Source organism: Streptomyces sp. BYX5S, assembly GCF_054724165.1.
Genome location: NZ_CM138829.1, coordinates 3852985 through 3910655, shown reverse-complemented (window position 1 = coordinate 3910655; position 57671 = coordinate 3852985). Strand labels below are relative to the sequence as shown.

The window sequence follows — 57671 nt, the reverse complement described above, 5'->3', positions numbered from 1 at the left end:
TGCGTCGTGACCGGCGATCTCGACCCTCTGGAGCTTCCCGGCCTCACCCGGGAGGGACGGCATCTCGAACGGCCCGAGGTGCTGTACCGGCGGGGCCGCCACGTGGAGATCGAACGCACCGACGGCGCCCCTCTCACCTTCGAGTGGGACGGCGAGGTCAAGGGCGGGCGCACGCGCTACACGCTCGACGTCCTTCCCGCGGTGCTGCCGGTGCTGTCCCCGGCCGGGCCCGTGCGATGACCGCAGGGCGACCACCATCCGCAGCACGCAAGGGACTTACCGATCATGAGTGAGAGCGACCGCACCGCACAGACCGACACCAGCGCCGCCTGGTCCTTCCCGATGCAGGGACGCAACACCTTCACCTGGGTGTACGACACGGATCGAGAGCGACTGCTGAACCTCTACCAGAAGGGCAAGGACAAGCAGTGGGACAGTACGAAGCGGATCGACTGGTCCCTGGACGTGGACCCCTGTGACGTCCTCGGAACGCCCGAGAACGCCCTCGCGCTGTACGGCTCCCGGCAGTACTCCCGCCTGAACGAGCGGGAGAAGCGGGAGCTGCGACGGCACATGGCGGCCTGGGAGTTCAGTCAGTTCCTGCACGGGGAGCAGGGCGCGATGATCTGCTCCGCCCGGATCGTCGAGTCGGTGCCGGACATCGACTCCAAGTTCTATGCCGCGACGCAGGTCATGGACGAGGCACGGCACGCGGAGCTGTTCACACGTTTCGTGCGCGAGAAGATCGGCATGAGCTATCCGATCAGCCCTCATCTGAAGTCCCTGCTGGGCGAGGCCCTGAACGACTCCCGCTGGGACATGCCGTATCTGGGGATGCAGGTCCTGATCGAGGGGCTGGCCCTCGCGGCGTTCGGCATCCTGCGCGACCGCACGGACAAGCCGCTGCCCAAGCAGATCCTGTCGTACATCATGCAGGACGAGGCCCGGCACGTGGCCTTCGGGCGCCTCGCGCTGCGGGACTACTACAAGGAGCTGACCAGCAAGGAGATCGCGGAACGCGAGGACTTCATCGTCGAGGGCTGCTACCTGATGCGCGACCGGCTGCGGATGCAGGAGGTGTGGGAGACGCTCGGCTTCGACATGAAGGAATGCATGGAGTACATGAACCGGGGCCCGCGCATGCGGGCCTTCCGGTCACGGCTCTTCACCCGGATCGTGCCCTGCGTCAAGGACATCGGGCTGTGGGGGCCCAGGGTCCAGCAGGCGTACGCGGACATGGGCGTGCTCGACATGGCGGACCGCGACCTGGTGAAGCTCATGGCGGCGGACGAGGCCCAGGCCGAGGCGCTGGACGCGGAACGCCGTGAGCTCACGGCGCGGCAGAACGAGGTGCACCACGCGATCGCCGAGGGTCGGCTCACCGCCGCCGGTGACGGTGACGGCTGACCCGAACCTCTGTCGGCCCAGCAGACTCCGCCGGACCCTTCGACCGGGTCCGGCGGAGTCTGCTGGGCCGACAGCGGCTTGCGTCAGGGGCGGGTCAGCACCACCACGGCGTTCTGCCCGCCGAAGCCGAAGGAGTTGCTGACGGCGACCTCCACGGCGGCGGAGCGGGCCTCCTTGGCGACGACGTCCAAATCGATCCGTGGGTCCTGGCTGTCCAGGTTCGCCGTCGGCGGGATCAGCTGCTGCTCCATCGTGAGGGCGGCGACGGCCACTTCGACGGCTCCCGAGGCCCCGAGCGAGTGGCCCGTCACGCCCTTGACCGAAGTCACGGCGGGCCGGTCGCCGAGGACCCGGCGGATCAGCCGGGCCTCCATCAGGTCGTTGAGGGGTGTCGCGGTGCCATGGGCGTTGACGTGGTCCACGGCGCGCGCCGCAACCCCCGCGTCCTTCAGGGCCGCGCGCAGGGCCAACTCCGCTCCGGCGCCCTCGGGTTCCGGCGCGGTGGCGTTGTAGGCGTCCGCCGAGGCGCCGTATCCGCTGACGCGGGCGCGGACGCGCGCTCCGCGGGCGCGGGCGCTCTCCGGACGTTCGAGGACGAGCACGGCGGCGCCCTCGGCGGGTACGAAGCCGTCGCGGTCGACGTCGAACGGCCGGGAGGCCGCCGTGGGGTCGTCGCGACGCCCGGACAGCGCGCCCATCTGCTGGAAGCCCGAGATGATGGAGGGGACGAGACAGGCCTCGGTGCCGCCGGTGAGCACCACGTCGCAGTGCCCGGCGCGCAGCAGTTCGCGCGCCGCTCCGACGGCGGTGGCGCCCGACGCACAGGCGGTGGCCGTCACGAAGTTGGGCCCGCGGGCACCTATCTCCATGGCGATGTGGCCGGCCGGCATGTTGACCGCGAGCATGGGGATCAGCAGGGCGGACACCTTCCGCGGCCCCTGGTCGAGGAGCACGCCGTGCTGCTTCTCCCAGGTCCCGGCCCCGCCGATGCCGCTGCCCAGCACCACGCCCACCCGCGCGCCCGCGTCGCCCTCCCAGTCCGCCGGGCGGATGCCCGCGTCCGCGAGGGCCTCGGCCGCGGCGGCGACCGCGAACTGGCTGCTGCGGTCCAGGCGCCACGCCTTGCGCGCGCCGATCGCGGCGGCCGGGTCGAAGTCGGGTATCCAGCAGCCGATGTCGGCGGGGATGCCGTCGAGCGCGGGCACCCGCCCGGCGGCGGTGCCGGACGCGGCCTTGATGCGGTCCCAGGACGCGGCGGTGCCGAGGCCGGCGGCGGTCACCATGCCGATGCCCGTGACCGCCGCGTGGTACCCGCCGTCAGCCGTGGTCATCGGACGGTCACCAGCTTGGCGTCGAGTGTCTTCGCCGCGTCCGTCATGGTGCTCGTCGCCTGCAACTCGTCGTCGGTGAGGGTGATGCCGAACTCCTCCTGCGCGGCGAGGGTCAGCTCCACGAGGGCCAGCGAGTCCAGTTCCAGATCCGCGAAGGTGCTCTCCGGCGCTACCTCGTCGGCCTCGATGCCGAAGCCCTTGGTGAGCAGGCCCACGAAGCGGTCGTAGGTGGTGGTGGCGGTCATGTGGTGCTCCTTGGTGAGTGGTTGAGGGCGAGAACGGGACAGGGTCGGGTGTGCTCACGCGGGGGTGAGGGCCGGCCAGCGCAGGGCGCAGGCGCCCCAGGTGAGGCCGCCGCCGAAGGCCGTGAGGACGGTGCGGTGGCCGGGCTCCAGCGCGCCGGTGGCCGTGGCATGCGCGAGGGCCAGCGGGATGGAGGCGGCCGCGGTGTTGCCGACCTGGTCGAGATGGACCGGGCAGCGCCGGCGTGGGAGCCGCATCCGGTCCGCCACCGCGTGCAGGATCCGCAGGTTGGCCTGGTGCGCGACGAGCCGGTCGATGTCGTCCGTGGCCCATCCGGCCCCTCGCGCCGCGGTGAGCGCGGCGTCGGCCATGCGCTCCACGGCCCCGCGGAAGACGGCTTTGCCCGCCATCCGGAAGTACGGGTCCGCGGTACCGTCCGCACCCGTGTCCGTGCCGAAGGGGTGCAGCGGCTCGCGGGAGCCGCCCGAGCGGACGGTGATGAGTTCGCTGCCCGTGCCGTCGCTTCCGAGGACCGGCGTGCCGAGCGCGCCAAACTCCGCCGGGTCGCCGGAGCGCAGCACCACCGCTCCGGCGCCGTCGCCGAAGATGGCGCGCGTGGAGCGGTCGGCCGGGTCGAGGATGCGGGAGTACGTGTCCGCGCCGACGACCAGCACGCTGCCCACGGTGCCCGCGGCGATCAGCCCGGCGCCCGCGGCCAGGGCGTACAGGAATCCGGTGCAGACCGCGCCCACGTCGAAGGCGGCCACGGTGCCGAGGCCGAGTCCGGCCGCCACCAGCGGGGCGGTGGCCGGGCAGGGGCGGTCCGGGGTGGTGGTGGCGAGGACCACCGCGTCCACGGTGTCGCGGCCCGCGGACTTCAGCGCCTGCCGTCCCGCCTCCAGCGCGAGATCGGAGGTCGCGAGGGGCGGGGCGGCGATGCGGCGGGTCCCGATCCCGGTACGGCTGCGGATCCACTCGTCGGACGTGTCCAGCTCCCGGGCCAGGTCGTCGTTGGTGACGGCCTGTGGCGGAAGCCAGGTGCCGAGGCCGCACAGCACCGCCGCCGCGCCGGTCACCGGGCTCCCCCGGGCGACGCGGCGCGGTCGAGCTCGGCCGCGTCGCGGCTCACCGCGCCGAGGTGGTCGGCGACCGTGAGGTAGGAGCGCAGCAGCCGCTCCTCGGCGTACGGCAGGCCGCCGCGCACCAGGTAGTCCTTCACCAGCGGCTGGGCGCGGCGCAGGTTCCTGCGGGGCATGGACGGGAACAGGTGGTGCTCGATCTGGTAGTTGAGCCCGCCGTAGAAAAAGTCCGTGATCCGGTGGGGGGCCAGATTGCGTGAGGTGATCACCTGGCGGGTGAGCCAGTCGAGTTCCTCCTCCGCGCCGTCGCGTACGGGCTGGCCCTTGTGGTTGGGGGCGAACAGCAGACCCATGTAGAAGCCGAAGAGTGCCTGGTGGACGACGATGAAGGCCACGGCGAGGGCCGCCGGGAGGACCATGAAAACCGCCGTCAGATAGGCCGCCAGATGGAGTGTCAGCAGGGTCAGGTCGAGGGCGACGTGACGTTTCAGCGCCCCCTTGCGCGCGGCCACGTATCCGGAGGCGTGCAGACGCAGCCCTTCCATGAGGATGAGCACGTAGAACATCCACGCCTGGTGCCGCACGATGAACCGGCCGACGGCTCCGGTGCGTTTGGTGCGGTCCTTGGCGTCGAAGATCACCTGGCGGCGCAGGATGTCCGGGTCGAGAGAGAGGTGGTTGGGGTAGTTGTGGTGCTTGGTGTGGTGGCCGACCCACCAGCCGAAGCTGACGCCGGTGAGCAGATTGCCGTGGGTGTAGCCGATGACCTCACCGGCCCGCCGGGTCCGGAAGATCTGCCGGTGCCCCGCGTCGTGCCCGATGAGGTCGGTCTGGCCGCAGCACACCGCGAGCCAGACCGCCACGGCGAGCTGCCACCAGCTGTCGCCGAGCAGCGCGAAGCAGGTCCAGCCGGCGGCGAGGAGCAGCAGGTTCGTGAGGATCTTGAAGGTGTAGTAGCCGGGTCGGGAGTCCAGGAGACCGGCTTCCCGCACCAGGCGGGTGATCTCCGGCATGTTCGGCGTGCCGTCCGGCGCCGCGGCCAGGGGGCGGGGGGTGCCGTCCAGGGAGCTCATATCGCCTCCTTCAGACCCATGTACGCGAGGCGGGTCCGCTGGAGGCGCGCGGCCCAGGCGTGGGCGGTGTCGAGGCGTTCGCGCGCGGTGGTGTCCGCCAGGCGGCGGCCGGGCCAGATCTCGTAGTCGCCCAGGAGATCGCCGTGCCGCTCTACGCCCTGCTGGAAGAGGTCCTCGCGGCGTGCCAGCACCTCGGTCGTCGGCAGCTCGTCCCACAGGGCGTAGCCCTCCCGGATCAGTTCCAGGAGCCGCGCCTTGTCGTGCGGGCGGGCGCGCAGATGGTCGCGGACGATGGTGCTGCCGACCGTGAGGTGCCGGATCTCGTCGATTCCGGCGCCCCGCTCGATGTCGGCCGCCGCCGGGTCGAAGACCCGCCACTTGCGCTCACTGAGTTCGGCGGCCGGTGCCAGCACCCCCTCGACGAGGACCGTCAGGACCAGTACGCCGCCGATGAAGTCGCGCTCGTCGCGCAGTACGCGCAGCCCGAACTCCTCCAGGGGGTCGAGGATCCGCTCCTCGTCGGCGGCCGCGAGGCGGGCCACGGTGTCCCGCAGTTCCGTGCGGGGCACGCCGAGGTCGAGCAGGTGGCCGCGGAAGACCATGGCGTGCCGGGCCTCGTCGAGCAGTTGGGTGGCGTAGAACTCCATGGTGTCGGTGTCCGGCGCGAGCGCCGTCAGATGGCCGATGGCCCGGGTGGCCTTCTCCTCGGCGAGGGAGCGGTAGGCGAGTTCCTGGGTGAGTGCGCTGTTGAGCGGGCCGGGCGCGCTGACCACGGGCAGCGGCCGTACGTGCGCGGCGTGGCCCGAGACGTTGCCGCGCAGGGTGCCGTGCGGTACGGCGCCCAGCCAGTAGCGCAGGTCGCAGACGGCCGGGGTGAGTTCGAGGTGTTCCGCGCCGTCCAGGAGCGAGGGGGCGGTGTCCCAGTCGGCTTCGGAGGGCACGGCGGCCTGCCCCGCCCTCGGTGCCGGTTCTGTGGTCGATGTCGTCATGAGGTCTCCCTTTCGATCTGTCGCGGGGCAGGGGTGGAGGGCCCCGGGGCGCGGCGGGCCGCGGGGCCGGGGTGCAGGTCGTGGGCGAAGTTGACCAGCGGGGCGGCGCCGGTGTGGACCGCCGACACGACGTGCGCGACCAGCAGTTCGTGGTCGCTGAGCGGCACGGTCAGCTCCGGCCGGCACTCCAGCCACGCCACGGCGCCGCCGATCCGGGGCACGTCGTCGCCCGGGTCGCCGAGCCAGGCGTCCGGCGGAAGTTGCCCGAGGCCGCGGGGCCGGCGGCGGCTTGCGAAGTGCCGGGCGAGGGGTTCCTGCGTGGCCGCGAGTCCGTTGGCGACGAAGACCGGGCTGTTCGCGAGGGCGCGCAGTCCCCGGCTGCCGCGACGCAGCGCCACGCAGGCCATCGGGGGCTCGCCGGGAACGGTGCTGAACGTGCTGACCGTCACCCCCTCGGCGGCCTCGCCCACCCCGCAGGTGAGGACGGTCACGCCGGTCACGAAGTGGCGCATCGCGGTGAGGACGGCGGTGTCCCCGGCCGCGCGGGCCGTCGCGCGGGCGTGTCGGGTGGCTACGGCCATGGCAGCGGTCCCCGGCTCGTGGCGTCGCGTCCGGCGGCCGTCGTGTCCGCCGCCGCGAGTTCGCTTCGGAAGCGGCGGTACGCCTGGTGCGTGACGGGCTCGAAGCGCAGGGCGAACGGCTTGAGGAAGTTGCCGAACAGCGCCCTGTCGCCGCACAGATGGATGGGCAGCGCGAGCAGCGCCCACTCGAAGCCCCACAGCCAGATCCACCCCAGCGCCAGCAGCCCCTGGGTGACCAGGGAGTGCATGGTGTTGTAGGCGACGTAGTAGCCCTTGCCGATCCGGCCGTCGCGGCGCCGGTACTGGACGGCCCCGGGGAGATATCCGATGAGGTCGATGTAGGCGAAGAGCACGAGGGCCGGCAGCCATCGCACCTCGTCGAGGTGGACGAGGAACAGGACCGTGGCGACGACGAGACCGAGCCCGTACTCCGCCCGGATCAGCCGCGCGGTCACCGGCGTCATGAACAGGTTCTTGGTGTCCATCAGCGGGCCCGCAGCTCTTGGTCGTCGAGCACCGTTCCGGAAGGGAACAGGGCGAGTACCACCTGGGTGATGGTCTCCTTGATGACCCGCTCGGCCACCGGCTCCAGGATGCCCGCCAGGCTGGGGATGCCGAAGTCGAAGGCCGCGTGGAAACCGACCCGTGCCCCGCTGTCCGTGGCGACGATCCACCACACGCCTTCGAACACCTCGAAGTCGCCGTCGAGTTGGGCGAACGTGATGGTGAGCGCCGGCCGGTCGAAGTGGTCGGACTCGGTCCAGCGCAGGATGCCGTTGCGGAAGTACACCTCCCAGGCGCTGGTCTCCTCCGTCTCGCTGAGGTCGTGGACGGTGACCGACAGGACCACCGGGGTGAGTTCGGGATAGCGGGCGAATTCCGCGACCCGGTCGTACACCGCTTGCGCGGCGATACCGGGGACGCCGATGGTCAGATCAACGCTGCGCATGGGCGGCGCCACCTTCGTGAGTCGGGGTGTCCGGGACATAGCGGTCTGCCTGCACACGGCAGGCACGTTCGAACGCCGCGAGGAGGAACCGCACCTCCGACGGCGTGAGGACGGCGGGCGGGGTGAAGCGCAGGACCAGGTGGGAGTTGAGCGAATGGTTCGCCACCACGCCCTGCCGGATCAGCTCGACCAACAGGTCCCCGGCGGGCCCCGGTTCGGCGAACTCGACGCCGATGAGCAGCCCCCGGCCGCGCACCTCCCGTACGAGACCGCCGAAGCTCTCCTGTGCGATCCGGCGGATCCCGGCCAGGAGCACGTGGCCCAGTTCGCGGGCGCGGGTCACCAGGTCGTCCTCCTCGACGGCCCGCAGCGCGCCCCGCACGGCGGCCATCGCCAGCGGCATGCCGGAGAAGGTCGAGGTGTGCAGGTACGGGTCACGGTCGAGGGCTCCGAAGGCGTCCGCCGACGCGAGGACCGCCGAGACGGGCATGATGCCGCCGCCGAGGCCCTTGCCGGTCAGCAGCAGGTCCGGGGTGAGCCGTTCCTCGTCCGCTCCCCACCAGGAGCCGAGCCGGCCGATTCCGGTCTGGATCTCGTCCAGGACGAAGAGGGCGTCGTGGGCGCGGCACAGCTCCTGGACCGTGCGCAGATAGCCGGGCGGCGGCAGCACCACGCCCGCCTCGCCCTGGACCGGCTCGATCACGACGCAGGCACGTCCGGACGCGGCGTCGAGCTGTTCGGCCAGCGCTTCGGCGTCGCCGTAGGGCACGTGCCGGGTGCCGGGGAGGAGGGGGCGGAACGGGGCCTGGAAGAGGTCCTTGCCGGTGAGGCCGAGCGCGCCCATGGTCTTGCCGTGGTAGCCGCCGTGGGTGGCGATCAGCCGGTCCTTGCCGCGGGTCCGGGCGATCTTGATGGCGGCTTCCACGGCCTCCGCGCCCGAGCAGGCGAAGTGCACCCGGTCGAGTCCGGGCGGCGCCTTGGCCACCAGTGCGTCGGCGGCGAGCGCCGCCTGCGGTTCGAGGAGCACGCGGGTGGCCACCGGATTGCGGTGCAGCTGTTCGGTGACGTGGGCGACGACGACGGGGTGCCGGGCCCCCATCAGGAGGACACCGTAGCCACCGCAGTTGAGCAGCCGTCGTCCGGTCGCGGTGGTCACCCAGGCGCCCTGGGACTCCGTTTCCAGCTCGCCGCCGAGGAGTTCGCCGAGGGTGGCGCGGCCCTTGCTCAGGCGGGTCCGGTACAGCCGGCCGATCTCTTCGCGGCTCGGCGGCTGCGCGGGCCTGTCGGTCGTGGTCATGGCGCTCCTCATGCCAGCCGCAGCGGACGGCCCGCGGCGTGTTCGAGCCAGGGGCCGGCGAAGCTGGACCGGGACGGCGGGTGGAAGGACAGGCCGTGCGCGGCGGCGGCGAAGCAGGCGATGTCGGGCGAGCCGATGAAGGCCGTCCCGCCGAGCAGTTCCACGGCGCGGGCGACGGCCTCGCGGATCAGGTCCTGCGCGCCGTAGCGCGCGACGAGGGCGCGGGCGAGACCCGCGTCGTCGACCGTCTTGTCCATGATCAGGCGGGCGGTGCCCTCGATGAGCAGCGTCGCCGTCTCGTAGCGGGTGAGCAGCTCGGCTCGTTCGGTGTGCGTGCCACGGCCACCGGCCAGGACACGTTCGACCAGGGCGCCGGCCATCCCGGCGTACGAGGCGGTGATGAGCAGTTCGAACCAGATGAGGCCGACGGTCTGGAGCTCGTCCAGCTCCCCGGCCTCGCCGGGCTCGGTGCGCATCAGCTGCTGTTCGTCGACGAACACATCGCGCAGCCGCACCTCGTCGCTCTCCGCCCCGGCCAGTGCCCCGCTCGCCCAGAACGGCTCCACCGTCAGCCCTTCCGTCTGCCGGGGTACGAGCACCACCGCCATGTCGCTGGTGCCGTCGGCGTTGGGCAGGGCGGCGCTCGCGGTGAGCAGGTCCATGGAGCGGGAGAGGCTGCACGGCTTCTTCGACCCGCTGAGGCGGTAGCCCTTTCCGTCCGGCCGTGCCAGGACCGTGGGGCTGAGGATGCCCTGGCCGGGGCGTCCCTCGGCGAACCCGGAGGCGACCAGGAGGCGTTGTTCGACGATCCCTTCGAGCAGCGCCCACTCCACGCCCGCGCTCTGCGGGCTGTCGGCGAGCGCGAACAGGGTGGCCACGGAGAAGTGGTGCATGGTGGTGGCGACCGCGAGGGACGGGGCGACGGCGCCCAGCGCCCTGGTGACGTCCACGGCCTCCAGTGGTGTGGCGCCGCTTCCCGAGTAGGTTTGGGGGATGACGAGTCCGGGGCCGCCGTGCGCGCGGAAGAGGCCGATGGCCGGGTTGCCGGGCCGTTCCAGTTCGGCCAGTGGAATCTCGTCGAGTGCGGCCAGCAGGCCGGGCAGGAACTTTTCGCAGGTGCGGCGGGCGGTGCTCATGGAGCGCATGGCGTCGCCTCCTTGCGGGTCTCCGGCTGTGAGCGGCTGCCGCTCCTGGGGCGCTCGTCGACGAGGTTCTGCCAGGCGCCGAAGACCGCGTCACGGGGCCGGGAGCCGGAGCTGATGCTCACGCCCTGGAGGTGCGAGGTCCGCAGGATCGGGTAGTTGGCCTCGCCGAACACGCCTCCGGTCAGCCCGGTGCCGCCGTGGGTGGGCAGGTACGGCAGGAAGCCGATGTGCGAGTCGTTCACCTTGAACAGGCCGCCGGTGTGGACGCGGGCGGTGAACTCGTCGATGACGGCCGGGTCCTTGGCCCACAGCGAGTTGCGCAGGCCGTAGCGGTTGGAGTTCACGAAGCCGATGAAGGTGGCCATCAGCTCGGTGTCCGGCGCGGGTTCGGCGACGATGACGGGCAGCAGCGGGAAGAACGTCTCGTGCCGCACGGCGTGGAGATCGCGTGCGCCCTCGACGCCGCGCACCAGGATGACGGTCGGCTCCAGGAAGATGCCGCTCGGGTCGCGGATCTCGTCGAGTTGCATGGGGTGGCCGCCGCAGATCACCTTGGCGCCCTTGTCGCGGGCGTCCTTGAGGCAGCTGAAGAACTTCTCGTTGCGCAGCACCGGTGTCAGCAGGACGTCGGGTTCCCCCGGGTGGCCCGGCCGGATGTGGCCGATCTGCCGTACCAGGGACGCGAGGAGCGCGTCCGCCGCATCGGGGTGCACCAGCACCTGGTTGGGGATCATGCACAGCTGTCCGGAGCCGTAGAAGCTCTCGGTGAGGGCTTCGGCCGCGAGGTCGATGTCGGCGTCCTTCCATACGGTGACGACGTCGTTGCCCGCGAGTTCCAGGATCGGCTTCTTCCCGGCGGCGATGCAGCGTGCCTCGAACTTCAGCCCCGCGTCGCTGCTGCCGAAGTAGATGATGTCGTTCACGGCCGGGTGCTCCAGCCAGCAGCTCAGCATCGGCGCCGGGTCGCCGCAGACGACGTTCAGCGTGCCCGGTGGAGCGCCGCACTCCGCGAGGACGGGCGCCACGATCTCCTGCATGACGTACATGACGCCCAGGGGCGCGCTGCGCGGGGCCCGTACCACCAGCGCGTTGCCGGCCATCAGGGCCGTCACGCCGAGGAGGGCGCTGGACAGGGGCGCGTTCTGCGGAGGGTTGACGCAGACCACTCCGTCGGGCTGCCGGCGCACCTGGAGGCGGCGTTCGCCGCGGTGGAACTCCTGGAGCATCTGGGACCGGTAGAAGCTGACCGACTCCGCGCCGAAGCACTCCAGCATGCCGGAGACCTGCCACCGCGCCAGTGCCAGCGGGTGGCCCTCCTCGACCAGGATGGCGGCGATGTCCTCGGCGTGGTCGGCGAGGCGGGCGTGCAGCAGCCGGCCCACGGTCTCCATGCGGGTGTGCGGTGCGACGGCGCTCCAGGCGGGGGCGGCCGCGGCCGCGGCTTCGACGGCGCGCTGGACCGTGGCGCGATCGGCCTTGGCGACGCGTCCGACGACGGTCGACGGCAGGTCGTGCGCAGGGATGCGGCCCTGTTCCAGTTTCCGTTTGAGTGCCAGGCTCGCGAAGACGTCGTCCAGGAGGGAATCGGCGCCGAGTACGTAGACCCATTCCTCGCTGGGCACGTGTTGTCCGTTTACGTAGGACGCATAGGTGCGGTACATGGCGGCGAGCATGGCAAGGGGAACTGACAACTCGCTGAAAATCCACTGAGACCGCGACATCAGTCAATTCCGGCGCCTTTTGGATACGTTGGCCGAAAAACAGTGTCCACTTGAGGGAGGGCGTGCGGAAAATGAGCCGAGTACCGAATGCACGGCACGTGTGCGCGGAGGGATCCGAAACGACGGAGCTGGCGCTGAACGCCGTCCAGAAGTACGCGGACAACCCCAGCGCCTTTCTGGCGCTGAACGCCGCCAACAAGATGTTCATCGGCGAGGGGGGTTGCCTCGTCGCCCACCGGGAGACGGGGGGCTTCTTCGTCCAGTTCGGCGGCGTGTTCGGGCCTCCGGAGCGACAGGAGTCGACACTTCGGGACTTCAAGGCCTACGCACGCGCACACAAACGCTCGATCGTCAGCATTCAATTGCAGCGCTCGGACGCCGAAATGTATGCGGGCGCGGGTTTCACCCTCAATCAGGTGGGGTCCTCCTATGCGGTGCGGCTGTCGGAATTCACGCTGCGCGGCTCGCGGTTCATGAAGCTGCGCAACAAGATCTCGCGGGCCAGGCGCGCCGGACTCGACGTCCGGGAGGTCCCGTACGCGCAGCACCGGGACAGTGTCGAGCGGATCGACGCGGCGTGGCTGCGCGGCAAGGGCAGGCACGTCAAGGAGATCGAGTTCCTGGTGGGAGAGACCGGCGGGCCGGCGCAGCGCCACCGGCGGCTGTTCCTGGGAACGCTCGACGGCAGGCCGCTGGCCTACATCTCCTACTCCCCCGCGTACGGTTCCCGCCCCGGCTGGCTGCACGATCTCAGCCGACGCCTGCCGGAGGCCGGTCCCGGGGTGATGGAGGCCATCAACGCCACCGCCCTGGAGACGTTCACGCGGGAGCACGCCGAGTGGCTGCACTTCGGGTTCACGCCCTTCACCGGCCTGGACTCGGCGCATGAACTGACGCCGAGCAGCGCCGTGACGGGAAAGCTCCTGCGGTTCCTCGCGGAACGGGGCGAGGCCGTCTACCCGGCCGCCAGCCAGCTCGCGTACAAGAGCAAGTGGGGTCCGCAGGTGGTTCTGCCCGAGTACCTGGCCTTCGAGGGTGGCGCCAGTCTGCGCGCCGTATGGCGCGTCCTCCGGCTGACCAGGTCCCTCTGAAGTCGCTGCCCCGGCCGCGCCGGCCGCTCAGGCCCCGCGCAGCAGGGTCCCTTCCTGCTGGAGGATCTGCCGGAACCTCCGCTGCATTCCCGGGCCCGGCTCGATCCCCAGTTCCACGCCCAGATGGTGCCGGACCCGCCGGTAGGCGCTGAGGGCGTCCGCCTGCCTTCCGGAGCGGTACAGCGCGGTCATGAGCTGTTCGCAGAAGCGCTCGCGCAAGGGGTGCTGGGTCAGCAACTGCTCCAGTTCCGGTATCACTTGCCAGTGCCTGCCGAGCCTCAAGTGTGCCTCGACGAACAACTCCCGGCCGAGCAGCCTGGTTTCTTCGAGTCGGGTATAGGCGATCCGGCAGATCATGCCGTTGCCCGTGTCCATGAGGGCCGGTCCCCGCCATTCGGAGAACGCGTCGGTGAGCAGTTTGATGGCGAGTTCGCAATCGGTGTTGAGGCGTCGTCCGGCGGTCTCCACGGCGTGCGAGAAACGCAGTGCGTCGACGTCCGCCGGTTCGACGTCGAGCTGGTATCCGGAGCGGGTCGTGCGGATGATGTGACGGGCTTTCGGCTTTCCGGTCTGTTCGGTGAGGACACGGCGTAATCGTGCGACGTGTGACTGCAGGGAGTTGTCGGCGGTTTTCGGAGGCTGGTCCCCCCACAGTTCGTCCAGCAGATCGAGGGCGGGGACCGGGGTGCCGGGTGTGAGAGCCAGGGCCGCCACAATTGTTCTGAGCTTCTCTCCGGGCAGCTGGACGGGAACGTCCTCCTCGATCACATGGAGCGGCCCGAGTAGCCTTACCTGCATGTGAACCCCCGGTTTTTCGGCCACGTGGGACGTGACTGCGGTGTGTTCTCGTCCGTACTTCGTCGTGCGGGCGCACCCGGATTGGTGGAGGACACACTCCGATTCGGTCCGACAGGGCCACGGTGGGGCCCACGTGTGCGGCGGGTTCGGTGGGTTCGGCTAACGGGCGTCGCGCGTCGCGTCGAGGTGGTCCGCCAGGCGGTGGACCACCGCGTCGGCCACGCTCGAACCGCCGCACCCGGCGGGCCGTGCCGGTGTCTCGACGTACAGCGCGCCGTGCCGCAGGGCGAGGTCGCGGGTGCGCTCCGCCAGGATGCGCAGCCGGCGCCGCGGTCCGCTCCCTGGCTCCTCGGGCGGCGCGGCGGACGGGCCGGGCGCGCACGGCCCGAGGATGAGCACATCGGCCCCGGAGCACCGGAGCGGGCCGACGATCCTGCTCAGCTCCGCCTCGACGGCGTCGATGTCGAAGGACGCGCGCGCCGCCTCCCGGCCGCCGACGACGACCGCGGCCAGATCTCCCCGGAACGCCAGCGCTCTGGCCAGTTGGCCGGTACGGACCTGGGCCGTCGAGAGCTCGTAGCGACCCAGGTCGAGGTGGGCGAGGTCGGGCCGGACCGACCGCAGCGCCTCGGTCACCCGGTCCGCCCAGTCCGGGGCGCTGTCGCCCAGCACGACGAAGCGCCGCCAGGGCATGCGGGCGAGGGAGGCCGGCCGGCAGTGGCGCGGATCGTGGTCGGAGACCGTCACGGTGTCGCTTCCTCGCCACCGGCGGTGCCACTGACCGTGTTGGCGACGGTGCCTGCGGCGCGCGCCGGCGCGGTAGTGGACACGGTGCGCGGCGCTGGGCCGCCGCTGCGCCGGGCGAAGCCGAGACCCACCAGGCCCGCGACGGCGGCCGTGGCACAGCAGAAGAAGACCACGTGGCGGTACGGGGCGGGGTCGGACGACGTCGCCACCGGCAGGATCGCGGCCAGCGCCGCGATGCCCAGGGCGCCGCCGATCTGCCGTACCGCCACGTTGAGTCCGGTGGCACCGGCGAAGTCCGCCGGCTCCACGGACAGCGCCGCCACGCTGGACACCCCGGTGCTGACGGCGCCGATGCCGGCACCGGCCAGCAGGCCGACCGGGATCCACATGCTCCACAGGGCGGGCTCGGAGGAGAGCGTCAGGCCCAGCCACAGTCCGGCCGCGACCAGCGTCAGCGCACCGCAGCACACCACCAGGTGCGGGTGACTCCTGCTCAGGGAGCGTCCCACCGTCGCCGCGACCCCCGCGGACAGCAGCGCCCCCGGCGTCATCGACAGACCGGCCGTGATCCACGGGTAGTGCCAGACATTGACCAGGAGGAGCGCCCCGACCAGGAGCCAGGCGTACAGCGCCGCGCCGAAGAACAGAGAGACGACGTTGGCCAGCGCGAACGGCCTGCTGCGCCACAGTCCGGTCTGGAGGGCGGGCCGCGGGTGCCGCCTGGCGCGCAGCAGGGCCCACACCGACAGGACGAGGCCCCCGGCGAGGGAACCCAGGGTGCGCGGGTCGTCCCAGTGCCACTCCCGGCCCTGGGTGACACCGAGTACGAGGAGCCCGGTGCCGACGGTGAGGAGCAGCGTGCCGAGCGGGTCGGGAAGTCCCTGCCCGCTGTGGGCCGGTGCGCGCACGGCCCTGATCCCGGCGATCAGGGCGAGGCCCAGGGGGACGTTGACGAGGAACACCGAGCGCCAGCCAGCCGCGTCGACGAGGATGCCGCCGAGGCTGGGCCCGGCCGCGGCCGCCGCGGAGGCCGCGGCGCTCCACAGCCCGATCGCCGCCCCTCTGCGCCGCGGGTCCACATCGGCGAGGAGCACGGCGAGGGAGGCCGGGATCATGGCCGCCGCCCCCAGCCCTTGCAGCCCTCGCGCGACGAGGAGGGCGGGGAGGGCCGGGGCCACGGCGCACAGCAGCGAGGCGACGGTGAACAGACCCATCCCGGCGACGTACAGACGGCGTCGCCCCAGGACGTCGGCGAGGCGTCCGGCGGGGGCGAGGAACGCGGCGAACACGATGGCGTACAACGAGATGACCCAGGTCAGGTCGGTCACCGAGGCGTCGGAGAAGCTGCTGTGCAGGTCCGCCACCGCGAGGTTGGCGACGGTGGCGTCCAGGATCGACAGGAAGATCGCGCCCGCCGCGAGGGTCACCACGACCGGGTAACTCGGCTGCTGGGCAGCGGAATCCGGGTTCCGGCTCATGCGTCTGGACTCCTTCGTCGTACGGCCCTTGGTGAACGGCTGCCGCTCGCTTCAATCTCGCAAGGTCCGGGGGCGGGCGCTGGCAGGAATCCGCCGCCACCCGTGGGCCTCGGCGCACCGGGCCAGCACCGGATCCGCGCCCACCACCACCGGGTGGCCCACGGCGCGCAGCATCGGCAGGTCGGAGGCATGGTCGCCGTACGCATGACAGCGTTCGGCGTGGACTCCCCGCGCTCGGAGCAGGGCGCGCACCGCGTCGGCCTTCTCCTCGCCGACCATGGCGACGTCCAGTCCGCCGGTCAGGACGCCGTCGACGGACTCGGGCCGGGCGCAGAGCACGTCGTGGGCGCCGAGGCGTTCGGCGATGGGGTCCAGGCAGGGCGCGAAGGACCCGGAGACGAGGACGACCCTGTCGCCGCGGCGCAGGTGCTGCCGCAGCGCCGCCACGGTGGCGGTCAGGAACAGGCCGTCGGCGCGGGCCTCCTCGGCGAACCAGGCACGGCCCTGGGCGGCGAGCTCACGGGCGTCGCAGCCCGCGTAGAGGCGGTAGTACGCGCGCGTCAGCTCCAGCCGGGGCGCGCCCCGCGCCGCGAGGGCCCGCAGGCCGCGCACCGCCTCGTCGAGGGAGGGGCGCGGCCGTCCGGTGACGCGCACGTGGTGGCGCAGGAAACGGGACATGCTGTTGACCGAGATCAGCGTCTCGTCGACGTCGAAGAACGCGACGGCGGGCGCAGACACAGGCGCAGGCATGACGGTGGACGGGTGCGGGTTCGGGTGCGCGGTCATCGCGTGATCGGTCCCGGTCAGTCCAAGGCCACGGGCATGTCCTCCAGCCCTCCGAGGTGCGCGAAGTCCTTCCAGCGCAGCTGCTGGACCGGTACCGCGAGTCGCAGCCGCGGGAACCGCTCGAAGAGGGCGCGCAGGCCGATTTCCAGTTCGAGGCGGGCGAGGCCCGCGCCGATGCAGAAGTGCGGGCCCTGACCGAAGGCCATCTGGGTGCGCTGCTCGCGCTGGATGACGCAGCGGTCGGGCTCCGGGTAGACCTCGGGGTCCCGGCTGGCGGTGCCGACGGAGGCGAGGACCGCCGAGCCCTCGGGGACGACCGTGCCGCCCAGCTTCACATCGCTCGTCGTGATCCGGATGGCCGTCCCGCCGCCGGGGACGTTGAGCCGCACCAGCTCCTCTACGGCGTCGGGGTAGAGCGCGGGATCCTCGCGCAGCAGCGCGAGTTGGTCGGGATTGCCGAGCAGGGTCGCGGTCCCGGCGCAGAGCACGGTCACCGTGGTGTCGTGGCCCGCGAACAGCAGCAGCGCGCCCAGGCTGACGATCTCGTGCTCGGACGGTTCGCCCTCCTCTTCGTGGATCTGCACCAAGGCGCTGATCAGGTCGTCGCCGGGTTGCTCGCGCCGGTGGCCGATCAGCCGGGCGAAGTAGGTCCGCATGTCCTCGTTGGCCCGCTGGAGCTCCTCGGGCGGGTACTTGGTGAGCGAGAAGAACCGGTCGCACCACGTTCCGAACTTGTCGTAGTCCTCGAACGGGACCCCGAGGATGCGGCAGATGACACGCAGCGCGAGCGGGCGGCCGTACGCCTCGACGAGGTCGCACGCGGGCGGGCCGGCCGCCATGGCGTCGAGCAGTTCCGCGGTGACCTCCTCGATGTACGGCCGCATCCGCCGTACGCGCTGCGGGCTGAAGGCCCGGTTGGCGAGTTTGCGGATCCGGGTGTGCCGCGGCGGATCCATCGTGATCATGCTGTTCGGGTCGGGCTCGACCACCTGCGCGCGGGCGGCGCCGGGGCGGAACAGCGCCTCCCTGCTGAAGCGGCGGTCCGACAGCGCGGTCCGTACGTCCTCGTGGCGGGCCACGAACCAGGCGGGGTCGCCGGTGGCGAGGGTGATCGGGCACACCGGCTCCTCGCGCAGCGCCCGCGTGTACGCGTCCGCCGGCACGAGCGGGTCGGTCCGCTTGGAGGGGTAGGTGAACCTGGGTGTGTGGCGGGGAGGTGTCTGCTCAGGCATCGCGATTCCTCTTCTTGGTAGGGGAGTTGGCCTTCAGCGCACAGGAGCCGGAGCGTCCGGATCGGCTGGATCGGCTGCGGTTGTGGACAGTGGTTCGGACAGTGCCCGGGTGACGAGCGCGTCGACCTGACGTGCGGTCAGCGAGGCAAGGCGGTCCAGGCCGTTGATGACGTCGGGGGAGGTTCCGGTCGACGCGAGTTTGGACCGGACCAGTTCACGGTGGCCGTGCCGCGTCTCGGGGCCTGCCGCCCCCTTCGGGCGCCCGCACGACGCGGTCAGCACCCGGCCGTCGCGCAGGGTGACCCGCAGCCTGGCGCCCACCGACTTGTCGGCGTTGCGGAAGGTGGTGCTCGGTGGTCCCGTGATGTCGGCGGTGGCCGTGATGCCCTCCCCCACGGCCGCCACGAGCCACCGTCGGCCGTTCTCTCCCGCCTGCCGCAGTGCCTCGCCCAACGGGGCGGTCCCGCGCAGTGCTTCGCGGGAGAGCGCGGGGTCGTACTCCAGCCGCACCCGGTCCGCGAGGGTCCAGCGCAGGCGGTCCGCGGTGGCCGGCTCCGTGAGGTCCGCGGGGACGACGGCGCCGGTGGTGAGGGCGGTGGCCACGTTGTAGGCGACGGAGACGTTGAGCGCCATGATGGCGGACCGGTCGCGGTCCACGTAGGGGGCGCCGTCCCGGTCCATGGCGATGGTCAGCCGGGCCGCGGAGACGACGATCTCCTCGATGTCGTGGAGGTCCCGCGGGGAGAGCCGGGTGTGCAACTGCGCGGCGCACTCGACGGCCGCGTCCACGTACGCGCCCGCCGGGTTGAGCTTGAAGGTGAGCGTCTCGGTGTGCCAGCGGGTGCCGAGTCCGGCGACGACCGTCTCCGGTGACGGTACGTCCGAGAACTTGGCGAGCAGGCCGCCGGGGTGCTCCAGGATGTCCTCCGCGCCGCGCAGCCCCGCGGCCGCCGCGTCGCAGGCGTCCAGCGCGGTCCGCACCGGTGTCGCCGCCGAGAGAACCTTCGCCTCACTTCCGAGGAGCGCCCTGCGCAGCGGCCACGGCGGCATCGCGAGGGCGAGGCCCCAGGCGTTGGTCCACAACGCGGCCGGGACGCGGGCACCGTGCAGGCGGGCCGCCACGGCGCCGACGAGCTGGGTGTACGAGGTCCCCTGCCCCCGCAGCGGGCCCAGCGCGCAGGCGGCGGTGACGCGGGCGGCGCACTCGTTGGCGGCGACGACGGCCGTCAACAGGGCCCGCCCGTTGAGCCGTTGGACCCGCCGGAAGGCCAGCGGGACGCCGACGGAGGCGTGGGTGACATGGCCCGCGTACATGCTGTCCTCGTAGTAGAGGCACGAGGACAGCGCGGCCATGACCTGCGCCGCCTGGCCGGGGTCGGCCATGAGCGGGGTGCCGAAGGCGCCCACCAGCTTGCGCCCGAGGGGGTGTGCCAGGCTCGCCCGCAGCACCGCGAGATGCGACATGACCTGGCTGGTGGCGTACTCCTCGATCCGCTCGGGAAGATCCGCGTGGCGCAGACCGGCGGACCACTCGGCGAGCTGCCGGGTGAGGGTGGGGGCGCCGGGCGTCCGGCCGGGGCGTCGTCCGGGGCGCCGCCTGCCGTCGGCGGTGCCCGGGGTGCCGGTCGCGGTCACGTCCGGCTCCGGGGACTCGGGTGGCTGTGTCGGTCTGTCCCGGCCGTTTCGTACACACCTCGCTCCTTCCGAGAGCTGGGGACGCACCGGTGGTGCGCCGGAGTGCCGTCCCATCGTTCAGGCCCCGGGTGGTAGCGCTCTGACATTCCGCTGACACGGACGTCTCAGGCGCGTCCCGGCCGGCGGGGCCGACACTGCCTGGGACGCCGCGCCGCCGTGATGGCGCTTTTCCGCCAGCGGACGCGGACACCGGATGCCACCGTCGATGACGTCCATGGCGTCGATGAACCGGACACCGGGAACCGGGCTCGGGAGGGGATGGGGACGTGGAAACGATCCAGTTGACGGAGGGGAACGACCCGCAGGTGGTGTCACCGGCCAAGGGAACGGCGCTGCTCCGGGGCGCGCCGTGGTCCCGGCTGGTGATCGTCGGTGACAGCGTCGCCCGGGGCGTCAGCGAGCCGTGCCCCGGCTACCGCACCGGCTCCTGGTCGAGCCTGGTGATCGCCGCGCTGCGCGGGGTGCGGCCGGACCTCGTCCACCTCAACCTGGGACAGCGCGAACTGCTGACCGCGCAGGTGCGCGAGACTCAGCTGAAGTCCGCGCTGGCCTTCGGCCCCGACCTGGTGATCGCGCTGTGCGGGGGCAACGACGGCCTGCGCAAGGTCTTCGACGCGGACGCCACGGAAGGCGAACTGGAAGCGCTCTTCACGCCGCTGCGCGCAGCGGGGACGTTGGTGACCGCCGGTTTCTTCGACGTCATCGGCAATCCGCACTTCGACGCGCGGTACCGGGACGTGGCCCGTGAGCGCCTGGCCGTGATGTCGCGGCGGATCCGCTCGGTGTCGGAGCGTCTGGACGCCGTCCACGTCGACCTGCGCGACCACCCGACCGAGCGCGACGCGTCGATCTGGAGCACCGACGGCATCCACCTCAACGCCCGGGGCCAGGCCGTCCTCGGCACCGAGATCATCCGCGCGCTGGGGTCTCGCCTGGGCAACCGCTGACCCTGTTGCCGGTCTTGTCCTGCCCTGGGCTCACTGTTGTTGAGTGCCGGGCGGCCCGTCGAGGAAACTCATCGCCGTCCCGTACGTGGGTACCGGTGCCGCATGGGCGACATACTCGTGGGCACCTGCTCGTGGACCGATCCGGCTCTGGTGCGCAGCGGCTGGTACCCCTCCGGGCAGCGGGATGCCGAGCGCCGGTTGCGGTACTACGCCGGGCGGTTCCCCGTCGTCGAGGCCGAGCGGACACTGGAGGCGACCGCGCGGCGCACGGAGGGCCGGCCGATCGCCGTGGAGTTCCGGCATCCCGACAGGTGGCGCCCGGAGCGGGCCGCGGCCACGCGGGCGCTGCTCGCTGACCACGGCATGACGGCCGTCGCCGTCGACATGCTCCAGGGCCTGCCCACCTCCGTGCCGCCTGTCGCACCCGTCACCACGTCCCGGCTTGCCGTCGTACGGTTCCACGGGCGCAGCGCGTCATGGGGGCGCGGGAGCAAGGAGGACCGGTTCCGGTACGCGTACACGGACGACGAGATCGCCGAGTGGGTGCCCCGGTTGCGCGAGCTGGCCGAGCGGACCGAACGGGTCCACGTCCTGTTCAACAACTGTTGCGCGGACGCCTCCGTACGGGCCGCCGAGCGGCTGGACCGGTTGCTGCGGGCGCGTCAGGCTCCGCCGAGTGGCTCGTAGCTCCTCGGCCGCTCCCGTGCGAGTAGCCCGTACACCCACGAGTCGGAGACCTCGCCGTTCACGACGCAGTCCTCGCGCAGGGTTCCTTCGCGTACGAATCCGGCCTTCTCCAGCACTCCGGCGGACGCCGGGTTGCGTGTGTCGACCTCGGCCTGGACGCGGTTCAGGTCCAGCGTGTCGAACGCCCAGTCCAGCACGGCGTGCACGGCCTCCGTGGCGTAACCGCGGCCCCACATCGTCTCGTTGAGGATGTAGCCCAGCGTCGCGCTGCGATGGGTCGCGTCCCAGTGGGTCAGGCCGCACCAGCCGACGAACGCTCCGTCGGAGGTCCGGTCGATGGCCAGCCGCGCCCCGCTGCCTTCGTCCGCGATTCTGCGGCACACGGCGAGGAAGCGTTCGGAGCGGGCCCGTTCGGTCCACGGCGGGGAGTCCCAGTAGCGCATCGCGTTCTTGCTGCTGTGGAGCGCGAAGAGGGCGTCCGCGTCGGCGTCCGTGAAGGGGCGCAGCCCCAGGCGGGCGGTGTGCAGCGTCGGGGTGGCCAGCGTCATGCGCCCCATCCTGCGGGTTCACGCGGCCGACGGACAGCGAATTTCGGGGATGCCGGCGGCCGGCCGGTCGCCCGGCGCTCGGCGGGACACGCGTGCCCGTGCCCCCGGACCGAGGGTTCCGGGGGCACGGGCACGGAGGGTGGTGCGGTGGTGTCGTGTTCAGAGGCCCATGGAGGCACGGAACTCGTCGAAGGACACCTTGCGGTCGCCGTCGCTGTCGATGGTGTCGATGAGCTCCTGCGCGGCCTCCGCGGTGACACCCGTGTCACCGAGCTCCGCGACGACCTGCCGGTACTCCTCGGCGGTCAACTGCCCGTCCCCGTCGACGTCGTACCGCTCGAAGACCTTGCGCGCCGCGGCTGTCATGTCGACCACTTGTTCCCCATTTCCTTGCTGTTCCACGTCCGCCCCCACTGTAGGACCTCTGCGCGCGGTGCAGGTCAGGTGGGCTGGATGCTGTCGGCGTTGTTGTAGAACGTGGCGTTGGTGCCGAGGCGGCGGAAGTCGTTCAGGACGCCCGCGAAGGTCTTGCGCGACGGCAGGAATTCCAGCAGGGCGGCCCGGTCGTTCTCCGTGAGGTGCTCACGCAGCAGCTGGTTGTAGGCGTTGAAGGACGCCGCGGTGTTCCCCGGCGCCTTCGCCGCGTCGCCCCGGTGGTCGTTGGTGACGGCGATCGACGCGAGGTCCATCAGGAAGCAGTCGAACAGGTCCTTGACGTCCTTCGGCCGCCCCTCGGCCCTGAGCAACTCGGCCATGCCGAGGACGACATCGCGGTAGATGGCGTGCCGCCGGGTGAGGTGGTAGGCCGCCATGATGTGGTCCTTCTGCCCGGCGCCCTCGGTCGTCATGAACTTCCGCGGGTTCTGCCCCTCCAGGCCCGGCACGGGCAGCTCCGCGCCGTCGAACATCGCCTCCTCCACCTCGATCCGCGTGTCCCGGGAGGCCAGGGGGTGCAGGCCGATCTCGTGGGCGAGCATTCCCATGACGTGACCGATGTCGTACGTCTCGAAGTAGTAGCTGGCGAGGTTGATCTGCACGCCCTCGTCGCCCAGGTCCACCACGTCGGCGGGCGGCTCCTGCTTCAGCAGGTCGCGTTTGTGGAGCGTGATGCGGCAGGGGCGGCTGCCGATGTAGGTGTTGACGACGTCGTGTCCCTGGAGCAGTTCGATGATGCGCACCGCCTTGTCGCGGTAACGCCGGTCCGTGTGCTTCAGGTTGGTGAACTCGACGTTCCCCGAGCGGAACGGGGCGTACGCGGGCGCGGGGTCGGGCGCGGCGTTCGGCTCCGTGGGTGCGCGCGGCGGGACCTCCGTCGCCGTGGCGTCGGGCAGCGGAAGTGACACGGGGTCGACCCATACGGCTTCGCGCGGGACGGGCGTGGCGTTGGTGCGCGCCGCGCCCCAACTCGGCGCGTTTTCCGCCCCACTTGCGCGCGTGCCGACGGGAGCCGGCTCGCTCGCGGTCAGGTCGAGATCGCCGATCAGCGTGCCGATCAGAGCGAGGTGGCGACCACGCAGTCCGGCCGCCGCGAGCGAGGAGTCCTCGGGCTCCTGGTGCGGGATGCCGAGCAGGCTGCCGGGAATGTCCGGCCGGTGCTCGGCACCCGCCTCCCGGTACTCGTCGCGCAGACCGATCTGGTGCGCCAGCTCGTGCGCCAACTGCACCGGGGCGGCGTCCGTCCACCACGCCGTCTGGTCCATGGCCTGGTCGCGGCCGATCAGGTCCACGGTGAGGTGCGGGGCCTCCTCGGGGCTCACGTGCTCGACCGTCACGTGCAGCCGGTCGCCGTTCGGCAGGCGATACGCCGGGCCGTTCAGGAACTCGCCCACGGCGGCGTCGAGTTGGCCGAACACCCGGTCCGGCTGCCCGTCCTCGCCCCCGCGCAGCGCCACCCGCACCGTCAGATCCGTCACGGGTTCACCGTCGAACGTGAAGCGCCGCGCGTCGAAGCCCGAACGTACGACGAAACGCGGACGGTCGTCGCGCGGAGCGGCCGGAGTCCGGTGGCCGACCGAGTTCGCTCCACCGGTCGGCTCACCGGTCGAGGTCTGCTGCGGCAGCCGGGGCCGCGCCTCACCGGCAGGGGGCGCGGGCGGCAGAGGGCGCTGGATGCTGTCGCCCCGGTTGCCCCTGCCGAGGCTGGCGGTGGCGAGCGTCTTGAAGTCCGCCGCGACGCCCCACATCGTCTTGTTGCCCGGAAGCAGCGCGTGGACGGGGCTGTCCGCCGCCAGTTGCTGCACGAACAGTTCCTTGTACGCCTGGTAGGCGCGCGCGGTGTGCCCCGGGCTGAACACGGCGTTCGCCCGGTGGTCGTTGGTGACGGCGATCGACGCGAGGTCCATCAGGTAGGTGTCGATCAGGTCCGTGACGTCCTGCCTCTTCGCGCCCTCCGCACCGGCGTTCGCGTCGGCCGCGAGGTTCTCGGCCATCCGCACGACGATGTCCCGGTAGATCCGGTGCCGTGTCGTGCTCGGGAACGCGGCCATGACGTGATCGGCCTGTCCGGCGGTCCCCGCGTCCATGGCGCGCGGCGGGTTCAGTTCGCTGAGCCCCGGCACGGGCAACGGGAACTCCAGGAGTCCGGCCTCCTCGTCGGGAATCCCCGTGTTCCGGGAGGCCAGGGGGTGCAGCCCGATCTCGTGGGACAGCATCCCCATCACGTAACCGATGTCGTACTTCTCGAAGTAGTAGCTCGCGAGATTGATGTCGACGCCCGCGTCACCGCGGTCGATGACATCGGCGGGGGTCTGGGTGGTGCGCATGTGCAGCGTGATCCGGACGGGGCGGTCGCCCACGTAGTCGCGGATGGTGTCGTGGCCGCGCAGCACATCGATGATCCGGACCGCCTTGTCGCGGTACAGCTCGTTCGCGTGGTTGAGGTTCGTGAACTCGAAGTTCCCCGACTTGAACGGAATGAACGTCGGCTCCGCCTCCACACCCTCCGGCGCACGCGCAGGCACCTCGGCCCCCGCCCCGTCCGTAACCGTAGGCAGCGACACCGGATCCACCCACACCGCCGTACGCACCTCAGGTACGGCCTCGGCACGCGCCGCATCCCAACTCGACTCGCCCTCCGGACGGTTCGCGTGCACCTCCAGATCACCGATCAACGCACCCAGCAACGCCATGTGCCGCCCCCGCAGACCCGCGGCAAGCAACGACGCATCCTCGGGACTCTCGTCGACCGCACCCAGCAGACTGCCCGGCACATGCGGACGATGCGGCGCATCCACATCCCGGTACTCGTCCCGCAGACCCAACTGATGCGTCAACTCATGCACCAAATGCACCGGCTCCGCATCAGCCCACCACACCGTCTGATCCATCACCCGGTCACGACCCGCCAAGTCCACCGTCAGATGCGGCGACTCCCCCGGCGCCACCCGCTCCACCGTCACATGCAGCCGATCACCATTCGGCAGCCGGTACGCCGGACCGTTCAAGAACTCCGCCACACCACCCTCCAGCCGCCCGAACACCCCCTGCGACTCACCGTCCACACCACCGCGCAACGCCACCCGCACCGTCAAATCCGTCACGGATTCGCCGTCGAACACGAACCGCCGCGCATCGAAGCCCGAACGCACCACGAAACGCGGGCGCTCGTCCACCGGACCCACCAGGACCGGCGGAGTGACCTCCTGGGCCGGCTCCGTGCCCACCGTCTCCGCAGCCTGGGGAAGCCGGGGGCGCGCCTCGCCCTGCGGAGGCAGCGGGCGCTGAATGCTGTCGCCGCGGTTGTTCGTGCCGAGGCTGGCGGCCAGTGTCGTGAAGTCCCGTGCGACACCGAACCAGCCCTTGTCCGCCGGGACCAGCGCACGCACCGGGCTGTCCGCCGCCAGTTGCTGGACGAACAACTCCTTGTACGCGTTGTAGACCTTCGCGGTGTTGGCCGGCTCCCTCGCCGCGTTGACCCGGTAGTCACTGGTGATGGCGATCGACGCGACGTCCATCAGATACGTGTCGATCAGGTCCGTGACGTCCTTGGCTTTCGCGCCCTCCTCACCGATCCGCGCATCCTCCGCGAGAATGTCCGCCATTCCGAGGACGATGTCCCGGTAGATCCGGTGCCGCGTACTGCTCGGGAACGCGGCCATGATGTGGTCGGCCTGACCAGCGCTCTCCGTGTTCATCGTGCGCGGCGGATTCAGATGCCCCAGGCCCGGCACGGGCAACGGAATCCCCTGGAACATCGACTCCTCGTCCGGGATGTCCCTGTTCCGGGAAGCGAGCGGGTGCAGCCCGATCTCGTGGGACAGCATCCCCATCACGTAACCGACGTCGTACTTCTCGAAGTAGTAGCTCGCGAGATTGATGTCGACGCCCGCGTCACCGCGGTCGATGACATCGGCCGGGGTTTCCGTCGTGCGGACGTGCAGGGTGATGCGCACCTGGCGACCGCCGACATAGTCGCGAATCGTCTGGTGCTTTTGCAGCACATCAATGATCCGCACGGCCTTGTCGCGATACCGCTCATTCATGTGATTCAGGTTCGTGAACTCGAAGTTCCCCGACTTGAACGGAATGAACGTCGGCTCCGCCTCCACACCCTCCGGCATACGCGCGGACACCTCGGCCCCCGCCCCGTCCGTAACCGTGGGCAGCGCCACCGGGTCCACCCACACCGCCGTACGCACCTCAGGTACGGCCTCGGCACGCGCCGCGTCCCAACTCGACTCGCCCTCACGGTGGTTCGCGTGCACCTCCAGATCACCGATCAGCGCGCCCAACAACGCCATGTGCCGCCCCCGCAGACCCGCGGCGAGCATCGACGGATCCTCGGGACTCTCGTCGACCGCACCCAGCAGACTGCCCGGCACATGAGGACGATGCGGCGCATCCGCATCCCGGTACTCGTCCCGCAGACCCAACTGATGCGTCAACTCATGCACCAAATGCACCGGCTCCGCATCAGCCCACCACACCGTCTGATCCATCACCCGGTCACGACCCGCCAAGTCCACCGTCAGATGCGGCGACTCCCCCGGCGCCACCCGCTCCACCGTCACATGCAACCGATCACCATTCGGCAGCCGGTACGCCGGACCGTTCAAGAACTCCGCCACAGCCGACTCCAGCCGCCCGAACACCCCCTGCGACTCACCGTCCACACCCCCACGCAACGCCACCCGCACCGTCAAATCCGTCACGGGTTCACCGTCGAACACGAACCGCCGCGCATCGAAGCCCGAACGCACCACGAAACGGGGGCGGGAGTCCGGTCCGCCGAGGGGGGTCCGGCTGGTGGTCTCGTTCGCGGGTTCGGTGCTGACCGTGTTCTGCGGGAGGCGGGGGCGTGCCTCGCCCGGCGGCTGAGCTGATTCGGTCGACGTGTTCGGCGGCGTCGCACGGCGGATGCTGGAGCCGCTGTTGTTCGTCGCCACGCGCGTGGCGAGCGTCGCGAAGTCACGTGTGACGCCCCACCAGCCCTTGTCCGCCGGGACCAGCGCGCGTACGGGGCTGTCGTCCGCCAGTTGCTGGACGAACATCTCCTTGTACGCGTTGTAGACCCGCGCCGTGTTCGCCGGCTCCTTCGCCGCGTTGACCCGGTTGTCGCTCGTGATGGCGATCGACGCGACGTCCATCAGGTACGTGTCGATCAGGTCCGTGACGTCCTGCTGCCTCGCGCCCGGCTTTCCGGCCCGTGCGTCGGCGGCGAGGACGTCGGCCATGCCCAGCACGATGTCGCGGTAGATCCGGTGGCGGGTACTGCTCGGGAACACCGCCATGATGTGATCGGCCTGGCGCGCGGTGTCCGTGCTCATCATGCGCGGCGGATTCAGGTGTTCCAGGCCCGGGACGGTGAACGGCATGCCTTCGAGCAACGGTTCCTCGTCGCGGACCTCGGCGTTGCGGGACGCCAGGGGGTGCAGGCCGATCTCGTGGGACAGCATCCCCATGACGTAGCCGATGTCGTACTTCTCGAAGTAGTAGCTGGCGAGGTTGATCTGTACGCCCTCGTCGCCGCGGTCGACGACGTCCGCGGGGGTCTCCGTCGTGCGGACGTGCAGTGTGATTCGTACCGGGCGGCCGGCGACGTAGTCGCTGATCGTGCCGTGTCTGCCCAACAGGTCGACGATCCGCGCCGCCTTGTCGCGGTGGCGCTGGTCCGAGTCGTCGAGGTTGGTGAACTCGATGTCGCGGGGCGGGGTGTCGGGCGCGGCGTCCGAGGCTTCCGTGGTGGTGTCGGCGCCCGACATCGTGTCCAGTTCGTGCGCCTCGTCCGCAGGGGTGCGTTCGAGCAGCGGCACGAAGTCTCCGCCGCGGCGGCGGAGCCGGATGTGGGTGCTGTCGGAGGAGGGGCCCGCGTAGGTGTGGGCGGTGCCGTTCTCCTCGATCAGGGTGACCGTGGTGCCCGTCGCGGCGGCGGCCCATTCGGCGACCACGCGGTCGGCCTCGTGGTTCCAGGGGGCCTCGGCGAGGTGGCGGCGCAGGTGGCCGTCGCGGGCCGCCTGGCTGGGCGGGGGTGCGTGCGGGGCCTGCTTCAGTGGCGGCGGCGAGAAGAGGGAGGTGCGCTCGTCCGCTGTGCCCGGGAGGCCGTTCATGCGCATCAGTTGCGCGGCCGGCACCCCGGCGCGGACGCGCAGCCGGGACGCTTCGTGGCGCTGCGTGCCCGGGTGCGCGGCGGCGTGGTGCAGGGCGGTGGCGAGCGCGCCGAAGAAGCCGTTGCCGCGGCCGGTGGGACGGCCCTGGGTGTACGTGGCGCCGTCGGGTGCGGTGAGGACGCCGTCGCGGTCGAGGCGGTAGCGCGGGCCGCTGAGATCGGTCGGGGGCGACCAGGGCGGCGTGGCGTGGGTGCGGTGCGCGGGCGGCTCCGTCGTGGTGCTGGTCGTCGTCTTCGTGGCCGTGGCGGGCGTCGGCAGCGGCGTGGCGGTCGGTGCCGGCGTGCCCGGCACGAGCGCCGCGTGGAAGAAGCCGTCGGTGGTGAACAGGACCGGGTCGGCGATCGGGTCGACGGCCGCCGGGTCGCCGCCGTGCGGCAGGAACACCTGGTCGCGGCCCTCGCCGGTGACGACGGTGAGCGGGGTGCCGAGGACGCGGGCGGCGAGCGCGGGCAGCAGGTCGGCGCCGCCGTGGTCACCGGCGATGCGCGTGGGCGGGGTCTGCTCGCCGTCCGGCCGGGTCATCGAGGTGTCCGGGGCCGGTTCGGCCGCGAACGGGCGGGCGAGCGCCGACACGGCCAGGGCGACGCGCTGCGCGGGCGTCGGCCAGAACGTCTGCGGCAGCCGTCCGAACGCGTCGAACTCGGACTGCTGCGCGGGCGTCAACCGCACGCCGGCAGCGTCGAGTTCGGCCTGCGTGAAGGTGTCGGCGGCGTCCAGGGCGAGCGCGTCGAGCAGGTCCTCGTTGCCGTTGTCGCCGAGCGCGGTGGCGAGCCGGTCGCGGGCGGCGCCGATGGCCTCGGCGGTGACGTCCGGATCGCCGGGGGCGCGCGTGAACCGGTCGGCGAGGTCGGTGCCGAGCAGGTGCGGCAGCCGCCCGTGCGCGTCGGCGGTGGCGAGCAGCGCGTGGAAGAACGAGGCGCCGTCGTGCGGCATGTCGTGCACCTCGCGCACCGTGGCGCCGTCCGGCGAGGTGAGGGTGCGCGGAGTGGTGCCCTCGGCGTCGGTGACCGTGTACGGGTCGGGGGCCTCGGAGCGCCACGCCGGTGCGGTGTACTCCTGCGGCCGGTCCGGCACGGGGACGGTGGTCGAGCCCTGGTGGTGGGCGGTGAGCCGGGACGCGGCGAGGTGCAGCCGGTGGTGGTCGGCGGCGGCGGTGTCGACGCGCTGCTGCCAGAGCCGGACCTCGTCGCGGGCGGCCTGCCAGGCGGTCACGGCCGGGGACTCGGAGACGGCCCTCGGCAGGGCGGTCGGCCGGTCGGGGTCGCCGTCGCCGAGCGCGGCCCGCTCGTCGGGGCTCAGGGCGAGCCAGGTCTCGCGGGCGCGGGCGCGGGCGTCGTAGTAGTTCGTCTCGGCCTTGGCGAGGTCGCCCGCCGCGTCGGCCATGGTGTCCCAGGCGGCGGCGACGTCGTCGGGGAACGACGTGTCGTCCAGCAGGCCGTAGTCGCGGGCGAGGTCCTCGCGCAGCCACACCAGGGCGGTGGTCTCCGCCTCGGCGGCGCGCGGGCCGCGGACCGGCTTGCCGAGCGCCTGCATCGGGCGGCTGTCGGTGAGCCGGTGGTCCGCCTCGGCGACCGTCAGCCAGCTCACCGGTACGGCGAAGAGCATGCTGCGGTCGGTGACCACCTTGAGGTGGGTGCCGAGGGTGGTGTCACTGGTGCCCCGGAGCGCGTTGGTGTCGTTGCTGCCGCCGAACGGAACCGTGGCGCCGGGAATGACCAGGCCCGCTTCGGAGGTGCTGAAGATGGGGCCGGTGCCCAGGGCGCCTTCGACGTTGTCGGTGATGCCGGTCTCGTTGGCGTCGGAGGTCTTGGCGCGCCGCATGGCCTCCATGCGCGGCTTGTTCTCGACGGCGAGGAGCCGGGCGCCGGTGCGGTGCATCTTCGCGTACAGGCGCGAGTCGGCGGTGTGGGACTGGCCGAAGAGGCGGGCGGACGCCTGCGTCGGCAGCTCGGAGCCGTGGGCGCCGAGTGCCTCGCGCAGGCCCGCGGTCAGTCCGCCCTGGCTGGTGGCCTCCTGCTGGGCCTGCGCGGCGGCGGTGCCGAGGCCGGTGAGCGGGGTGTGGCGGGCCATGCGGACCCGCTCCTTGAGGGTGTTGCCGGTGTGCAGTTTGCCGGGGTCGCTGTCCCCGAAGCCGTCGGCGCGGGCGGTGGCCAAGGTCAGGGCGTCCTGGACGTTGGCGGCGCCGCGGATGTCGACGGCGAGGATGCCGGAGCCGATCCGGTCGTCGAAGGGCAGCACGTCGGACGCGCCGGGGGTGTTGCCCGCGGGGGCGGTGCGCCACTCGGCGATGCCGTCCGGGCGGGCCTGCTCGGGTGTCCTCATCCGGACGGCGCGCTCCGGCTCGGGCACGTCGCGTTCGGTGAGCGCGCCGTCGGCGCCGTCGCCGTCCGGGGTGAGCAGACTGACCGGGGCTGTCTCGTGCAGGGCGCCGACGTGCGCCACGGCGCGCGGCGAGAGCCGTCCACCGGTCGCGTCGGTCATGGTGACGGTGAGGATGTAGTCGGTGACGATCTCGGCGTGCGCCTGGGTGGTGGCGATGTTCGGCATCGCCGTGCTGCCCGCGGTCCGGGTGTGGGTGGTGGCCTGCTGCTGGGTGGCGGTGCCCTGGACGGCGGGTCCGGCGATCAGCGGGCCTTCGCCCATGCGCTCGCCGACGCCGAGGGTGACGTCGCCGCCGCGGTCCTGGACACGGGCGTCGGCGTGGTCGCGCGCGTTGTTGCGGTAGTCCTCCAACTCGTAGCCAGTACGCAGCCGTTCGACGGTGGTGGTGACCGGCGTCAGCTTGAACGTCACCTGGCCGGGGCTGCCGCCGACGGCCAGGTGGTGCGGGCTCGACCAGGACCGGTAGCGGACCGGAAGGGTCATTCCGTCGGTGGTCAGCTCGTGCAGATGGGCGCGGAGGAAGTCCGGCGAGAGCCGCTGGAGGACCTGCTCGCGGTCGTGCGAGGGCACGCCGATCTTCGCCAGACGCGGCAGCAGTTGGTGTGCGGCGTGGCCCGCGTCGAGTTGCCCGGCGGGGTGGGTGGGGAAGCGGCGGCCGCGCAGGAACGCGGGGACGCGGTAGCCGCCGCCGAGGTTGCGCGGGGTGTCGGTGCTCAGCCCGTCCGGGGCGAGTCCGGCCTCGATGGCGTCCTGCATCGGCAGGTGCATCATGACCGCGTCCTTGACGCGCTGGAGCGCGGCGGCCGCCTTGCGCGGGGCGAGGCTCCGGCCGAGGCGGTCGGAGACCCGTCCGGCGGCGGAGGCGATCGCGGTCCCGGCGCGGGTGCCGATGGTGCCCATCGCGGCGGTCCACCGGTCCCGTACGGCGACGGTCTCGGTGGCGTCGGCGGCCACCAGATACATCCGGCCCGCGTAGCTGAGGGTGGTGCTGCGGCCGCGGGTGACGGTCTCCGAGATGCTGCGGCCCTTGCCCCAGGCGTACTGGAGGGCCGTCTGGTAGGTGCCGGTCGCGGCTTGGTGGCCGGGGGCGCGCTGGTAGGGGATGTCGCTGCCCTGGAGGCCGACGGTGGCCCGTGCGGTCGTGCCGGAGCTGCCGAGGATGCGGCGCTCGTTGCCGAGGGTGGCCTCCAGGCTGCCGGGCTTGGGGTCGCTCTTGACGCGTACGTTCGTCAGTTCACCGCGGACCGCGCCCTTCACGTAGTGCGTGCGCAGCGGTCCCGCTCCGTTCAGCCCGGTGATGCGCGCGCCGAACGGGCCGAGGTACTGACCGAGTTGACTGGCGACGCTCAGGTTGGCCATCGCGCGGCGCAGCGCGGTGCGCACCGGGGCGCCGGGCGCGCTGACGTGCCACGTGGTGCCGGAGGCGCGGTCGGCGGTGTCCTGCATGAGCTGAGCGCGCGGGCCGCCGCCCTCGGTGCTGAGGACGACGTGCGGGGACGTGAGTAGTTTGCGGGTGAGGTCCCGGTCGGCGCTGTTCGTGTGCGGCAACGGGCGCTCGCCATCGAGGAGTTGGTCTGCCTCGACGCTGGAGAGCCGCTGCGGGGTCGGGGCCGGCGACGGCGTGGCAGTCGAGTCGGTGGGGGCGTACCGCTCGGAGCCGTGGGAGGAGGGCACGGCCAGCTCGACGCGGCCCACGCTCGCGCTGCCTCCGTCGAACAGCGGGCGTTCGGCGACCTTGCTGACGAAGATGCCGCCGCCGAGCAGACCGGCCGTGGCGAGGCGGGTCCAGCCGCGCGGGCGGCGGTGGCCCTCGAAGGTGGCTCCCAGTTCGACGCGGTAGCTGTAGAGGTCGGCGGTGCTCTGGAACGCCAGGTTGTCGTGGGTGACCGCGGACGTGCTCCGGGTGGCCGTCTGGTCGGTCCTGCCGTAGCGGGCGCCGAGCGTGACGTTGCCGATCTGGGCGAGGGACGTGGTGCCGGGCACGGGTGTGTGGTCGCGGGGCGAGATGCCCAGTTCGACGCCGCCGGAGAGCGCGCTGGATGCCTGCTCGCCCTGGCCGGACACCTCGGTGCCGATCACCGCGTTGCGCAGGGAGCGCTCGCTCATCGTCGTCTCGAAACGGCGGTCGGTGAGCCGGGCCTTCAGGATCAGCGTGTGGTGGCCGCGGCGCACCTTGCCGTCCTCGGTGAGGGTGACCGGAACGCCGGTGGTGGTCAGGTCGTCCAGGCTCTGCGCCAGGGTGGGCCGGTTCAGCGCCTCCCGTACCTGGCGGTCGTTGTGCAGCGCGGTGCGCATGCGGCCGTCGCCGTACCAGAGTTTGGCCAGGCGCGGATGACGGAGCATCAGCGGCGGGACGAACAGGGACGGGTACGACTGGTGCAGCGTGTCGAGGACGGTGTCGGCGAAGACCCGCAGGGGGTCCTGGGGCCGGTTCGGGTCGGGCGCCGCCTTGGGGTCGCGCGTCGGCTTCGGTTCGCTCGTCGCTGCCTTCGGGTCCAAGGTGACGTCCGGTGTGGCGTCCAAGGTCGCCTTCGGGCCGGTCGTCGCCGTGGTGTCCGGGCGGAAGCCCTCGGCGCGGATCTGCCCGCCGAGGTGCACCGGGTCCTCGCGGGTGAGGTACCACGGCACGGGCGGCTCGGCGTCCGGGTTCGGGCCGGTCCGGCCGGGCGTGCGGCTGTCCCAGCCGGCCAGCCGCCGGGCGTCCTGGGTCGACATCCAGTCCAGGCTGACCACGCGCACCGGCCGGGCCGCGGAGGCGGGCTGTCCGGCCGCCCGCACCATGAGGGTGCGCTCCACCCGGTACAGCGCGACCGGGTGGTTGCGGACGCGGCCGGTGACCTTGCGGGCCGCGTCGACACCGTAGTAGTGGCCGCGCCCGGTGCTCACGTCCGAACGGATCTGCGGCCCGCCCTGGATGCGCACATCGACGTCGGGGCCGACCAGGCTGTGGTTGGGACCGGAGGTGACCTGGGCACCGAAACGGGTGTCACGCACGTGTGCGCGCTGGTTCTGGTACGTGGTCTGCGTGAGGTCGCGCACCTCCGCCTTGACCGACTCGGCGACCAGCGTGGCGCGGTGCGGCACCGACCGCTCCACGATCAGATGGCCCAGCGGATGGTGTCCGCTCCCCCGGGTCAGCTCGGGGCTGGTGACCGGCCCAGCGAGCCGTCCGAACAGTCCGAGCAGCCGTCCCGGCCGGACGTACGAGACGAGCGTGCGGTGCGCCGAACTGCCGGGCCGTGCACCGGAGATGGCGAGCGCGAGGTCCTCCGGCGGGTCCGTCAGGTGCAGACCGGTGGTGTCGGTCATCCGGGGCTCGACACCGTCCAGGAAGGTGAGTGTCTCGGGCGCGCGCCGGGTGCCCGTGTACGGGACGGTGAGGTCGTCCGGCAGCCGCCAGCTCAGGCCGTCCCGCATGGCGAACTCGGCGGTGTGCACGGGTGTGCGCCGCCAGTTTGGGGCGCGGTTGCCGTCGCCGGTGGCCGGTCCGGTGGTCTTCGGGGCCTCGGTGACGCGCTCGACGCGCACCCGGTAGTGCACGTCGTCCAGGTGCAGATGCGAGCCCTCGAAGGCGCGGTACTCGGACTGGTGGAAGCCCTGCGTGCCCAGCGTGAAGTCGGTCCTGCGGTTCCAGCCCAGCGACACACCGATCTTGAGCAGCCAGTTGAGCGGCGGGCCCAGGCTCAGCGCGCCGGCGATGCGGCGGCCGACACCGACACTGCGCGCGCCACCCGTACCGGACTGGCCGCGGCGCATGGTGTCGAGGCGTGTGGTGCCGCCGCCGATGTCGTTGAACCGTTCCCAGCGGTGGTACGGGACGGCCTCCACGGTCAGCTCGTGGCCGACGCCGGACTTCTCGCGGCCCACGAAGCGGGCGCCGCGCGGGGCGGTGAAGGCGCCGGGCTGTTCGGTCAGCAGCCGCAGCAGTTCGGCCTCGTCGAACTGGGAGCGCAGCTTCGGCGGCAGCCCGTCGAGGATCTGCCGGGCCGCCAGCTCGGGTGACCGGAGGTTGAGGGTGCCGAGGCCGGTGAACAGGCCGGTGCGGCTGCCCGGGGCCCGGGTGGCGGGGGTACCGTCCGTGCCCTTGGCGTCGCCCTTGTCGGTCGGGTCCGCGTCCGGGTTGATCAGCACGGTGGGCAGTCGGCTGCCGTCGTCGAAGGTGACGGTGCGCGGGGCCGGGCCCGGCGCGGCGGCGTCCGGTCCGGTCATCAGGCGTGCGGGGCGGTGCCGTTCGAGCTGGGTCTCCAGCGGGACCGTCTCGCCGGTGTCCTTGGGCGTGGTGTCGGTGCTGAAGACGTCGGTGACGCCACCCATGCCGCGCAGCCATTCGCCGAACGGGTCGGAGCCGTCGGGGGCGGGGTCGGGCGTGGCGGTCGGATCGAGCGTGACCGGGCTCGTGTCGGTGGTGACCGGCGCGGTTTCCGTCGTGCCGGGTGTCGTGCCGGTCGTCAGCGGTGCGGAGGCCGGGATCAGGGCGTCGAAGTGGTCCCTGCCGTTGTACGCCAGGTGCAGGGTGCCGTTGGTGCCGCCCGGGTTGAGCCGGGTGACGTAGGTGTCGCCCGGGGCTCCGTGCCGGTCGGGCTGGACGAGACGCAGGTCGACGTCGAGGGTGTGTGCCAGTGCGTGCGGGAGCAGGTCGCCGAAGGGCGAGGACCACAGCCCCGTCCGCTCGGCCGCCGCGGCGATCAGCCCTTCGGTGCCGATGCGTCGTGCGTCGTCCGGTGTGGGTGCCACCTCGGCGAGCTGCGGGTAGCCGCTGTCTTCGAGGATCTGCCGCCACTGGGCCGGGTCGCCGTCGGTGACGACCTGGTCCGCGATCCGGTTCCACTGGTCCGTGATGCGTGCCTGTTCGCTCGGGTCCGTGACTCCGGTGAGAGCGGTCGTGCGCAGGTCGTCCACGACGGAGAGCACCGGGTCGGGTGTCATGGCGGCGGCCGTGGCGACCAGTTCGGAGCCGACGAGCCGGTCGCGCAGCAGGCCGCGGAGCCCGGCGACGTTGCGCGCGGCCCAGGCGGGCGGGATGTCCTGACCGCGCGCGCTGTCGAGCAGGGACCGGAAGAGGCAGTCGCCGTCGGCCCGGGTGCGCAGCCGGACCAGCGAACGGCCGTCCACGTGAACGGCGTTGGCCGGATCGGGCGTCGCCCCGCTCTTACTGACCCCCTTGCTGAACAGGGCCACGTTGTCGGCGAGGCTCTCCCGGCGGCTCGGCGCGGGTGCCAGATCGGGCCTGCGGCGCAGCAGTTCGGCGGTGTCCTCGGGGCTGAGGGACAGTTCGGACAGGGGCAGCGGTTCGGTGGAGAGCGACCAGGTGACGCGCGCGGACGGCGCGTAGTCGAGGCCGCGTACGTCGTCGGGCGAGATCAGCGTGCTCGGGGGCAGTTCGGCGGGCGGTGGCGGCAGGAGCGCGTCGAGGGTGGTGTCGGGTCCGGCGCCTGCCCGCAACTCGGCTGCCGCGCGCAGGAATTGGGTGTACTGCTCGGCGGTGGGGCCGGCCGTCGGGTCGGCGAGGGTGTCGCCATTGCTGTGGAGCCGGTCGGTGACCATGCGGTTCAGCAGGTCCGGGGTCATCCGGCCGTCGCCGTACCGGGCAGCACTGTGCGGGCTGTGCCAGCGCAAGGCGTCCGCGTAGGCGAGACCGGCCAGCAACTCGCGGTTCTCAGGGCGTTGTTCGGCGTCCGGGCCGAGCGCGTCGCGCAGCGTGCGGATCTGCTGGAGGGTACGGGCGCGAGCGAAGGCGTCGGCCGGTTCCGGACCGCGGTGCAGGCCCGCGTCGCGGGCGAGCTGGTCCAGGGTGGCACCGGCGGGTTCCGGGGTGAACAGGCGCCAGCGGCCGGGGCCTTCCGCGCCCTCGGTGAGGACGGCGCGGACATTGCCGTCGCCGTCCCGGGCGGTGCCGACCTCGGTCGTCGGCGCGTAGACCGGCCGTCCGGTGCGGTTGGCGACGTGCTGGGCGACGGGCAGTCCGGCGACCGCGGGCTGCCGTCCGGTCTCGCAGGAGAACAGCACCAGCGGCCGGTCCTGCTGTCCGTCCCGCGACCAGGACTTGAGCACCTCGCCGAGCTGCACACCGCTGACCTTGACACTGGGGTGCGCCGCGTCGTCGGTGCCGAGGGTGACCGTACGGGGGGTGCCGTGCCCGGCGAAGTAGTCGGCGCCCTCCTCGGTGTCGGCGCCGGGCAGTGCGGTGGGCGGGCCGGTGAACACCGTACGCGTGGTGTTGTCGGGTCCGGAGGTGGTGCGTACGCCGCGGAAGCTGTCCTGGCCGAGGAGTTCGGCGCGGCGCTCGCCGATGGGTGTGCCGTCCTCGGCCGGGCTCTGCGAGATCGTCAGCGTCCGCACGGGTTGGCCCGGCCGGGGGTGTGCGGCCGACTGGGGCATCCAGCGCCGCAGTTGGGCGACCGGGACCGTGTGCCCGTCCAGGGTGGTGACGAACGGTTCGGCCGGGGTGGTCGCGTTCTGCACGTCGGGCCGTACGACGACCTTCGCGGGCGGCGGCGGGGTGCCACCGGTGCCGCGTCCACGTCCGCCGCCGGGGCCCGGAATCTGCGCGCCGATGCCGTGGCCGGACTCCAGGTGCAGGCCGGTGGCCTCTTCAGCGGCGGGGCGGGACTCGCCCCGCGGTACGGATGTCGTGCTGCTCTCGGTGGCGGGGCGGCCGGGCGGGCCGAGGGCGTCGGCGAGCGGCAGCAGCACGTCCGCGCCGGGGAACTCGGTGTCGGTGGGTGGAGGTCCGGCGAGCGGGCGGGCCCGGACGGGTGCGCCCGGCCCGACCCGGGTCAACTCCACGGCGGAACGCACCGGGCGGCCCGTGCCGTCCGGCGTGACACCCGGCCCGAAGACGACGGCCCGGTCGGTCCCGGCCCCGTCCAGGACGGCGCTCGCCTCGGGCGTTCCCTCCGGCGGTGGCGGGGTCTGCGAGACGACAATCGTGAGCGGCGCCGTCCGTGCTTCCGGGCTCGCCTCGACCGCGGACTCGGTCCGTACGGTGGTGTCGCCCTCGGTGTACGACCCGGTGGTGACCACGGTCGGCGGGGCGACGCCGGGTTCGTCGACGTTCGACGTGGCTGTGGGTGCGGGCGTTTTGGCGGCATCCGGTGAGGCGGCTGGGTCCGAGGAGGTCGCGACGTCGGGCGTGCTGTTGGTGGGCGCGGACGTGGGCGTCTCGGGATTGGTGACCGTCTCCGGCGCCTCGGCGGGTGCCGCGTTGTTGTCCGGGGTGGTGGCCCCGGGGTCGCTCCTCGGAGTGGGGGTGGTGCCGGTACGGGGGCTGGTGGAGCTGTTCGCGCCGGGCGCCGGGCCGGTGTTGGTGCCGTTGCCGGGAGCGGCCGAGGACGGGGCGACCGGTGCGGGCCCGTTGCCGGGGGCGTTCGAGGTGTCGGCTTCGGGCGTCGTCGAGCCGTCGGAGTCGGACGTCGTGGACGAGGCGGTGTCCGCCGTGGTGCCGTCCGCGCTGGCGTCGGGCCCGGTCGAGGCGTCCGTGCCGGGTGCGCGGAAGGTGTTGATGTCCGACGCGGACGAGTCGCCGGGCGCCGGAGCGGTCCGGGCGCCCGGCTGTTCGGACACCTCGGGGCCGCTCTGCGGCGGGCCGTCCGCCTCTGGCGCGTTGTACGTGTCGGAGGAGTTCGGGGACGCCGAAGTGTCCGTGCCGGAGGCGTTCGAGGTGTCGGGGCGGGGCGGGGCAGATGTGTCCGTGCCGGTGCCGCTCGCAGTGCCGGTGCCGGGCGCGCCAGTTGTGTCCGGGTCGGTCGCGTTCGACGTGTCGGGGTTGGTGTCGCTCGAGGTACCGGCGCCGGGCAGGCCGGACGTATCCGTGCCAGGCACGTTCGACGTGTCCGGCGCGGCCGTGTTCGACGTGCCCGAGCCATGCGCGCCGGACCCACTCGACGTACCGGCATCGGGTACGCCGGACGAGTCGGTACCGCCCGTGTTCGAGCCACCCGTCCCCGGCACGCCGGACTCGTCCGTATCGCCCGCGCCCGACGCCCCCGAATCGGGGACCGTCGAACCGTCCGGGTCGCCCGTGCCATGGGTGCCACCCGATGCGCTCGTCTGCCCCGAACCGGGCGCCGTGGACACGCCGGGGCCGGTACCGGACGTCGCTCCCCCGGACACGTTGCCCGTGTCCCCGACGTCCTGCCCGCCGCCGCCCGGCGAGAGGCCCTGCGTATCGCCGCCCCCAGGCGTGTCCACCGTGACCGGCGCCCCCAACCCGTCCAGGACACCACGGACGTGGTCCACGTCGGCCTGGGCGGTGGGTCCGTCCGGGGACACCACTCGTACCTCGGAGAGCTGCGACAGGCTGCCGCGCAGACCGTCCCGCAGGCCGATCTCGGCGCTGCCTGGCGGCGGCGTGCCGCGCAGCGCGCCGAGGTCGTTCAGCGCCTGCTGGCGGACGTCGGCCGGGCCGGTGAGCGCCTGCTGCCACAGGTGGCTCTCGTTGATGGCCGTCGAGGGCGCGAACGGTGTGTACGGGGGCGGGTCCATGGGCGAGTACGGGGGCGGGCCGTCCGTGGGCACGGACGCGTTGCTGGACGAGTTGCCGGAGGCGTCGCCGGTGGCCGGGGGCTGCCTGGTCGCGGAGCCGTCTCCGCCCCCGCTCTCCGTGTGCGGGCGGCCGTCGCCGTCGCCGTCGGCCGAGCGCGTGGAACCGCTCTCGCCCCCGCTGACCGTCGGCGGCGTGCGCAGGTTGTCGATGGTGTTGCGCAGTTCGGCGCCGCTGTTCAGGGCGGTGGAGGTGAGCGAGGACTCGACCTGGCTGCTGACACCCGCACCGACGAACGTGGACCAACTCGTGGACCAGTCACCGTCGAAGACACCCTTGATGAAGATCTCCGCGAGCGCCTCACCCGCACCGGCGGCGAGGAAGTCGGACGTCCCCTTGAGCCCGTAGTGCCCGGCGAGGCCCCGCAGGTTGTCGGCGTTGTCGCGCAGGATGGTGCTGTTGCGCCACAGATTCGGGTTGTTGAGGAACGACAGCGCGTTGTTGTGCAGCAGGGACGGCGGATTGCGGGTGATGCCGGAGCCACCCGGCACCGGAGTGGGCGTGGGCTCGGGCGTGGGCTTCGGTGTCGGACCGGGGCCGGGGTCGTTGGACTTCGGGCCGGGGCCGGGGGTGTTGCTTCCCGGTCCGGGGCCCAGGTCGTTCTTCAGGTTCGGGCCGGGCTTGAAGTCGAGATCCGGGCTGTTCTTGAGGAACGTGTTGTCGTAGCTCTTGACGATGTTGTGGGCGAACCTGTCGAAGAAACTGGTGAGGCCCCCGGCGGCGGCGCCGAACGCGGCGTCCTTGAGGATCTGGTTCCAGTCGAAGCCGTCCGGGCGGCGGTTGTTCGGCGCGAAGTTCATCATCGCCAGACGCACCGCGAACGTCGTGAACGCCTCCGCGAACGCCTCTGTCAGCGCGGGCGCGAGGTGCAGGCGTTGCAGCAGATGAGTGAGCGTGGTCAGGATCATGAAGCGGCTGCGCAGCTTGGCCATCATGATCTGGCTGGCGGAGGCACCACCGGTGAAGAACGACATCGCGAGGTAGATGGCGATCTCGATGAGCAGCCGGATGACCTCGGCGATCACCTGCCACTTGGACTCCATGATGTCCATGGAGGTCTTGCGGCGGCCCTCGGCGATCCTGTCGAGCTGCTCGGCGAACTGGCGCAGGTAGTTCTTGCCGTTGTCGTCGGTGAGCGTACCCATCGCCCTGGCGTACGACTTGGCCAGGTCGTCGGGCATGGCCTCGGCGATGTCGTGGACCGACTTGTCGATGAGCGACGACAGCCGGTCCATCTTCCGGCCGAGGCCGGAGTACGGCTGGCGGCTGTCGTAGGCGAGGTCCTCGTCGGCGTCGATCAGTTTCTCGCCGGTGAGGATGAAGATCATCGCGTTGACCTCGGGTGAGGCCTTGATGCTCATCGGGGGCCGCCCGAAGGGCCGTTCGGGCAGGCCGAAGCGGCCGCTGCCGCCGGGAGGCGGGAGCGGCCGGGGCGGTGTGCGTCAGTGGCGGCCACGGCCGCCGGTACCGTCGGCGCCGAAGTCGCCGAGTCCGTCGGTCTCGATCCTGCTGTTGCCCTGCTCGATGTCCTCGAGGTTCCGGTCGCGGGTGCGCTTCATCATCTCGACCTGGCTGAGCGTGGCGTCCGTGATGCCGACCAGGGCGTCCCGGACGGACATCATGGTCTCCTTGGTGGTCTGCCGCTCCTTCTGCTCCTGCGGCCGGGCCTTCTCCGCGAACTCGCCTTCGTGGCCCGGCCAGTTGACCGTGGGGGCCAGGCCGTCGAGGAACTCCTCGGTCATGCTCCGCACGAGCGTGGCGATCTCCTCGAGCTGACCCGTGCAGGCTTCGATGCGCTGCGGGTCGACGTAGTACCGCTGTCCCATCGTCAGTCCTCCCCGTCCTCGCCGAGCGCGTCCCGCCAGGCGGGGGTGGCCCGGGTGTCGTCGCGTGCCGTGTCCTCGTCGTCGTCGCGCAGTACCTCGGGGCCGAAGATGCGCTCCCAGTCCAGCTCGAAGCCCTTCAGCTCCGGCACGTTGCTGCTCGGCTCGGCGAACGGCGCCATCGCCTTCATGACATGCCGGTTCATCTTGGTACGGGCCGCGCTGGACGCCTCCAGGACGCTGGCGGCCAGCTCCTGGGGTGACATGTCGCGGTGCTTGTTCTCCAGGAACTCGATGCCGGTGAGTTCGCCCTGGGGGCCCACCGTGGCACGGACCGCCCGGTCGGAGGAGAGCACCGAGAACGACGCCTGCCGCAGCTCGCGTTCGGTGCGCGCGATGGCCTCCTGGGCCTCCTGGAGCTCGACCATCGCCTTCTCCAGACGCTTCTCCAGCGGTTCCGCCATGCCGGGCCAGCCTTTCCGCGTCGGTCTCTTCGTGCTGCTGGTTCGTACGGGTGGTGCGTCAAACGGTTGCGGCGTCAGCCTGTTGCGGCATCAGCCCGTTGCCCGTCGGGGCATCAACTGCATTGATGATCTTGCCTGGTGAGGGGCGTGTTCCGGAAGCCGGGGCCGAGTGGTGTTCGTCTCGGCGCCCGGCCGTTCCGCCTCGGCGCGCCACCGCTCACCGTCCGATGACGGCGGGCGCGCCGCCCTCGTCGGTGCCCCACACGTCCGCGTCCTCCTCCAGGTAGTCGGCGGAACTGGTGGTCCGCCGGCCGCCGGCCTCCGCGTCCTGGTCCGCGCCGTCGTGGCCACCGCCACTGGCGGTGGTCGCGACGCGGGAGGCCGGGGCGAGGAAGGTGTCGCTGTCCTCCTGGCGGTTCCACGGGTTGCGCCGCCGGCGGTTGCGCCGTTCGCTCTCCTCGGCCGCGTCGACGAGGACGGCGCGCACCCGCTCGCCGTTGCCCTTGTCGGCGCCGCCCGCGCCCATGCCGCCGGCGCCGCCCATCGGCATACCGGGCGTACCCGGCGTACCCGGGGCGCCGGGCGTGCCGGGCTGCTGTGCGGCTCCCCCGCCCCCGTTCAGCGCGGAGTTGCCCGCGGCGCTGTCCGCCAGGGGCGCGACGCTGCCGCCGACGCCGCCCAGGGAGTCGGAGCCGCTGCCGCCGAGGCCCAGCGCCGAACCGGCCGTCTGGGTACTGCCGTTCGCCCCGCCCGAGCCGAGGTTCAGGTCGGAGGTCGGGATGTGCTGGGTGCTGGGGTTGTCACCACCGGTGAGGTTCAGGTCGTTCAGGTCCCCCAGCCGGTCGTTCAGGTCCCCGAGCGCGCCCGAGGTGTCGTTGCCGCCACTGTTCAGGTCGTGCAGGTTCACCTTCTCGGTGTGGCCCTGCGGGTCGGTGGTGGTGGCGACGCCGGTGTCCGGGTCGATGGTCTGCGTGCTGCCGTCCGGGTACGTGGTGGTGAGCTGCCCGTTGTCGAGGGTGGTGGTGGAGCCGTCCGGGTTGTGCACCGAGGCACCGTGGGTGAGGTCGGTGGTCGTGGTGGTGCCGTCCGGGTTGGTGACGGTCAGCTCGCCCGTGTCGGGGTCGAACGAGGAGTGCCCACCGTCGGCGAACGTGGTGGCGAAGTCGTCGCCGTCCATGCCGGTGTGTCCGCCGGTGGGGGTGTCCAGGCTGTTGCCGCTGTTGAGGTCGCCGAAGCTGCCGAGGTCCGAGGTGGTCGGAATGTTCGAGTCGATGTTCCCGAGGTCGTTCAGGTCGCCCAGGTTGCTCAGGTCACCCGAACCGTTGTTGCCGTTGAGGCCGCCCAGGCTTCCGAGGTTGCTGGTCGTGGTGTGACCGTTCGGGTCCGTCGTGGTGGCCTGCCCGTTCGACGGGTCGACGGTCTGGCTGCTGCCGTCGGGGAACGTCGTCGTCAGCTTGCCGTCGTCGCCGAGGGAGGTGACCGAGCCGTCCGGGTTGGTGACCGAGCGGCCGTCGCCCAGGTCGACGGTCTGCGTCGCCCCGTCCGGGCCGGTGGTGGTGAGCGTGCTGTCGTCGGGGTCGAAGGACGATTCGCTGCCGTCGGGGAAGTCGGTCGACACGTCGCCGTTGCCCGTCAGCTGGGTCTGGCCGCCGGTCGGGGTGTCCAGGGTGCTTCCGCCGAGCTGTTCGTTCAGCGCGTTCACCGCGTCGTTGTTGTTGTTCAGGCCCTGAAGGCTGCCCAGGTTGTCCGTGTGCGTGGACCCGTCCGGGTTGGTGGTGACGCTCTGCCCGGTCCCCGGGTCGACGGTCTGGGTCGTGCCGTCGGGGAACGTGGTGGTCAGCTTGCCGTCGTCGCCGAGCGTGGTCCTCGAACCGTCCGGGTTGAGCAGTTCCTGGCCGTTGCCGAGATCCGTGGTGGTGGTCGAACCGTCCGGGTTGGTCGTGGTGACCTCTCCGGTGACGGGGTCGAACGAGGTCTTGCTGCCGTCCTCGAAGTCCGTGGTCAGCTTGTCGCCGTCGAGGCGGGTGCTGCCGCCGGTCGGCGTCTTGAGCGCGTTCCCGCCGCTCCCGTTGAGGCCCCCGAGGTTGCCCAGGGTCTGCGTGATCGGGATGTTCGGGTCGCCCCCGAGCCCTTGCGTGTCGCCGTTGCCCAGCTGCTGGTCGCCGCCCCCGTTCAGACCGCCGAGATCGCCGAGGCTCTCGGTCACGGGATTGTTCTGGCCGTTGCCGGTGCCGTCACCGTTGCCGTTCAGGCCGTCGATGCTGCCCAGGTTCTCGGTGGTCGGGCCGTTCTCCTTCAGGTACTCGTCGAGCTTGTCGAGGCTCTGGTCGCCGCCGCCCCCGCCGTTGATGTCACCCAGGCTGTTCTGGAGGTTCTTGGCCTGCTCGTCGGCCTCCCGCTGGGCCTCCTCCTGCTGCTTGCGCTGCTCCTCGCGCAGCTCCTCCTGATACGCCTTGTCCTCTTTGCGCTGCTCTTCCTGTTCCTTGCGCAGCTCGTCCTGGTAGGCCTTGTCCTCCTTGCGCTGCTCCTCCTGTTCCTTGCGCAGCTCCTCCTGGTAGGCCTTGTCCTCCTCACGCTGCTTGTTCTGCTCGTTGCGGAGGTCCTCCTGCTCCTTGCGGTTCTTCTCGTTCTCCTCCTCGATCCGCTTCTTCTCCTCCTCCGCCTGCTGCTTCTCGTAGTCGTCGGAGGCCGTGCTGGTCGACTTCGGCTCCGGCACGTTGCCGGAGAAGTCCTTGGAGAGGTCGAGGAAGTGGTTGTTCAGGTTCGACTGCACCGTGCGGGCCGGTTCGCCGAGGTACTGGTCGATGCCCTGGTTCCAGATCTTGACGGCCTTGTCGCCGACCTTGGCCCAGTTCTCGATGTTCGTGAGGTCGCCGTACTCCGGGTGGCTCTGGGTGAAGCCGTCCTTCGGCGTGTGGTACGTGCTGGACGAGTACATGCTGGTCGTCGTCTGGATCTCCGTCTGGGCGACGTTGTGCTCGTCCACCCACATCGCCAGGTCGTCCAGGACGTACCGCAGGACCTGAACCGGGTCGTAGTACGGGGAGTTGGCCCACTTGCTCCACGCCTGGAGCAGTTCCTTGGCGGAGTTCTCCAGGTAGCTGCGGCCCAGCGACAGGGCCCGCGAGTACACGGTGGCGCCCGTGCCGGAGGCGTCCCCGTCACCGGCCGTCTCGTCGAAGGTCTCGATGTAGTTCTCGTAGTTCTCGCGGACCTTCTTCAGCAGGTTGCGGAAGACCTCCGCCGCCTCGCCCTTCCAGCTCGCGGCGTCGCCGCCGAACCGCTTCTCCCAGTCCGCCAGGATCTCCTTGGTCTCGCGGAAGAACTTGGCGGCGTAGTCGAAGGATTCGCCGGTGCGGTCGAACGAGCTGAGGTCGACGGCGGCGTCCTCGGCCACTCCCACGTTGCTGAAGCGGGCATCGCCGGTGCCGCCGGCCAGCAGCTTCATGAGCGCCTCACGCGGCCCGTTCATGTACCGGGCGAGCGTGACGGTGCTCATCTTGTCTTTGTTGTAGTCGGTGAAGTCGTTGCCCTCACCGACGGACGCGTTCTCGTAGTTGTCGCTTCCGGGGTCGGCGAAGTGGATCTCGTCACCCGACTTGACGCGGCCCTCGAAGACGATGCGGGCCTGCTTGATCACCGTCTTCTTGCCGCTGTCGAAGAAGTAGATGTCGTAGTCTTCGCCGCTGCTCTGGAGGAAACCGGAGTCCTTGACCGCGTTGCTGAGGCTGTGCTCCTGGATGTCCATCCGGAAGAGCTTGCCGCCGTGGTCCGAGCGGAGCGTGTCGAAGACGGTGGAGCGGTCCGGCACCGGGTAGCCCGTGATGTGCGTGACCAGGTTCGCCCAGATGTCGCTCTGCGGGTCCTTGGCGTCCTTGAACTCGCCGATGTTGTCCCGTGAGTTTTCGTCGTACCGCTCCGCCACCGGGCGCCCTTTCTCGTCCTGCCGTCAGTCGTCGGTTCGTCGCTCGTCAGCTGGTCTCGTCGTCGGTTCCCGAGCTGCCGGAGGTCAGCGCGTCGACGTCCTCGAACTTCTGGAGCAGCGTCTGCGCGTCGATCGCGTCGAGGTTCTTGTCCTTGGTCTTCTCGGCCGCGTCGATGGTGTCCGTGAGCGCCTCTTTCAGCTCCTTGAACAGGTCCATCTGGTCACCGAGCAGCTTGTCGATCGCCGTGGCCGCCGTGGTGATGCCCTCGATCAGGGTCGGGCCCGAGACCAGGGGCTCCTTGTTCATCTTGCCCAGGCGCAGGAGCTGTTGGTCCTGGGAGAGGTTGTCCGCCGTGGTGTGTCCGTCGATGAGCTCGCCGAGCGGGCGGACGCTGCTGCCGTCGCCCTCCTCGCGGTGCTTCTTCGCCTTGGTGCGGACCGGCTCCACCTCGTGGTCGCGGAAGTTCTCCATCTGCTTGAGATCGAAATGCGTGACGTCGGCCTTGTCGTCGGCCATGGGACGCCTCCTGCCGGTTGCTGCCTGACGGGGATGGGGGTGGCCCGACGGGCGGACCGAGCAGGGGCCCCGGCCGGGTCGCCGGGGCCCCGAGAAGACTTAACGGGCGCGCACGCTGCCCCAGTTGTCGGCGCTCTTGCGCTCGTCACGGGAGTGGTTGTCGTGGATGCTCTGGATCAGCTCGCCGTTGTCACCCAGGAGCTGGGCCATGTTCTTGGTGGCCTGGTCCCACTCCGCCTGGACTCCGCGGTACATCTCCTGGTCCGCACCCTCCCAGGAGGCGATGAGCGGCTTGAGCTCGTCCTCCAGGTTGTTCAGGGTGGTGATGATGTGCTGGGTCTGCTCGCTCAGCTCCTCGATCGCCTGCCGCACCTTCGGGTACTGCACATCGATAATGCCGTCGGCCATGACGTCTCCTCTTCGGTGGCCGGGCGCCGTGGCCCGGAATACTCACGAGCCCGCGGTCAAGGGGCCCGTGCCGCGGGGTGGTTCAGCGCAGCGCTTCGAAGACGCCCTGGCTGGTCTTGCTGTTGAGGACCTCGGTCAAGTCCTGGTTCTCCTGCGCCAGACGGTTGGCGGAGGTGACGTTCTCCTGGAGGGCGTCGACCATCTTGCTGATCTGGACGACGACCTTCTGCGCCTCACCGTTCCAGCTACGGAAGAGCTTCAGCAGGGCCTGGCCCTCGTCGCCTCCGACACCCGAACGCGCCGCGATCTCGGCGACGTTGTTCTGGATTTTCTCGACCTGGTCCCGGGCGCTCTCCAGTGAGGAGACACCTCCAAGACCCTTGGCATATTCCGCTTTCCTCGCGGCGCTGTCCGCCATGTCGCGTTCCCTTCGCTCAAGCGAGTCTCGTCGCACGTTGCCCGCTGAGGCTAAAGAGAACCTGCGGTTCCGCGCAACGCGTGCCGGAAAGATTCGCGTATCCGGGCCGGGGCCAAAATACGTGTGTGGCAGCGGAGTTGAGAACGCGTTTCGGCGGGATGAACGCAGCCTTGTCCGCCGATTCGGGCAGCCGGACATGAACCGTTCGCCGGCGTCCGCGATACGGACGGAAAACGGGCGCGCACACCTTCCGAACGGGCATCGCGGCGGCGTGAATCCGCCATTGAAGACGTGTCCACGGCTTTGCGCGGATCCGGTCGGAGACAAACTCTGAGCTTTATCTGAGGTTCGGCGCCGGGACCGGATGCCGGGGCGCGGGCACCGACTGGGTGTGCCCTGCATCCGGTGGGGCCGAACCGTTATCCCTTCGCCGTCCCTTTCTCTTTCCCGGACTGCGTGGCGCAGGCCGGTGCTGTGACCTTTGCCTCAAGGGCTCCGGTCGCGGCGTCCGGGTCGAGGTCGGCGCCGGTCGGCAGGGCGGCGAGCAGCGGGGCCGGAACCGAGTCGATGTCACCGGTGGCGAAGCCGAGCGCGGTGAGCGAATCCTCGTTGGACACGCGGTACTTCACCCCGTTCTCGGCCACGAGGTACGTGGTTCCGGCGTGTGCGGCGCCGCTCGCGTTCAGCGCCCTCACCAGGGCGCCGCGGCCGGGCCGCACCACCGTGGCGTCGGTGCGGACGCATGCCTCCTGCACCAGGCCGGCGGTACCGGCGGGCACCGCGACCGGGGACAGCGAGGTCAGCGGGACCAGGACGGACCTGATCCGGACGCCGCCGTCCCCGCCCTCGATCTGGGCGCACAGCGCCGTGCCGCGCGGCGTGGCCTGCGGGGCGGGCGGCGTGTCCGGCAGCTCAGCCGAACCGGCGGAGCCCGCGTTCTCGGCCCGGTGCTCGCGCAGCGCGTCCGCGCCGACCGTGCGGGCCTCGGGCGACTTCCCCTGGTAGGCGTCCTTCTGGGTGGCCGGGTCGCCGAGGACGAGGGCGGCGCCGAGCCGGGTCAGCGGCACCAGGCCGTCCTTGCGCAGCAGGTGGTACGTGCTGCCGCCGCCGGGCACGCTGACCTTGAAGACCTGGCCGATGCGGCTGGCCTCGCCGCCGATGACGGGGCCCTGTTCGCCCCGGCCCGGGGCGGCGGGCGGCTTCAGGGTGGGGCCGGAGGCCAGCGCGTCCAGGAAGGCCGCCGAGACCGGCATCGGGCGCTGGGAGCCGTAGCCGAGGGCGTTGCGGGCGTCGGACGCGCGGTCCAGCGGGAGCCGGCTGCCGCGCCAGACGAGGTACTCGGTGCCGTCCGGGCCGCGCACCAGGACCTCCCGGTCGGCGGCGACGGCGGTGGAGTCCAGTGGCGCACCGGCGACCATGGTGGTGGCGCCGGGCTCGTTCACGCCGGTGTCCGACACGGTTCCGGACGTGTTGGCGAGCGCCCCGGCGGGTCCGGTGACGCACATGTGCCAGGGGTCCGCGTCGAGTTGAGCGGCGGCCGGCACGGAGTCGGGGGCGCCGGGGATGCCGACCGGGGATCCCACCGGGACGCCGTCCAAGGACGGCGTGTGGACGTCCGACGTGGCCAGGTCGGAGCCGCCGATCAGGCGCGCCGAGGCGTAGTTGCGCACCGGGTGGAGCACGCCGTCGGTGTCGGTCCACAGGTAGCGGGCGCCGGTGTCACGGTTGACCACCAGGTGCTTGCCGTCGCGCCAGCTCTCGTTGCCGCCGGGGCGCAGCAGTCCGTAGACGGTGGCTCCGGCGCCGATCAGGAGCGTCGCCAGGACACCGAAGACCACACCGCGGGTGGTGCGCCCGAGCGGGCTCTCGGGGGCGTCCGGGTCGGCCATCAGCAGGCCCGAGCTGAGCCTGCCCATCATGAAGGTGTGGGCGTGAACCTGGTCGCGTTTGGACTGCACGGCCTCTCCTCAACGTCTTTCTCTGATCCGTCCGCGCGGGCGCTCGGCTCGCGTGCGTACGGGTGTGCTCAGCCGAACAGGCCGCGGAGCCAGCCGAAGAGGCCCGCCACCCAGAGCGTCAGGGGCAGCACCGCCACCGCGAGCAGGGTGTGCAGGATCTCGGCGGCGCGGCCCCAGTAGGGCAGCATCCGGCGGCCGGGGACGGTCCAGGCGGCGATCACGAGCCCGGCGGCGCAGGCCAGCAGGACCGCGAAGACGATCACGCGCGTGGTGCCGTCGGTGTCGACGGCCCAGCCGCGGGCGAGGAGCAGCAGCCCCCAGATGCCCGGGACGGCCAGGGTGAGGCGCTGTCCGATGTGCACCAGGCCGCGGGAGTGCAGGAGCAGCAGGAGGCTGAGCGCGGCGGAGGTCAGCACCTCGGGAAGGTTGGGGTGTTCGGTGAGGACGACCAGGGCGGCCGCGACGACGGTGCCGGTGGCGGCGAACAGGGCGGCGACCCAGCGTCCGGCCAGTTCGGTGCGCTCGGCGACCTCGTCGCCGGCGTACGGTTCGATGCCCTCCTGGAGCTGCCCGGCCGAGGAGGGCAGGGCGGGCAGCCGCATCCCGGCGAGCTTGAAGGCGAACGGTGCCACTGCTCCGGCGGCGAGCGCGACCACGGTGGCCACCACGGCGACGGCGGCCGGTACGTGCAGTCCGGTGTAGCCCATGAGCGCACCGGCGATGGCGGTGGCCACCGCGACGACGGCGGTGGCGAACAGGGCCGGGGCGCCGACCGCGGTGGCGGCGAGCGCGAGGACCGCGCCGCCCGCGCCCGCGGCGCCCGCGGCGAGCAGCCGGGCTCCGGCGACGCGCGCCGCGTCCGGTCCCGTCAGGTCGCCGCCGGGCAGCAGCCAGCCGGCCAGGGCCAGGCAGGGGGCGACCAGCAGGCCGAGGGCGGTCGCGGAGAGCCGGTCGCCGACGGCGCGGCTCGCGGATCCGGCGCCCGCGAGGACCAGCAGCCCGGTCACGGCGGCGCAGGCGGCGCGGGTGGACGCGGTGGCGGTGATGCCGGGCCACAGCAGCAGGACGAGGGCGGCCGCGACGGTCACCAGGGCGGTGACCACCAGGGTCCATTGGGAGGCCGCGGGGCGCCAGGTGTGCAGTCGGCGGCCCGCGGTGTCGGCTATGCCGTCCACCAGGTCGTCGAGGCGCGCCTCGGGCAGGGCCTCGGTGTGCGGGCGCAGGTAGAGCACGTCGCCGTCGGCGAGCCCGGCGCGCTCGAGGGTGGTCTCCTCGTCGAGCGGGGTGTCACCGAGCCGTTGGAGTACCCAGCCCGCGTGGTCGAGTCCGGATTCCTCGGCCCCTTCCCCGACGTAGCGCAGCAGCGTGGGCAGCAGATCGGCGACCGGGACGTCGGCGGGGACGGCCAGATCGACGGAGACGCTCGGCGCACGTACGGTCAGGCGGCACAGGGCGGCCACCACGCTGTCGGTCATCAGCTGAACTCTCGTCTTCCGTGGGGGGCTTTGTCGGAGGACTTCCCGAGCGGGACTTCTCCGAGTGGGATGTGCGAAGACTACGGAAAGCGCGCACGGTGACGAACCGCGGGGCCGGGCAGTGGAATTGGGTCCCGCGGACCGGCGGCCGCCTCGCCCCGCGTGGACAGGGCGTGTTCCGTGAATGCAGACTACTGCCTACGCCCGCCGGATCGCACTGCCGACCGGACTCCCTTTGTCCGGTGCGGACTTGCTCTCGGGACGCGGCTGCCCCGTTATGCGCCCGAAGTTTTCATCCGGTGTTCACCGCCCGAGCGGCGACCGGGAGAATCGGCGTGGTGCGGTCTTTTCCGAGTACCGGTGCGCCGGTACTCGGCTCGGGCCGGAAAGTCAGTGAAACCGGAGGTTCTGTTCCTTGAGTGTGGTGCTGTTTCGCCGGCCGGCCCGTAGGCGTGGTCCGGAGATGCCCGACGGGCAATTGACCCTCCAGGAGCCACCGGTTCTCGCCGAGACGGTGCCGGACACATCGGCGATATGGACTTATTTGCCGATGGCACTGATGTCGGTGTCGATGATGCTGATGTTCCTGCGGACCGGCGGCAGCAACGGCATCTTCATGTATCTGGCGATGGGTGTCATGGTGATCGCCGCCGCCGCGATGCTCGTGGGGCAGCTGATGCGCCGCGCCGGTGAGCGCAAGCAGCGCCTCAAGGGCGAGCGGCGCGACTACCTCCGGTATCTGGCGCAGATCCGCAAGCGGGTCCGTACCACCATCGTCGAGCAGCAGCGGGCGCTCGCCTGGCGGCACCCGGAGCCCTCCTCGCTGCGTTCGGTGGCCCGTACGTCGCGGCTGTGGGAGCGGCGTCCGGCCGACGAGGACTTCGGCGAGGTCCGGCTCGCGGTCGGCGAGCAGCAGCTCGCGGTGACGCTGGAGCCGGTCTCCACCCGCCCGGTGGAGGACCTGGAACCGCTGTGCGCGCACGCGCTGCGGCGTTTCATCCGCGCCTACTCCACCATCCCGGACCAGCCGCTGGGGCTGTACCTGCGGTCCTCGGCACGGGTGTTGCTGCGCCCCGAGGAGTCGGACGGCGAGGAGAGCGCCGAGCGGGACTCCGAGGCGGTACGCGACTTGGTGAGGGCCATGCTCGGGCAGCTCGCGGTCTTCCACGCGCCCGAGGAGCTGTGGCTCGCGCTGTGCGTCAGTGACGAGCGGCGGGCCGAGTGGGAGTGGGCCAAGTGGCTCCCGCACGTACTGCACCCGCACGAGGAGGACGGAGCGGGCCAGGTCCGCCGGATCACCGGTGACATCACCGAGCTGGACGACCTGCTGGGCGCCGAGTTCGCCGAACGGCCGGGCTTCGACCCCGACGGCCGCCCCGGCCGCGACGAGCCGTACACGGTGATCGTCCTGGATGGTGTCACCGTCCCCGAGGGGCACCGCTGGGAGGGCCACGGTTACCGCAACGCGCTGGTGCTCGATGTCTCGGGCGCGCTGCGCTGGCGTCCCGGCCGCAACACACTGCGGCTGACCGTCGGGGAGAGCCGGGTCAGTCTGGTGCGCACCGACCGCAGCCGCAAGGAGCGTTCGGTGCCGCTCGGCACACCGGACCGGCTCGGCGCGCTCGGCGCGGAGGCGCTGGCCCGGCTCCTCGCACCGCGCCGGATCAGTCTGGGTGGCGACATCTCGCAACCGCTGGACTCCGACGTCGAGTTGACGACTCTGCTGGGCATCCCGGATCTGCACAGGCACGATCCGCAGACGCTGTTCGACCGGCACTCCGGGAGCGGGCGGCTGCGGGTGCCGATCGCGGTCGGCGAGGACGGCCGTCCGATGGAACTCGACATCAAGGAGTCGGCGCAGGGCGGCATGGGCCCGCACGGCATGCTCATCGGTGCCACCGGCTCCGGCAAGAGCGAGCTGCTGCGCACCCTCGTCCTCGGTCTGGCCCTGACCAACTCCTCCGAGACACTCAACTTCGTCCTGGTCGACTTCAAGGGCGGTGCCACCTTCCTCGGTCTGGACGAACTGCCGCACACCGCCGCCGTCATCACGAACCTCGCCGACGAGGCGGCGCTGGTGGAGCGCATGCAGGACGCCCTGCACGGCGAACTCATCCGCCGTCAGGAGTTGCTGCGCGCCGCCGGCAACTACACGTCCGTCCTGGAGTACGAGCGGGCCCGCGCGGCGGGCGCCGACCTGAAGCCGCTGCCGAGCCTGTTCGTGGTGGTCGACGAGTTCAGTGAACTGCTGGCCACCCACCGCGAGTTCATGGACCTGTTCGTGATGATCGGACGCCTGGGCCGCTCGCTGGGCGTCCATCTGCTGCTGGCCTCGCAGCGTCTCGACGAGGGCCGTATGCACCAGTTGGAGAGCCACCTGTCGTACCGGATCGGTCTGCGCACCTTCTCCGCGATGGAGAGCCGGGGTGTGCTGGGTGTCCCGGACGCCTACGAGCTGCCGGCCCAGCCCGGCAGTGGGTACCTCAAGTCCGGTGTGGAGTCGCTGACCCGGTTCCGTGCCGCGTACTCCTCCGGCACCTACCGGCGTCGTACCGGCGCCGTCGTGCAGGCCCGGGTGGCCAGTCAGGTGGTGCAGTGGACCAGCGGCTGGGTGGTGCCCCGCACCCTGGAGGCCGCGCCCGAGCCGGAGCCGGCCGAGGAGGAGGGCGGCGACGAGGAGACCTTGCTCGATGTCGCGCTCGACCGGCTGCGCGGCTCGGGGCCCGACCCGCACCGGGTGTGGCTGCCGCCGCTCGGCGCGCCCTCGCCGCTGGACGAACTCCTGGGCGGGGTCGTGCCCGACGAGGAGCGCGGTCTCACCGCCGCGAAGTGGTCCGGCAACGGCAGGCTGCGGGTCCCGGTGGGTCTGGTGGACAAGCCGTTCGAGCAGCGGCGTGACCCGCTGGTCGTGGACCTGTCCGCGGCGGGCGGCCATGTCGCCATCGCGGGCGGTTCGCAGAGCGGCAAGTCGACGCTGGCCCGGACGCTGGTCGCCGCGCTCGCGCTGACGCACACGCCCCGCGAGATCCAGTTCTACTGCCTGGACTTCGGTGGCGGTGGCCTCTCCCAGTTCGCCGGGCTGCCGCACGTCGGCGGGGTCGCGGCGCGGCTCAACCCGGAGCGGGTGCAGCGCACCGTGTCCGAGGTGATGACACTGCTGGCCCGACGCGAGCAGTTCTTCGTGGACCACACCCTGGACTCCATGCAGTCCTACCGGCGCCGCCGGGCCGCGGGCGAGTTCGCGGACGAGCCGTTCGGCGATGTGTTCATGGTGGTCGACGGCTGGTCCACGGTCCGTCAGGACTACGACGAGCTGATCCCGAAGTTCAACGAACTCGCCGCTCGCGGCCTGAACTACGGCATCCACCTCATCATCACCACCACCCGCTGGGTGGAGCTGTCCGCGCAGGTCCGCGACCAGTCGGCGACCCGTCTCGAACTGCGGATGGGTGACCCGATGGACTCCGAGATCGACACCCGCAAGGCCCGCTCGGTGCCGCGCAGCGGCGGCCGCGGCATCACCGCCGACAGCAAGATGCACTTCCTCGCGGGCCTGCCCCGCCTGGACGGCAGCGGCTCACTGGAGGATCTCGGCGACGGTGTCTCGCACCTGGTCTCCGAGATCTCCCGCGCCTGGACGGGCGCCCGCGCCCCGCAGGTCCGGATGCTGCCGCACCGGCTCCCGCTGGCCGAACTCCCGGCGCCCGAGAGCACCGAGGGCGGCGGGATGCGGCTGCCGCTCGGCATCGACCAGGACGCCCTGGAGCCGGTCTGGCACGACTTCAGCCGGACCCCGCACCTGGTCGTCGTCGGCGACACCGAGAGCGGAAAGACGAACCTGCTGCGCCGCATCACGGACGGCATCGTCAGCCGGTACGCCCCGAACGAGGCGAAGATCATCGCGGTGGACTACCGCCGCACCCTGGTCGACGCCATCCCGGCGGAGTACCGCATCGGGCACGTGATCTCCCTGGACAACCTCACGGAGACCGTCGACGGCGCGGCCCGCGCACTCAAGACCCGGGTGCCCGGCGCGGACATCGCCCCCGCGCGGATGCGCACGTGCGACTGGTGGACGGGACCGCGTCTGTTCCTGCTGATCGACGACTACGACATGGTCTCCGGCAGCTCGTTCCAGAACCCCTTCGAGCCGCTCTTCGAGCATCTGACGCTCGGCTACGAGATGGGGCTGCACATCGTCGTCGCCCGCAGCGCGATGGGCGCGGGACGTGGTCTGAGCGACGGGCTGATCCGCCGTCTCGACGAGGCCAACAACCCGGCGGTGCTGCTGTCCTGCCCGCCCACCGAGGGCCGCCTGTTCGGCAACGCGAAGCCGCTCAACCTGCCTCCGGGCCGGGCCCTGCACATCGCCCGGCGCAAGGCGCGGCTGATGCAGACGGCGCTGATGGAGGAGGTCCCGGGTCAGGAGGGCTGAGCCGGGCACGCAGGACAAAGGGAGTGGGGGCCGCCTCGGGCGGCCCCCACTTTCCTGTTCACCGCGCGCCCGGTCCGCCCTGTCCGACCGGGCGCCAGCCCCGCGCTCGGGCCCGGGGCAGCGCGAACGCCAGCCATACGACCAGCAGGACGACGGCGGAGCCGCCGAGCAGCAGGACGGTCGCCCGGCCGGTGGCCCGCTCGGTGTCCGAGGTGTCCCGCACGGTCACCGGCTGCGCGGCGCTCTCGGAGCCGCCGGAACCGGACGCCTTGGCGTCGCCGAAGACCGTGGTCACGGCGGCGTACGGGTCCAGTTGCGGGATGTCGGCCGGGTAGGCGGTGGCGGTGAGCCGGTGGATCACCTCGGTGGCCGAGTCGTCGGGGCGCGCGGCGCGCACCACGGCGGCGGCGCCGGCCGTGAACGCGGTGGCCACCGAGGGGCCTCCGCCGAGGTAGTGGCCGGTTCCACGGGCGCCGCCGGAGACCACTCCGGCGCCGGGGGCGGCCAGGTCGATGCCCTCGGTCGGCAGGGCGTTCTTCGCCCGGGAGCCGTTCGGCAGCATGTCGGCGACCGACAGGACGCCGGGTTCGGCGGCCGGCCAGTAGCGGCGCGTCGGGACCTCCTCGTCGCCGAGGGTCTTCGGCGGGTCCGGGGTGGCCGCGGCGACCACGACCGCGCCCTGCGCACGGGCGTCGGCGATCGCGCGGGTCAGCTCCTTGTCCCGTTCGGGCAGCGCGACACCGATCGCGATGACTTGGGCTCGGGCCCGGGTCGCGGCGCGCACGGACGCCGTCACGAGCGCGGCGTCGGCCCGGCCGTTGGTGTCGGTGCCGCGCAGCGCGAGGATCTCGGCCCCGGGCGCGACGCCCGCGAGCCGGGGGCCGGCGCCGCCGTCACCGGCGATGAGCCCCGCCAGGAAGGAGCCGTGGCCGACGCAGTCCTGCGCGGCGGCGCCGGAGGCGGTGACCCGGCCGTCGAGCCCGGCGGCGTCCGGCGCGACCCCGGTGTCGATCAGGGCGACGGTCACGCCCGCGCCGGTGCCGTCGCGGCGCACCTTGTCCAGGTCGAGGCGCTGGCGCGACCAGTCCTGCTTCTTCGCCCGCTCCTTGGAGGCGGGTACGCAGGTCGCCTTGCCGTACTTCGTGTCGAGCGCGGACGGCATCGCGGGCAGCTCCTGCCCCTGGTCGCCGTCCGCCGCGGGCAGCCGCTGCGGGACCGACTGCGCGGGCGGGGCCACCGACATCAGCAGGGCGGCGGCGAGCGCGGCGCCGGACAGCGCGCGGGCGGGCGGCTTCATCGGGGTGCCGCCTTCGGCTCGGGGGTGACGACGTCGTCGGGCACCAGGATCCGCAGGTCGTCCAGGGTGGGCGAGGCCAGTGAACTGAGGCGTCCCGCCTGCCGGGTGACCATCGAGTCGACGACCTGCCGGGCGAGCCGTGCGTTGCCGAAGGAGCGGTCCCGGGGCAGCGCGTCGAAGTACTCCTTGAGCAGCGGTCCCGTGCCGGGGCCGCACTCGTAGCCCATGGCGGAGGCCTGGGCGCGCACGATGGTGACCAGTTCCTCGGAGGAGTAGTCGGCGAAGGCGATCCGGCGCGGGAAGCGGGAGGACAGGCCGGGGTTGGAGCCGAGGAAACGCTCCATCTCGTCGGTGTATCCGGCGACGATGACGACGACCTCGTCGCGGTGGTCCTCCATCAGCTTCAGGAGGGTGTCGACGGCCTCCTGGCCGAAGTCGGCGCCGCCGCCGCGCGGTGTGAGGGTGTACGCCTCGTCGATGAACAGCACGCCGCCCCGGGCCCGTTCGAAGACCTCCTTGGTGAGCTGCGCGGTGTGGCCTATGTAGCGGCCGACGAGGTCGGCGCGGGCCGCCTCGACCATCTGGCCGCGCTCCAGGATGCCGAGCTGGGTGAGGATCTCGCCGTAGAGGCGGGCCACCGTGGTCTTGCCGGTGCCGGGCGGACCCGTGAAGACCAGGTGGTGGCTGAGCGAGGGCACCGGGAGTCCGGCGGCGGCCCGGTGCCGGGCGGTGGTGATGAGGTTGACCAGGTCGGCGACGTCACGCTTGACCTCGGACAGGCCGATCATGTCGCCGAGGCGGGTCAGCGGGTCGTCCTCCGCGACGGCGCTTCCGCCGCCCGGCGCGACGGCCGTCGCCGACACGTCCTCGGGCAGCAGCAGCCGCAGATCGTGTTCACCGACCTGCTGCTGGGTGGCGAGCCGGACCGCCTGCCTGTCCACCATCTCCTCGAACACCCCGCGCGCGGCGCGGCCGTTGCCGAACCCGGCGTCGCGCGGCATCGCCTCGAAGTGCGCCGCCAGCGCCTCCGCGGTGCCCTCCCCCAGCTCGTACTGGTGCTGGGTGCACATGCTCTCCATGATGGCGACCAGGTCGGGCACCGAGTAGTTCTCGAACTCCACGGTGCGGGAGAAGCGGGAGGCGAGGCCCGGGTTGGAGGCGAGGAACGACTCCATCTCGCGGGAGTACCCGGCGGCGACCACCACCACGTCGTCGCGGTGGTCCTCCATCAGCTTCAGAAGGGTGTCGACGGCCTCCCGGCCGAAGTCGGCGCCGCCGTTGCCGCTGTCCGCTGCGAGGGTGTACGCCTCGTCGATGAACAGGACCCCGCCGAGGGCCCGTTCGAAGGTCTCGGTCGTCTTGATCGCGGTGCCGCCGACGACCTGGGCGACCAGGTCGGCGCGGGACACCTCGACGAGGTGGCCGCTGCGCAGCGAGCCCAGCTCGGCGAGGATCGCGCCGTAGAGCCGGGCCACGGTCGTCTTGCCGGTGCCGGGGGGCCCGGCGAAGATCAGGTGCCGGCTCATCGGCGGAGCGGTCATGCCAAGTTGCTCGCGGCGCTGGGCGAGCTGGGTCAGGCTGACCAGCGTACCCACCTG

36 protein-coding genes (2 of these 36 only partly in view) are annotated in these 57671 nt (G+C 71.8%); 6 read left to right on the top strand and 30 right to left on the bottom strand.

The window, feature by feature from the left end; translation table 11 throughout:
- On the top strand, nt 1–240 hold the 3' end of the coding sequence (locus tag ACYBSK_RS17705; protein ID WP_457478073.1) for a diacylglycerol/lipid kinase family protein. 693 nt of this gene lie to the left of the window's left edge; only the last 240 of its 933 coding nucleotides appear in the window; its start codon lies off the left edge, out of view; the stop codon is at nt 238–240.
- Between the two features lie 45 nt (nt 241–285).
- Nucleotides 286–1407, top strand: coding sequence for a ferritin-like domain-containing protein (locus ACYBSK_RS17700; RefSeq protein WP_457478072.1), 1122 nt, complete (start codon nt 286–288; stop codon nt 1405–1407).
- An 83-nt stretch (nt 1408–1490) separates the two neighbouring features.
- Here the strand turns inward: ACYBSK_RS17700 and ACYBSK_RS17695 are convergent, their stop codons facing one another.
- From ACYBSK_RS17695 to ACYBSK_RS17645, 11 genes are read right to left on the bottom strand one after another with little or no spacing between them, the layout of a single operon-like run.
- Nucleotides 1491–2738 (bottom strand): beta-ketoacyl-[acyl-carrier-protein] synthase family protein, encoded by a 1248-nt coding sequence (locus tag ACYBSK_RS17695; protein ID WP_460246786.1) that lies wholly within the window; start codon nt 2736–2738, stop codon nt 1491–1493.
- Complete coding sequence (locus tag ACYBSK_RS17690) at nt 2735–2983, bottom strand: acyl carrier protein (protein ID WP_457478070.1); 249 nt, start codon at nt 2981–2983, stop codon at nt 2735–2737. The genes ACYBSK_RS17695 and ACYBSK_RS17690 overlap by 4 nt, the downstream gene beginning before the upstream one ends.
- A gap of 54 nt (nt 2984–3037) precedes the next feature.
- Nucleotides 3038–4057, bottom strand: coding sequence for a beta-ketoacyl-ACP synthase III (locus ACYBSK_RS17685; RefSeq protein ID WP_460246785.1), 1020 nt, complete (start codon nt 4055–4057; stop codon nt 3038–3040).
- Entirely contained in the window at nt 4054–5133 is a 1080-nt protein-coding gene (locus ACYBSK_RS17680; RefSeq protein ID WP_460246784.1) for a fatty acid desaturase family protein, read from the bottom strand. The genes ACYBSK_RS17685 and ACYBSK_RS17680 overlap by 4 nt, the downstream gene beginning before the upstream one ends.
- On the bottom strand, nt 5130–6122 hold the full coding sequence (locus ACYBSK_RS17675; RefSeq protein ID WP_460246783.1) for a VlmB-like protein: 993 nt from the start codon (nt 6120–6122) through the stop codon (nt 5130–5132). Before ACYBSK_RS17675 ends, ACYBSK_RS17680 begins: the two co-directional genes overlap by 4 nt.
- Nucleotides 6119–6703: a flavin reductase family protein gene (locus ACYBSK_RS17670; protein WP_457478066.1), complete on the bottom strand. Its 585-nt coding sequence runs from the start codon at nt 6701–6703 to the stop codon at nt 6119–6121. Before ACYBSK_RS17670 ends, ACYBSK_RS17675 begins: the two co-directional genes overlap by 4 nt.
- Nucleotides 6694–7188 (bottom strand): hypothetical protein, encoded by a 495-nt coding sequence (locus ACYBSK_RS17665; protein WP_457478065.1) that lies wholly within the window; start codon nt 7186–7188, stop codon nt 6694–6696. Before ACYBSK_RS17665 ends, ACYBSK_RS17670 begins: the two co-directional genes overlap by 10 nt.
- A complete protein-coding gene (locus tag ACYBSK_RS17660) occupies nt 7188–7652 on the bottom strand; it encodes a type II toxin-antitoxin system RatA family toxin (protein ID WP_460246782.1) in 465 nt (154 codons plus the stop codon). The genes ACYBSK_RS17665 and ACYBSK_RS17660 overlap by 1 nt, the downstream gene beginning before the upstream one ends.
- Entirely contained in the window at nt 7639–8949 is a 1311-nt protein-coding gene (locus tag ACYBSK_RS17655; protein WP_460246781.1) for an aspartate aminotransferase family protein, read from the bottom strand. The genes ACYBSK_RS17660 and ACYBSK_RS17655 overlap by 14 nt, the downstream gene beginning before the upstream one ends.
- Nucleotides 8950–8957: 8 nt before the next feature.
- Complete coding sequence (locus ACYBSK_RS17650) at nt 8958–10094, bottom strand: acyl-CoA dehydrogenase (RefSeq protein WP_460246780.1); 1137 nt, start codon at nt 10092–10094, stop codon at nt 8958–8960.
- On the bottom strand, nt 10082–11767 hold the full coding sequence (locus ACYBSK_RS17645) for an aldehyde dehydrogenase family protein (protein WP_460247050.1): 1686 nt from the start codon (nt 11765–11767) through the stop codon (nt 10082–10084). The genes ACYBSK_RS17650 and ACYBSK_RS17645 overlap by 13 nt, the downstream gene beginning before the upstream one ends.
- Before the next feature lie 119 nt (nt 11768–11886).
- Between ACYBSK_RS17645 and ACYBSK_RS17640 the strand changes: the two genes are divergently transcribed.
- Nucleotides 11887–12906, top strand: coding sequence for a bifunctional lysylphosphatidylglycerol flippase/synthetase MprF (locus ACYBSK_RS17640; protein ID WP_460246779.1), 1020 nt, complete (start codon nt 11887–11889; stop codon nt 12904–12906).
- Nucleotides 12907–12933: 27 nt separating this feature from the next.
- On the opposite strand, the gene ACYBSK_RS17635 is transcribed toward ACYBSK_RS17640, so the two are convergent.
- The 6 genes from ACYBSK_RS17635 to ACYBSK_RS17610 all read right to left on the bottom strand — a co-directional run bounded on the left by ACYBSK_RS17635 (nt 12934) and on the right by ACYBSK_RS17610 (nt 19582).
- Nucleotides 12934–13674: an AfsR/SARP family transcriptional regulator gene (locus ACYBSK_RS17635; RefSeq protein WP_460246778.1), complete on the bottom strand. Its 741-nt coding sequence runs from the start codon at nt 13672–13674 to the stop codon at nt 12934–12936.
- Between the two features lie 189 nt (nt 13675–13863).
- A complete protein-coding gene (locus ACYBSK_RS17630; protein ID WP_460246777.1) occupies nt 13864–14451 on the bottom strand; it encodes an SGNH/GDSL hydrolase family protein in 588 nt (195 codons plus the stop codon).
- On the bottom strand, nt 14448–15929 hold the full coding sequence (locus tag ACYBSK_RS17625) for an MFS transporter (RefSeq protein ID WP_460246776.1): 1482 nt from the start codon (nt 15927–15929) through the stop codon (nt 14448–14450). The genes ACYBSK_RS17630 and ACYBSK_RS17625 overlap by 4 nt, the downstream gene beginning before the upstream one ends.
- Before the next feature lie 51 nt (nt 15930–15980).
- Nucleotides 15981–16667, bottom strand: coding sequence for an HAD family hydrolase (locus ACYBSK_RS17620; RefSeq protein ID WP_460246775.1), 687 nt, complete (start codon nt 16665–16667; stop codon nt 15981–15983).
- 65 nt (nt 16668–16732) lie between these two features.
- Complete coding sequence (locus tag ACYBSK_RS17615) at nt 16733–17947, bottom strand: cytochrome P450 (protein WP_460246774.1); 1215 nt, start codon at nt 17945–17947, stop codon at nt 16733–16735.
- Nucleotides 17948–17980: 33 nt separating this feature from the next.
- Entirely contained in the window at nt 17981–19582 is a 1602-nt protein-coding gene (locus ACYBSK_RS17610) for an MmgE/PrpD family protein (RefSeq protein WP_460246773.1), read from the bottom strand.
- Nucleotides 19583–19908: 326 nt separating this feature from the next.
- On the opposite strand from ACYBSK_RS17610, the gene ACYBSK_RS17605 reads away from it, so the two are divergent.
- Both ACYBSK_RS17605 and ACYBSK_RS17600 read left to right on the top strand, forming a co-directional pair.
- Entirely contained in the window at nt 19909–20589 is a 681-nt protein-coding gene (locus ACYBSK_RS17605; RefSeq protein WP_460246772.1) for an SGNH/GDSL hydrolase family protein, read from the top strand.
- A gap of 102 nt (nt 20590–20691) precedes the next feature.
- Nucleotides 20692–21276, top strand: a complete 585-nt coding sequence (locus ACYBSK_RS17600) for a DUF72 domain-containing protein (protein WP_460246771.1) — start codon at nt 20692–20694, stop codon at nt 21274–21276.
- Here ACYBSK_RS17600 and ACYBSK_RS17595 read toward each other — a convergent pair.
- From ACYBSK_RS17595 to eccD, 11 genes are all read right to left on the bottom strand, one after another.
- A complete protein-coding gene (locus tag ACYBSK_RS17595) occupies nt 21252–21824 on the bottom strand; it encodes a GNAT family N-acetyltransferase (RefSeq protein WP_457478050.1) in 573 nt (190 codons plus the stop codon). The genes ACYBSK_RS17600 and ACYBSK_RS17595 overlap by 25 nt on opposite strands.
- A 159-nt stretch (nt 21825–21983) precedes the next feature.
- On the bottom strand, nt 21984–22190 hold the full coding sequence (locus ACYBSK_RS17590; protein ID WP_457481780.1) for an EF-hand domain-containing protein: 207 nt from the start codon (nt 22188–22190) through the stop codon (nt 21984–21986).
- A 74-nt stretch (nt 22191–22264) separates the two neighbouring features.
- Nucleotides 22265–40714, bottom strand: coding sequence for a WXG100-like domain-containing protein (locus ACYBSK_RS17585; RefSeq protein WP_460246770.1), 18450 nt, complete (start codon nt 40712–40714; stop codon nt 22265–22267).
- An 81-nt stretch (nt 40715–40795) separates the two neighbouring features.
- The gene (locus ACYBSK_RS17580; RefSeq protein WP_457478048.1) at nt 40796–41179 is read right to left on the bottom strand and encodes a hypothetical protein; all 384 of its coding nucleotides are present in this window, start codon (nt 41177–41179) and stop codon (nt 40796–40798) included.
- 2 nt (nt 41180–41181) lie between these two features.
- On the bottom strand, nt 41182–41640 hold the full coding sequence (locus ACYBSK_RS17575; protein ID WP_327665740.1) for a YbaB/EbfC family nucleoid-associated protein: 459 nt from the start codon (nt 41638–41640) through the stop codon (nt 41182–41184).
- Nucleotides 41641–41857: 217 nt separating this feature from the next.
- Nucleotides 41858–45565, bottom strand: coding sequence for an AAWKG family protein (locus tag ACYBSK_RS17570; protein WP_460246769.1), 3708 nt, complete (start codon nt 45563–45565; stop codon nt 41858–41860).
- A 46-nt stretch (nt 45566–45611) separates the two neighbouring features.
- Complete coding sequence (locus ACYBSK_RS17565) at nt 45612–46082, bottom strand: type VII secretion system-associated protein (protein WP_457478046.1); 471 nt, start codon at nt 46080–46082, stop codon at nt 45612–45614.
- A 99-nt stretch (nt 46083–46181) separates the two neighbouring features.
- Complete coding sequence (locus ACYBSK_RS17560; protein WP_422428804.1) at nt 46182–46490, bottom strand: WXG100 family type VII secretion target; 309 nt, start codon at nt 46488–46490, stop codon at nt 46182–46184.
- 82 nt (nt 46491–46572) lie between these two features.
- Nucleotides 46573–46908, bottom strand: a complete 336-nt coding sequence (locus ACYBSK_RS17555; protein ID WP_356382112.1) for a hypothetical protein — start codon at nt 46906–46908, stop codon at nt 46573–46575.
- A gap of 419 nt (nt 46909–47327) precedes the next feature.
- Entirely contained in the window at nt 47328–48866 is a 1539-nt protein-coding gene (eccB, locus tag ACYBSK_RS17550; protein ID WP_457478045.1) for a type VII secretion protein EccB, read from the bottom strand.
- Between the two features lie 68 nt (nt 48867–48934).
- On the bottom strand, nt 48935–50341 hold the full coding sequence (gene eccD, locus ACYBSK_RS17545) for a type VII secretion integral membrane protein EccD (protein WP_460246768.1): 1407 nt from the start codon (nt 50339–50341) through the stop codon (nt 48935–48937).
- A gap of 463 nt (nt 50342–50804) precedes the next feature.
- Here eccD and eccCa point away from each other — a divergent pair, with 463 nt between their 5' ends.
- Entirely contained in the window at nt 50805–54776 is a 3972-nt protein-coding gene (gene eccCa, locus ACYBSK_RS17540) for a type VII secretion protein EccCa (protein WP_460246767.1), read from the top strand.
- Nucleotides 54777–54834: 58 nt separating this feature from the next.
- Here the strand turns inward: eccCa and ACYBSK_RS17535 are convergent, their stop codons facing one another.
- Both ACYBSK_RS17535 and ACYBSK_RS17530 read right to left on the bottom strand, forming a co-directional pair.
- Nucleotides 54835–56073 carry a S8 family serine peptidase gene (locus tag ACYBSK_RS17535; RefSeq protein WP_460246766.1) on the bottom strand — a complete coding sequence of 413 codons (1239 nt, stop codon included), beginning with the start codon at nt 56071–56073 and terminating at the stop codon, nt 54835–54837.
- Nucleotides 56070–57671 carry the 3' portion of a right-handed parallel beta-helix repeat-containing protein gene (locus tag ACYBSK_RS17530; RefSeq protein ID WP_460246765.1) on the bottom strand. The gene runs 1716 nt beyond the window's last position, so 1602 of the gene's 3318 nt are visible here — the last part of the coding sequence; the start codon falls outside the window, past its right edge; the stop codon is at nt 56070–56072. The genes ACYBSK_RS17535 and ACYBSK_RS17530 overlap by 4 nt, the downstream gene beginning before the upstream one ends.

What these genes read in the sequence shown, in the direction of transcription:
- ACYBSK_RS17700 (WP_457478072.1), top strand. Translation starts at nt 286, where the DNA reads ATGAGTGAGAGCGACCGCACCGCACAGACCGACACCAGCGCCGCCTGG.
- ACYBSK_RS17695 (WP_460246786.1), bottom strand. Translation starts at nt 2,738, where the DNA reads ATGACCACGGCTGACGGCGGGTACCACGCGGCGGTCACGGGCATCGGC.
- ACYBSK_RS17690 (WP_457478070.1), bottom strand. Translation starts at nt 2,983, where the DNA reads ATGACCGCCACCACCACCTACGACCGCTTCGTGGGCCTGCTCACCAAG.
- ACYBSK_RS17680 (WP_460246784.1), bottom strand. Translation starts at nt 5,133, where the DNA reads ATGAGCTCCCTGGACGGCACCCCCCGCCCCCTGGCCGCGGCGCCGGAC.
- ACYBSK_RS17675 (WP_460246783.1), bottom strand. Translation starts at nt 6,122, where the DNA reads ATGACGACATCGACCACAGAACCGGCACCGAGGGCGGGGCAGGCCGCC.
- ACYBSK_RS17670 (WP_457478066.1), bottom strand. Translation starts at nt 6,703, where the DNA reads ATGGCCGTAGCCACCCGACACGCCCGCGCGACGGCCCGCGCGGCCGGG.
- ACYBSK_RS17665 (WP_457478065.1), bottom strand. Translation starts at nt 7,188, where the DNA reads ATGGACACCAAGAACCTGTTCATGACGCCGGTGACCGCGCGGCTGATC.
- ACYBSK_RS17660 (WP_460246782.1), bottom strand. Translation starts at nt 7,652, where the DNA reads ATGCGCAGCGTTGATCTGACCATCGGCGTCCCCGGTATCGCCGCGCAA.
- ACYBSK_RS17655 (WP_460246781.1), bottom strand. Translation starts at nt 8,949, where the DNA reads ATGACCACGACCGACAGGCCCGCGCAGCCGCCGAGCCGCGAAGAGATC.
- ACYBSK_RS17650 (WP_460246780.1), bottom strand. Translation starts at nt 10,094, where the DNA reads ATGCGCTCCATGAGCACCGCCCGCCGCACCTGCGAAAAGTTCCTGCCC.
- ACYBSK_RS17645 (WP_460247050.1), bottom strand. Translation starts at nt 11,767, where the DNA reads ATGCTCGCCGCCATGTACCGCACCTATGCGTCCTACGTAAACGGACAA.
- ACYBSK_RS17640 (WP_460246779.1), top strand. Translation starts at nt 11,887, where the DNA reads ATGAGCCGAGTACCGAATGCACGGCACGTGTGCGCGGAGGGATCCGAA.
- ACYBSK_RS17625 (WP_460246776.1), bottom strand. Translation starts at nt 15,929, where the DNA reads ATGAGCCGGAACCCGGATTCCGCTGCCCAGCAGCCGAGTTACCCGGTC.
- ACYBSK_RS17615 (WP_460246774.1), bottom strand. Translation starts at nt 17,947, where the DNA reads ATGCCTGAGCAGACACCTCCCCGCCACACACCCAGGTTCACCTACCCC.
- ACYBSK_RS17600 (WP_460246771.1), top strand. Translation starts at nt 20,692, where the DNA reads ATGGGCGACATACTCGTGGGCACCTGCTCGTGGACCGATCCGGCTCTG.
- ACYBSK_RS17595 (WP_457478050.1), bottom strand. Translation starts at nt 21,824, where the DNA reads ATGACGCTGGCCACCCCGACGCTGCACACCGCCCGCCTGGGGCTGCGC.
- ACYBSK_RS17590 (WP_457481780.1), bottom strand. Translation starts at nt 22,190, where the DNA reads ATGACAGCCGCGGCGCGCAAGGTCTTCGAGCGGTACGACGTCGACGGG.
- ACYBSK_RS17585 (WP_460246770.1), bottom strand. Translation starts at nt 40,714, where the DNA reads ATGAGCATCAAGGCCTCACCCGAGGTCAACGCGATGATCTTCATCCTC.
- ACYBSK_RS17580 (WP_457478048.1), bottom strand. Translation starts at nt 41,179, where the DNA reads ATGGGACAGCGGTACTACGTCGACCCGCAGCGCATCGAAGCCTGCACG.
- ACYBSK_RS17575 (WP_327665740.1), bottom strand. Translation starts at nt 41,640, where the DNA reads ATGGCGGAACCGCTGGAGAAGCGTCTGGAGAAGGCGATGGTCGAGCTC.
- ACYBSK_RS17565 (WP_457478046.1), bottom strand. Translation starts at nt 46,082, where the DNA reads ATGGCCGACGACAAGGCCGACGTCACGCATTTCGATCTCAAGCAGATG.
- ACYBSK_RS17560 (WP_422428804.1), bottom strand. Translation starts at nt 46,490, where the DNA reads ATGGCCGACGGCATTATCGATGTGCAGTACCCGAAGGTGCGGCAGGCG.
- ACYBSK_RS17555 (WP_356382112.1), bottom strand. Translation starts at nt 46,908, where the DNA reads ATGGCGGACAGCGCCGCGAGGAAAGCGGAATATGCCAAGGGTCTTGGA.
- eccD (WP_460246768.1), bottom strand. Translation starts at nt 50,341, where the DNA reads ATGACCGACAGCGTGGTGGCCGCCCTGTGCCGCCTGACCGTACGTGCG.
- eccCa (WP_460246767.1), top strand. Translation starts at nt 50,805, where the DNA reads ATGCCCGACGGGCAATTGACCCTCCAGGAGCCACCGGTTCTCGCCGAG.
- ACYBSK_RS17535 (WP_460246766.1), bottom strand. Translation starts at nt 56,073, where the DNA reads ATGAAGCCGCCCGCCCGCGCGCTGTCCGGCGCCGCGCTCGCCGCCGCC.